This is a genomic window from Winogradskyella flava (assembly GCF_014243395.1).
GTDB lineage: Bacteria > Bacteroidota > Bacteroidia > Flavobacteriales > Flavobacteriaceae > Winogradskyella > Winogradskyella flava.
This window is the reverse complement of record NZ_JACLCP010000001.1, coordinates 1,613,475-1,665,188: the sequence shown is the minus strand read 5'-3', so window position 1 is coordinate 1,665,188 and position 51,714 is coordinate 1,613,475. Positions and strand designations below refer to the sequence as shown.

The following is a 51,714-nucleotide window of genomic DNA, read 5'->3' as shown; positions in this document are numbered from 1 at the left end:
TATTACCGTCCGTATAACTATAGGTCACGGTTTGTGCCCCACTCAAACCACTTGGATCGAAACTTGCCGTTCCATCACCATTATCCGTAACTCCTGTTCCACTCCATGTTCCATTTGCATCTGTTGGTGTTCCCGTTAAGGTTATCGCAGTGGCATCCTCGCATAATGCTGCATATGTGCCTGCCTCGACAGTTGGTAGATCGTTAACAGTGATAGTTTCAGTCAATTCTTCCGGACAACTATTATTTGCGCTTGTTACTTCAACTCTATACTGCACAGCTGGTGTTGCTGCCGCAATATTATTCACATTTAAAGTTGCGTTAGTTTCGCCACCAATAGCTGTAAACGTAGCTCCATTATCTGTACTTATATACCATTGATATAATAATTCGCTCGCCAATAAATTTTCGGTAGTATCATCACCTGTTCCTCCTGTTGTACCAAAATCAGTCACCCTAATACCAGAAGCATTGGCAGTAAATGCCACATCCTCACCTGCACAGACTACTGTGCCAGGATTTGTTGATATTGATGTAAGGGTAATTGTCTCACTCACCGTAACGGCTCCAGATGTTAACTGTGGAACATTACTTGAAATATCTACACCATTAGTATCTTCAATCGGTAAACCATTTCCATCGACAACTCCTTCATCTGCATCCGCTAAATTATTATCTGTTGTAAGATCATTTTGAACAAAATCTCCTGAAGCTTCAACAGCATCAGGACAGCCATCATTATCAGAATCCACATCTAATGAATCAATTATACCATCGAAATCGGTATCTATTGCAACACAATATTGCATTTCATAGAACTGTAGATTTACAGTTCCAAGCTCGTTCCCGTCTTGCTTACCAGCAAATATAACAACTTCCGTAACTGGCCCAAGAACTTCAATATTTATGCTATTTGATGGTGCGTTAGCCGTTGCAGAAGCTCCCGTAATTGCAGTCTGACCTCCTAAGGTTAAACCTACGCCAACATTGATATCTGAAATATTAACCGGTACATTTTCAGTACCATTTGCAGCTGTTAACTCCACTCTCTCAAAATCATCTAATCCACCTATCTTAAAATTAACATTATAAACAGGTTGAGAGAACGTAAACGAATATCTAACAACTTCACCTTCTGGAAATGTCGTACCATCTGCAATAGTATTGATGTATTCTCCATCAGGCATAATAGCCGGATTATTTTCACTTGTTATACCTGTCCCAGCCCAAGCAGAACCTCCAAAAGGTTCATACCCAAAGGTGACGCTTGCACCTCCATAGTTATATACATTAGGAATAGATTCACCGTTAAAATTCGACCCTGTATTATCTGCAAATGTTTGACCTAAAGCAAGTGGTCCAGAGGAACAATCTTGCTCATCAACATCAAGAATACCATCATTATCATCATCAACGTCACAAATATCTGAAACATTGTCACCATCCGAATCCGTGTTACCTGAAGCCATGGCGTCACAAGGTTCACATGCGGTAGTTATTAAAGGATCTGTTACTGCAGTATTTGTACCTAAATCATAATTTACTAGTCTAAATAAATCTACTAGACCTGAAGCATCGACATTAGGAGGATCTGGAAAACCAAACTGTCCACCATCTGCGCCTGCAGCATTAACATTACCATAGGCTTCGTTAGCATCTGGACAACCGTCACCATCACTATCTGTATTTTGATAATCGAAGGTCATATCATTTAGAGTGTCTATTGGATCCAAACCAGTTCCTGCGGAAGCTGGTATACCTGTTGATGGATCTACAGCACCATCTGCCATACCATCATTATCTACATCTTGTCCGCCAGCCTCATCAACATCATATATACCATCGTTATCCGAGTCTAAATCCACAATATCATTGACACCATCATTGTCTGTATCTAAAGCTACACAATATTGCATTTCATAGAACTGTAAATTTACAGTTGCGAGCTCGTCTCCATTTTCTTTACCAGCTATTATGACAATTTGTGTAACTGGACCAAAAACTTCTATATTTATACTATTTGAAGGCGCATTAGCAGTAGCGGAAGCTCCAGTAATAGCAGTCTGACCTCCAAGTATCAAGCCAGCTCCAACATTAATATCGGACATATTAACAGGTACATTTTCAGTACCATTTGCAGCTGTTAAATCAACTCTTTCAAAATCATCTAGTCCTCCTATTTTAAAATTAACATTATAAACAGGTTCCGAGAATGTAAAAGCGTATCTAACAAAATCGTTTCCTGGAAACGTCGTCCCATCTGCTATGGTGTTGATGTATTCTCCATCTGGTAAAATTGCGGGATTGTTTTGATTTGTTATACCTGCCCCAGCCCAAGCAGAGCCTCCAAAAGGCTCATATTCAAAGGTGGCACTTGCGCCTCCGTACTCATATATATTAGTAATAAATTCTGTGTTAAAATTAGACCCTGTATTGTCTGCAAATGTTTGACCCAACGCAAGTGGCCCAGAGGCACAGTCCAAATCGCGGATATCTAAAATACCATCGTTGTCATCATCTGAATCACAGTAATCGGTGATACCATCATTATCCGTATCTAAATTACCCGAAGTTAATGCATCACAAGGATCAGGACCACATATTGAAATATTAGGATCTGTGACTGCAGCATTTGTACCGTACAAATAGTTAACACCTGTCTCTGTTACTAAACCATTTGTAGCATTAACCGAAGCTGGATCTGGCTCACCAAATTGTCCATTATCAGATCCTGCTGCAGTAGCATATGAATAGGCCTCATTAGCATCAGGGCAGCCATCGCCATCACTATCCGTATCTTGAAAGTCTGGACCATCATTGTTAGCAGGATCACTATCTACTGGAGTAACCAGTTCTGCATCATCATCTGCACCATTATTATCTAGATCGGAGAAGCCAGTATCATTACTATCTACTACACCATCATTATTAGTATCTAAAGCACCATTGCCTGCTTCATCTACATCATAAATACCGTCATTATCTGCATCTAAATCTAGATTATCTGAAACTCCATCTCCATCTGAATCAGGACAACCACTAGCAGAAGCATATAAAAATGTTGGTGGGCTAGTATTCAGTTGACTAACTACTATAGTATTATTTCCCGAAGTATTCCATGTTATTGTATTGAATTGAGGAGTTGTAGGATCTACAATCATTTCCTCTAACTCAGTTGAAGGATCATTATCTCTCTTAGCTAACAATGTTACTGCTCCTGTCTCACTGATGATTAATCTCATCTGCAGAAATGAAGGGTTTGCATTATTGAAATTTAGAGTCCAGACGCCTCCGATGCCTCCTTGTCCATAGCCATTATTATCTGAAGCAAATATTGGAAAAGAATCACCTACTACAAAAGTAGATGCGTTCCTTGAAAATTCAATGTCTTGTGGCGCTAGTAATGTACCGTTGATCTCAATATTAAAGTTGTTATCTATAGATGAAATATCCAATATCATCCCAATGGATGACTCCATATTAAATGAAGTACTCGCTCCGCTTGAAATATTGAACGGTGGAATAATCGCAGCAGCACACTCGTTAGCATCAGTAATACCATCATTATCATTATCATCATCTGCCGAATCCCCAATACCATCATTATCCAAATCATCTTCTATAACTATAGTTACTGTTGCTGTTGAGCAAACCAATGGTCCATTAGAATCATTACAAACTTCATACACCACTGTAACTGTTGTGCCTGCTTCACTATCTAAAGGCGTATAAATTAAAGTCCCAGCATCCGCATCAAAAGTTATTGTGCCACCCGCAGTTCCTGCCCCTGTATCCGTAATTGTTGTTGTACCTAAATTATTTCCATCTAAATTATCTAAGTAGTCGTCATTAAATAATATGTCAATTGAATTCGGAGTATCAAGTAGAGCAAATCCTGAATCATCACTCGCCGTGGGTGTATTTGGATTTGGATCTGTACCATTTGGGTTTCCATCACCATCATCATCATTACTCGTACACGCTAAATCGATTAATGCATCTGTGACATTTGTATTGGTGCCTAAAGCATAATTTACACCTGCTTCAGTAACTAAACCATTAGTTGGATTGCTTGCGGCAGGATCTACGCCAAACTGACCACCATCACCACCATCGGCAGACTCATTTCCATAAGCCTCATTCGCATCAGTACAGCCATCACCATCACTATCTGTATCTTGAAAATCTGGGCCATCATTATTAGCAGGATCACTGTCTACTGGTGTAACTACTTCAGCAGTATCATCTGCACCATTCATATCAGTATCTGCGAAACCAGTATCGTTAGCATCTACAACACCATCATTATTAGTATCTAGAGCTCCATTACCAGCTTCGTCTACATCGTAGATACCATCATTATCAGAATCTAAGTCAAAAATATCATAAACACCATCACTATCTGTATCTAAAGGTACACAATAACTAAGCTCATAAAACTGCATGGTTACATTATTAGAATCACTAAGATTCTTACCAACAGTTATTTCTATTTGTGTAACCGGACCGACAATTTCTACTGCAATACTATTTGCAGGAGCGTTTGCACCTGAAGCAGAACTCACAGCACTTTGTCCCGTTATCGTAAGATCTGCTCCTAAATTAATATCTGATATTGAAACAGGCACATTTTGTACTCCATTTGATGCAACAAAATCAGCTCTATCCTCAAAATCCAGACCGCCAAATTTAAAGTTTACATTATAAACAGGTTGAGAAAATGTATAAGTATACACAGCAACATCCCCGTTTGGAAAATCTGTGTTATTCGGCTGTGTATTGATATAGGAACCAGCCACACCAACAGCAGTATCATCTTCGACACCACCATTCCAAGTAGCACTCCCTCGCAAATCAAAAGTGGCATCTACATTAACTCCTCCATAAGCATAAATATTATTTACGATAACAGGATCACTAGAATTATCATTAAAAGTTTGTCCTAATGTAACAAATCCAGGAGAACAATTCAACTCATTAATATCTAATATTCCATCATTATCATCATCTGCATCACAAGCATCTGGATATGCATCTCCATCGTTATTAATGTTATCATCACCGTTTGCACAAATATCGTTTGAATTTGATACTCCGTCCCCATCATCATCTGCCGGGTCAAAACCTGTAGCTGTAACTAAGCTTCCTAAAGCACCATGAATATCTGCTCCAGTGGTTGTGTCATCTGGAAATGAGGTAGGATCCAAAAGATCATCCGAATCGAATACGTCATCTCCAAAAAAAGCAATACCATAGAATGTTTGACCAGCGCCTATCCCTAAGTCATTAAATGTAATTATACTTAACCCCATTCTTTCGGAATTACCACCAACTCTTACTGGTTGGTTGTCACTATTGGTATCTTCCATAAAAGAATACGCTCTCGCCGGATTAAACGAATCTACTGTTGGCTCACCATAAGCTGCATTATTAATAGTCACAAGGTTTCCAAAAGATGTTGGATTTCCTGCTCCATCAATGGATAGAATTGCTGCAGCTTTGAAAGTGTTATTTCCATTTTTTTCAGACGCTAAAAATCCATTAAGATCTAAATCACCTGTATTATCTACTCGTAATGATGGAAAAACCACATCAATCCTTTCGATATTTGACGGTCCCTCACCAGCGCCATTTGTACCTTGATTCCTAAAAACATCTAATGCTCCTCTATTTATAATAGGCTCCTTTAATATAGTTTCTAGATCTATTGCTCCAGGAGTACCTGGAAGACCCGGGCCAAATATAAAATTAGAGGCGCCTGTGCGTTCGTAAAAAATACTGGCTTTATCACCGAGAACTGCAACACCTTGTGCGTTAGAAGCGATATCATCTCTTCTAAACAAGTAAAACTGACTTGCAAATGGAATTGTAAAAACACTTCCATTCCATGTCACAGATGATATGGTTACTTCATCTCCTTGTCCATACTGATGATTTTGCCCACCTGCAATATAACTATCTGAATCAGTTGCTGACTGTGTAGTTATTGTCCAACTATCTACGGCATTTTGAGCAGATAAAAAACAAGTAAATGAAAAAAATAAAAAGAAAAACGATAATTTACATTTCGAGAATCGGGTAGAGATTTTCATATTATTATAGTTGATGTATAATTCAATTTTATGTAAAATTAATTTACAATTTATCGGCAAAGTGGCAAATATATCCGATAAAGTGTAAAAAACAAATTTTATTGTACGATTATTCTATTGGAATAGAACATCCTCATTATATTCTTAAAATAAAATACTGAAACTTTAAGAGACAAGCTATTGCCAACTGAAAAGCAACATTTTTTATCTTAATTAATTATTACGATAATTAGTTAATAATTTAGACACGATATAACTCTTAATAGTCACATCCCGAAACTTAAACTAATTTTACTATTGCGAAGAGACTAGCTATCAATCAACTTCTTGCAAAGTGTAAGAAAATTGTCTTAAAATTTTCTTAATGCTAAATTACAAAAAAAGACTTTATCTTTTTTGATACATAAGAAATTATGGACATAACGTTTTTATCTACGACAAAATACTTTAAACATACTATATTTGCAGCCGCATTTATATTACTATATGAGCTTTATCAAAGAAATTGACAGACGACGAACTTTTGGCATCATCTCGCATCCAGATGCGGGAAAAACTACACTTACCGAAAAACTACTATTATTTGGTGGTGCTATACAAGAAGCTGGTGCTGTAAAAAGTAATAAGATAAAAAAAGGTGCCACAAGTGACTTTATGGAAATTGAGCGTCAACGTGGTATATCCGTGGCGACATCGGTTTTAGCTTTTGAATACAATGGTATTAAAATTAATATTCTAGATACTCCAGGTCACAAGGATTTCGCAGAAGATACTTTCAGAACCTTAACAGCCGTCGATAGCGTTATTGTAGTTATTGATGTGGCTAAAGGTGTTGAGGAACAAACAGAAAAGCTCGTGGAAGTTTGTCGCATGCGTAACATACCTATGATTGTTTTTATTAATAAACTAGATCGTGAAGGTAAAGATGCCTTCGATTTATTGGATGAAGTTGAACAAAAATTAGGTCTAAGGGTAACGCCTCTAAGCTTCCCAATAGGCATGGGTTATGACTTTAAAGGCATTTATAATATATGGGAAAAGAATATAAACCTATTTAAGAGCGATAGTAAACAGCATATCAATGACACTATAGAAATTTCTGATTTAAATTCTGAAGAATTAGATACTCTGGTGGGTGAAAAAGCAGCTGAAACCTTAAGAGATGAAATAGAATTGGTAAGCGGCATTTATCCGGAATTCAATAAAGGAGAATATCTTAATGGGGAGCTGCAGCCCGTGTTCTTTGGTTCGGCATTGAATAATTTTGGTGTTAGAGAACTTTTGGACTGTTTTATTGAAATAGCACCTAAACCTAGGCCAAAACAAAGCGAGGAACGCTTAGTAAAACCTGATGAAAAAAAATTCACTGGATTTGTTTTTAAGATACATGCCAATATGGATCCCAATCATAGAAATAGATTGGCATTTGTCAAAATCGTTTCTGGGGAATTTAAGCGAAATACACCATATCTTCATGTGAGACATGACAAAAAACTTAAGTTTTCTAGTCCGAATGCTTTTTTTGCTGAAAAAAAGGAAATTGTGGATATCTCCTACCCTGGTGATATTGTAGGATTACAAGATTCTGGTAACTTTAAAATAGGAGATACACTTACCGAAGGAGAAATCATAAATTACAAGGGTGTCCCAAGTTTTTCACCTGAGCATTTTAGATACATCAATAATGCCGACCCAATGAAAGCCAAACAACTTTATAAAGGCATAGACCAGTTAATGGATGAAGGCGTTGCTCAACTGTTTACCTTAGATTATAATGGCAGAAAAGTTATTGGTACTGTAGGTGCACTTCAGTACGAAGTGATTCAATATCGACTAGAGCATGAATATGGTGCAAAATGCACCTACGAAAATCTCAATGTACATAAAGCATGCTGGGTACAGACTGAAAATGAAAAAAGTGAGGAATTTAAAGAGTTTCTGAGAGTTAAGCAGCGTTTTCTCGCAAGAGATAAGCAAAATCAATTGGTGTTTTTAGCAGATTCCATGTTTTCATTACAAATGACTCAACAGAAATATCCAAGTATAATCTTTCATATGACTTCAGAATTTGAATAATTCTAGTGTATTTCATCGAAAACTTAATATTTAACACAACACTTTGTCGAAGATATTTGTTTTTTGTCGATAATTTAACTATTCTTGGAGCACGATAAATAATTTCAAAGTTAAGATTAACCCCAAACTAATCTACTTATTATGGAAACAAACGCTAACGTTTATAGTAATAAACATATTACTGTAACCTACGAACCGAGATGTTGTGCAAATGCAGGTCTTTGTGCAAGACAATTATCAGATGTATTTAGAAACGCTGTTATCCCATGGATCAATTTAGATGGTGCTGAAACCAATGAAATCATTGATCAAATTAAAAGATGTCCTTCAGGCGCATTAAAATACCATTTGAATCAAAAAGATGTTGCCTAACTTAAATTCAGGCAAAAAAAAGCCCTTTGCGATATTAACGCAAAGGGCTTTTTTTATGCTTGCCCTGTGGGTCCGAAGTTCAATGGAATCGGAGGTTGTTCATAATCTTTAATCTCTCCATGAGCTTTCTCAAAACGAGACACGTTATCACCTAAGGCCTTTAATAAACGCTTTGCATGTTGAGGTGTTAATATAATGCGTGATTTCACTTTACTCTTTGGAGTTCCTGGCATAATACTAACAAAATCTACTACGAATTCTGAAACAGAATGATTTATGATTGCTAAGTTAGAGTATGTCCCTTCAGCAACTTTCTCATCTAACTCTATATTTATTTGACCTTTTTTAGGATTATTCTTTTCGTCTGCCATCTTAATTGTGTTTTATTTATAACTTTTATTGAAAAAGCCTTCAAACTAAATTAGAATGAAGGCTTTTAATCTATTTTGACACCTACTTCCGTAGGATCATCAAATTCTAGTTGAAGTTCATTTCTTCTTTAGCCTTCATCATCTCGTCAAACTCTTCTTTAGAACCTACAATAATGCTATCATAATCTCTAACACCAGTACCAGCTGGTATTCTATGACCTACAATTACATTCTCTTTAAGTCCTTCTAAAGTATCAACTTTACCATTTACCGCTGCTTCGTTAAGAACTTTCGTTGTTTCTTGGAACGATGCTGCTGAAATAAATGATTTAGTCTGTAATGACGCTCTAGTAATACCTTGTAATATTGGAGTAGCTGTAGCAGGTCTTACATCTCTTGCAGTCACAAGGTTCTTATCCTCTCTTCTTAAAATTGAATTCTCATCTCTCAATGTTCTGACGGAAACGAGCTGGCCTAATTTTAAGTTCTCAGAATCACCTGCATCCTCAACCACTTTCATTCCAAACATTTTATCATTTTCTTCAATGAAATCTGATTTGTGAACCAATTGGTTTTCTAAGAAAATAGTATCGCCAGAATCTATGATTCTAACTTTACGCATCATTTGTCTTACAACAACCTCAAAGTGCTTATCATTAATTTTCACACCTTGCAAACGGTATACCTCTTGTACCTCATTTACCAAGTATTGCTGCACTGCAGATGGGCCTTTGATATTTAAGATATCGTTTGGTGTAATTGAACCATCAGATAATGGCATACCAGCTTTTACATAATCATTTTCTTGTACAAGAATCTGATTTGATAACTTCACTAAGTATTTCTTTATCTCACCTAATTTAGATTCGATAATGATTTCACGATTACCACGCTTAATTTTACCAAATGATACAACACCATCAATTTCACTTACTACAGCTGGATTAGATGGATTACGTGCTTCGAATAATTCCGTCACACGAGGAAGACCACCAGTAATATCCCCTGCTTTAGCAGATTTACGTGGAATCTTAACCAAAATTTTACCGATATCAATTTTCTCACCATCATCAATCATAATATGAGCTCCGACTGGTAAGTTATAAGAACGAATCGTTTCGCCTTTCTTATCCTCAATCAGTAATGTAGGAATCAATTTCTTATTTCTTGATTCAGAAATTACTTTCTCTTGGAAACCAGTTTGTTCATCAATTTCTACTTGATAGGTGATACCTTGTTCGATGTTTTCATATTTCACTTTTCCAGCGAATTCTGAAATAATCACACCATTATAAGGATCCCATTGACAAATCACATCGCCTTTCTTCACTTTATCTCCTGGCTTCACAAAAATATGAGAACCATAAGGAATATTGTTAGTACTTAAAACAATACCTGTTTTTGCATCTACCAATTTAAGCTCCGAAGTTCTTGAGATTACTACATCTACTTCCTTACCTTCATTATCTTTAGACTTAACAGTTTTTAAATCTTCTATCTCGGCAACACCATCGAACTTCACAGTTAATTTATTCTCTTCCGAAATGTTACCAGCAATACCACCAACGTGGAATGTACGTAGTGTTAACTGTGTACCTGGCTCACCAATAGACTGTGCAGCAACTACACCAACAGCTTCACCTCGTTGTACCATTTTACCAGTAGCAAGGTTACGTCCGTAACACTTCACACAGATACCTTTCTTAGCCTCACACGTTAAAGGCGAACGCACTTCGATAGATTCTATAGCAGAATCTCCTATTCGCTTGGCAACAGCATCATTAATATGACCACCCGCCTCAACAATTAGCTCCTCAGTATGCGGATCGAATACATCGTTTAATGATGTACGACCAACAATTCTAGCTTCAAGAGACTCAATAATTTCCTCGTTCTTTTTAAGAGGTGAAACTTCGATTCCTCTTAATGTTCCACAATCTTCTTCATAAACAATCACATCTTGAGAAACATCTACCAGACGACGTGTTAAGTAACCAGCATCGGCAGTTTTAAGAGCCGTATCTGCTAGACCTTTACGTGCACCGTGAGTAGAAATAAAGTATTCTAAAATTGAAAGTCCCTCTTTAAAGTTAGAAAGAATTGGATTTTCAATAATTTCACCACCACCAGCGTTAGATTTTTTAGGCTTAGCCATCAAACCACGCATACCAGTTAATTGACGAATCTGTTCCTTAGATCCACGAGCACCAGAATCTAGCATCATAAATACAGAGTTAAATCCTTGTTGATCTTCACGGATACGCTTCATTGACAATTCTGTCAATTCAGCATTAGTCGATGTCCAGATATCAATTACTTGATTATAACGTTCGTTATTCGTAATAAGACCCATATTATAATTGCCCATAATACCATCGACTTGCTTATTAGCAGCATCAATCATACTATGCTTCTCTTGTGGTATTATGATATCACCTAAACTAAATGATAATCCACCTTGGAATGCAAACTTATAACCTAATGTCTTAATCTCATCTAAGAACTCAGCCGTTTCAGGAACTGAAGTTACTTTAAGAATACCATGAATAATATCTCTTAAAGACTTCTTAGTTAAAACCTCATTAATATAACCTGCAGCTTCTGGTACTTTCTCATTGAAAAGCACACGTCCTACTGTTGTTTCTATGATTTGAGTCGTTAACTCACCGTCTTCATTAAAGTCTTTTGTTCTAACCTTTATACCTGCATTAAGATCAACTTTTTTCTCATTATAAGCAATAGTTACTTCTTCTGGAGAGTAAAACGTTAATCCTTCGCCTTTAACCGTATAATCCTTATCCGTTTTACGATGCTTGGTCATATAATATAAACCAAGAACCATATCCTGTGATGGTACGGTCACTGGAGAACCATTCGCCGGGTTCAAAATATTATGGGACGCTAGCATTAATAACTGAGCTTCCAAAATAGCCTCAGGGCCTAATGGTAAATGTACAGCCATCTGGTCACCATCGAAATCGGCATTAAATGCAGTACAAACCAATGGGTGTAACTGAATTGCTTTACCTTCGATAAGCTTAGGTTGGAATGCTTGAATACCAAGTCTGTGTAATGTAGGCGCACGGTTTAGCAACACTGGATGTCCTTTAAGGACATTTTCCAAGATATCCCAAACCACAGGCTCTTTTCTATCTATAATTTTCTTTGCAGATTTTACAGTCTTTACGATACCTCTTTCTATTAATTTTCTAATAATAAAAGGTTTGTATAGCTCTGCTGCCATATTTTTTGGCAATCCACATTCAAATAATTTTAATTCTGGACCAACAACGATCACAGAACGCGCAGAGTAATCCACACGCTTACCTAGTAAGTTTTGACGGAAACGTCCTTGCTTACCTTTAAGCGAATCTGATAATGATTTTAATGGTCTATTAGAATCAGTTTTTACTGCAGAAGACTTACGTGTATTATCGAATAATGAATCTACTGACTCTTGAAGCATACGCTTCTCGTTACGTAAAATCACTTCTGGTGCCTTTATCTCAACCAATCTTTTCAAACGGTTATTACGGATAATTACACGACGGTATAAATCATTTAAATCTGACGTTGCAAAACGACCACCATCTAAAGGCACTAAAGGTCTTAATTCTGGTGGAATTACTGGAACAGCTTTCATGATCATCCACTCTGGCTTGTTCTCTCTATTTAAATTAGATTCTCTAAACGCTTCAACAACTTGTAAACGCTTTAACGCTTCAGTTTTACGCTGTTTAGAGGTTTCGTTATTTGCTTTGTGTCTTAAATCATAAGATAATTGATCTAAGTCTATTCGTGCTAAAATGTCAATAAGACATTCAGCACCCATTTTAGCAATAAACTTATTTGGATCCGAGTCTTCTAAATATTGATTTTCTTGGGGAAGTGTTTCGAGAATATTCAAATATTCTTCTTCCGTTAAGAAATCCATTTTTTGAACAGGTTCACCTTCTGCATTCATTGCTATACCAGGCTGTATAACAACATAACGCTCATAATAGATGATCATGTCTAATTTCTTAGATGGTAATCCTAAAAGGTAACCTATCTTATTCGGTAACGAACGGAAATACCAGATATGAGCAACAGGAACTACCAAATTAATGTGTCCTACTCTATCTCTACGCACTTTCTTTTCTGTTACTTCTACACCACAACGGTCACAAACAATACCTTTGTAACGTATTCTTTTATATTTACCACAAGCACATTCAAAATCCTTTACAGGACCAAAAATACGCTCACAGAACAAACCATCACGTTCAGGTTTGTGAGTTCGATAATTAATAGTTTCTGGCTTTAATACTTCACCACGTGATGCTGCCAAAACAGATTCAGGTGATGCTAAACCGATAGAAATTTTATTAAATTTCTGCACTGTATTTTTATCTTGTCTTCTTGCCATGTTATTTTTAGTATGTAGTTTGAAGTAGCAGTTTTAATAAATAAAACTGCTACTTGCTCACCTAAATTTATTCTTCTAATCTAATATCTAATCCTAAACCTTTCAATTCGTGCATAAGTACGTTGAATGATTCTGGTAGTCCTGGTTCTGGCATTGGCTCACCCTTAACTATAGCTTCGTAAGTTTTGGCTCTACCAATAACATCATCTGATTTTACAGTTAAGATCTCACGTAAAGTACTTGATGCACCATATGCTTCGAGTGCCCAAACTTCCATTTCACCAAAACGTTGACCACCAAATTGTGCTTTACCACCTAATGGCTGTTGTGTAATTAATGAGTAAGGTCCAATAGAACGTGCGTGCATCTTATCATCAATCATATGACCAAGCTTAATCATGTAGATAACACCAACAGTTGCTGGTTGATCAAAACGATCTCCTGTTCCACCATCGTATAAATAAGTGTGACCAAATCTTGGTACGCCTGCTTCATCAGTATATCCATTAATCTGATCTAAAGTTGCACCATCAAAAATTGGTGTTGCATAGGTCTTACCTAAGTTTTGACCTGCCCAACCGAGAACAGTTTCATATATCTGACCAATATTCATACGTGAAGGTACACCTAGTGGATTCAATACGATATCTACAGGAGTTCCATCTTCTAAGAATGGCATATCTTCCTGACGAACTATACGCGCCACAATACCTTTGTTACCATGACGACCTGCCATCTTATCACCAACTTTAAGTTTACGCTTTTTAGCGATATAAACTTTAGCCAATTTAATGATTCCAGCAGGTAGCTCATCACCTACAGAGATTGTAAACTTCTCACGTCTCAATGACCCTTGAAGATCATTTTCTTTGATCTTGTAGTTATGAATTAAGTCTGCAACCAATTCATTAGTATGATCATCAGTTGTCCACTTACCAGAAGTTAAATGTGTATAATCATCTACAGCATTTAGCATTTTTAAAGTGTACTTCTTACCTTTTGGTATGATTTCCTCTCCTAAATCATTATAAATACCTTGGGCTGTTTTTCCATTTACAATAGCGAATAATTTTTCAACTAACACCGCTTGTAAATCATCAAAACGCTTATCATAAGCATCTTCTAGCTTCTCGATATCTTCTTTATCCTGAGCTCTCTTACGCTTATCTTTTACTGCTCTCGCGAATAATTTCTTATCAATAACAACACCATTAAGCGATGGAGATGCTTTAAGTGAAGCATCTTTTACATCACCTGCTTTATCACCAAAGATAGCACGAAGTAATTTCTCCTCTGGAGTTGGGTCTGATTCACCTTTTGGAGTAATCTTACCAATTAAGATGTCACCTGGTTTAATCTCAGCACCTATGCGAATCATTCCATTTTCATCTAAGTCTTTGGTAGCTTCTTCAGAAACATTAGGGATATCATTAGTTAACTCTTCGTTACCTAACTTAGTATCTCTTACTTCTAAAGAATACTCGTCAATATGAATAGATGTAAAGATATCATCACGAACAACTTTTTCTGAAATTACGATCGCATCCTCAAAGTTATACCCTTTCCAAGGCATAAAGGCTACTTTCATATTTCTACCAAGAGCAAGTTCACCGTTTTGTGTTGCATAACCTTCACAAAGTACTTGACCCTTTGCAACTTTGTCACCTTTCTCAACGATAGGCTTTAAGTTAATAGAAGTCCCTTGGTTAGTTTTTCTAAATTTCACTAAAGGATATTCTTTAGTGTCACTATCGAAACTTACCATGGCTTCTTCTTCGCTACGTTCGTACTTTATAATAATTTTATCAGCATCTACATATTCAACAACACCAGCACCTTCTGCATTAATTAATACCCTAGAGTCTGATGCTACCTGACGCTCTAAACCGGTACCAACGATTGGCGCCTCTGGTCTTAATAGAGGAACGGCTTGACGCATCATATTAGATCCCATCAAAGCACGGTTAGCATCATCATGCTCCAAGAAAGGAATCAATGATGCCGAAATCGATGCAATCTGGTTTGGTGCAACATCTGTATAATTTACATTTGTTGGCTCGATTACTGGGAAATCTCCTTCTTGACGAGCAATAACCTTATCATGTTGGATTTTTCCTTTGTCATCAACTTCAACAGTCGCTTGGGCAATTAATTTTTCCTCTTCTTCTTCAGCACTTAAATATGTTGGAGCATTTTTGATATCAACAACTCCATTTTCAACTTTTCTATATGGTGTTTCAATGAATCCCATAGAATTTACCTTTGCGAACACAGATAAAGAAGAAATCAATCCAATGTTTGGACCTTCTGGTGTTTCAATAGGACATAAACGTCCATAATGTGTATAGTGAACATCACGCACCTCAAAGCCTGCTCTTTCTCTCGATAGACCACCAGGTCCTAAGGCTGATAAACGACGCTTATGAGTAATCTCCGCTAATGGATTGGTTTGATCCATAAATTGAGATAACTGATTTGTACCAAAGAATGAATTAATTACCGAAGACAAGGTCTTAGCATTAATCAAATCAATGGGTGTAAATACTTCGTTGTCACGAACATTCATTCTCTCACGAATTGTTCTTGCCATACGCGCTAAACCAACACCGAACTGAGAAGATAACTGCTCACCTACTGTGCGTACACGACGGTTAGATAAGTGATCAATATCATCAATCTCTGCTTTTGAGTTAATAAGCTCAATTAAGTATTTTATGATGGTAATGATATCTTCTTTGGTAAGTACTTGCTTGTCCATTCCGATATCCAACCCTAATTTTTTATTCATTCTATAACGACCTACTTCACCTAAGGAGTAACGTTGGTCAGAGAAGAATAACTTGTCAATAATACCACGTGCTGTCTCCTCATCTGGCGGCTCAGCATTACGCAATTGACGATAGATATGTTCAACAGCTTCTTTTTCAGAGTTTGTTGGGTCTTTCTGTAATGTATTATGGATAATTGCGTAATCTCCCTGTTGTGCACTTTCTTTGTGTAAAAGAATAGTTTTTACTTCTGCTTCAAGGATTTCCTCAATATTATCTTTGTCTATGATTGTATCACGATCTAAAACGATCTCATTACGCTCAATAGATACGACTTCACCAGTATCTTCATCAACGAAATCTTCATGCCATGTGTTCAACACACGAGCAGCAAGTTTACGACCGATGACTTTTTTTAATCCAGATTTAGAAACCTTTACTTCTTCTGCGAGATCAAAAATCTCTAAAATATCTTTATCTCGTTCAAATCCGATAGCACGGAAAAGCGTTGTTACCGGTAATTTTTTCTTCCTATCAATATATGCGTACATAACGCTATTGATATCTGTAGCAAATTCTATCCAAGATCCCTTAAAAGGAATAACTCTTGCAGAATATAATTTAGTTCCGTTTGCGTGGAACGACTGGCTAAAAAACACACCAGGTGATCTGTGTAACTGCGATACAACTACACGTTCTGCACCATTGATACAGAATGTACCACTAGGTGTCATGTAAGGTATAGTACCTAAGTACACATCTTGAACGATTGTCTCAAAATCCTCATGCTCTGGATCTGTACAATACAATTTCAATCTTGCTTTTAAAGGAACACTATATGTTAATCCTCTCTCAATACATTCTTCAATCGAATATCTTGGGGGATCAATGAAGTAATCTAAGAATTCTAATACGAATTGATTACGAGTGTCTGTAATTGGAAAGTTTTCCATGAAGGTATTATACAATCCTTCTGCTCCTCTTTCTTCTGACTTTGTTTCTAATTGGAAAAAATCCTGAAAAGATTTTATTTGAATATCCAAAAAGTCTGGGTAATCTGTTCTATTTACAATAGAAGAGAAATTAATTCTTTCAGCCTTTTTTGCTAACATTGATGAACGAGATTTTAATAAATAAAAACTAAAATATGTATATAACGTTTATATACACAAAAGGGTTTAGGTCTTAGAGGGACTCTCCAGACCTAAACCATATGTTGTAGGTTAAGCTGAGCTTACTTAAGCTCAACCTCAGCTCCAGCTTCTTCTAAAGAAGATTTTAAGCCTTCAGCTTCATCTTTAGAAACACCTTCTTTAATTGTACTTGGTGCTTCGTCTACTAAACCTTTAGCATCTTTTAATCCTAAACCAGTTAATTCCTTAACTAATTTTACTACTGCTAATTTAGAACCACCAGCGGCCTTAAGGATTACGTCGAATTCAGTTTGCTCTTCTGCAGCGTCTCCACCAGCAGCACCACCACCAGCGGCAACAGCTACAGCTGCAGCAGCAGGCTCAATACCGTACTCGTCTTTTAATATAGTTGCTAATTCGTTAACTTCTTTTACTGTTAAGTTAACTAATTGTTCTGCGAAATCTTTTAAATCTGCCATTTTTCTATTGTTTTAATCTGTGTGTTTTTATTTTATTTTTTAATGTGTGTATTAGTTGATTACCCTTCTCTTTCGGATAATGTTTTTACAATACCAGCGATTGTTCCTCCACTAGATTTAAGTGCAGAAATAACATTCTTGGCAGGAGATTGTAACAATGTAATAATCTCTCCAAGAAGTTCTTCTTTAGACTTAATATCTACTAACGTGTCTAACAATTCGTCTCCAACATAAATAGCCTCTTCTATGAAAGCTCCTTTTAACAAAGGCTTTTCAGATTTTTTACGAAACTCTTTAATAACTTTTGCTGGAGCGTTACCAGTTTCAGAATACATTACTGATGTATTTCCTTTTAAAGTCGTTGGCAACTCACCGAAATCTTTATCGGATGCTTCCATAGCCTTCTCTAAAAGTGTATTCTTAACAACCGCCAACTTAATGTTAGACTTGAAACACGCTCTTCTTAAATTTGAAGTTGTTGCTGCATCCAATCCAGAAATATCTGTTAAATAGATATTTGTATTATCTGCTAACTGAGCAGTCAACTCTTCAATTACTTGGGATTTTTCTTCTCTTGTCATAATATTCTAAGTTTAACTACTATCCTATTTTTGTATCAATTGCAATACTTGGACTCATAGTACTTGACATGTAAATACTCTTTACATAAGTACCTTTTGCAGATGTTGGTTTTAACTTCATCAAAGTAGTTAATAACTCGTTTGCATTACCTACCAATTTCTCAGCACTAAATGATGCTTTCCCAATTGGAGCATGAACGATTCCTGTTTTATCTACTTTAAAATCTATCTTACCAGCTTTTACTTCACTTACAGCTTTACCTATATCCATAGTTACTGTTCCTGTCTTAGGGTTTGGCATAAGACCTCTCGGTCCTAATACTCTACCTAATGGTCCCAACTTACCCATAACGCTTGGCATAGTAACGATAACGTCTACATCTGTCCAACCATCTTTGATCTTTTGTAAGTATTCATCTAACCCAACATAATCAGCACCAGCTTCTTTAGCTTCTGCTTCTTTATCTGGAGTTACCAATGCAAGAACCTTCATATCTTTACCTGTACCGTGCGGTAAAGAAACTACACCACGAACCATTTGATTGGCCTTACGTGGATCTACACCTAATCTAACTGCTAAATCTACTGAAGCGTCAAACTTTGTATATGTGATTTCTTTAAGTAAAGCTGAAGCTTCTTCTACCGAGTAAAGCTTGTTCTTGTCAACCTTTGCTCTTGCTTCTTTTTGCTTCTTTGTTAATCTTGCCATTTCTAAAAATTTAGTTTGGAGCTTCACCTCCTTTAACAGTGATACCCATCGATCTTGCTGTACCTGCTACCATTTTCATAGCCGATCCGATTTCGAATGCGTTTAAATCTTGCATCTTGTCTTCAGCAATCGCTTTAACTTGATCCCAAGTTACTTTTGCTACTTTACGTCGGTTAGGTTCTCCTGATCCTTTCTTTACTTTGGCCGCTTCTAATAATTGTACTGCTGCTGGTGGAGTCTTAATTACAAATTCAAATGATTTGTCTTTGTAAACAGAGATTACCACAGGTAAAACTTTACCTGGCTTATCTTGAGTTCTAGCATTAAATTGCTTACAGAACTCCATGATATTAACTCCAGCGGCACCTAAAGCGGGTCCTACCGGTGGCGATGGATTCGCAGCACCTCCCCGAACTTGTAACTTAACTACTTTGTCTAGTTCTTTTGCCATTTTTTAAATTTTAGTGCGCTTATCTACGTTGGAAGCCTAGATAAAGACGCTATCTTTATTGTAACAATTATTATAATTTTTCTACTTGTATTATAATTTTTCTACTTGCATATAGCTTAATTCCAATGGTGTCTTTCTTCCGAAAATCTTAACCATTACCTCGAGCTTGCGCTTTTCTTCATTAATTTTCTCGATTGTACCATCAAAACCATTAAATGGACCATCGATAACCTTTACCGTCTCCCCTTTAGTAAAAGGAATAGCAATGTTTGCATCTGCTTCGATTGCCAGCTCATCAACCTTACCTAACATTCTGTTAACTTCAGATTGTCTTAATGGCACAGGATCACCGCCTTTTGTTTCACCTAAAAAACCTATTACATTAGTAATTGATTTTATAATATGAGGAATCTCACCACTTAAATTAGCCTGAATCATAATATAGCCCGGAAAATAAACTTTCTCTTTATTTATTTTCTTTCCATTGCGGATCTGAATTACTTTCTCTGTAGGCACCAAAACCTGATCCACATAATCCTCAAGACCTAATCTAGAAATTTCATTCTCTATATAAGTCTTTATCTTATTCTCTTGGCCGCTAACAGCTCTAACAACATACCATTTTTTTTCTGACATCTCCTTATCGTGTAAATTGTTAGTTAACTTATAAATTCAAAATAGGCCTTTACCGCTCTACTAAAAACCGTATCAACGCCCCAAATAGCTAAAGAAAAAATAATTGAAAATACCGCTACAAGAACAGTTAATCTTTGAGCCTCTGGCCAAGGTGTCCAAGACACATGGTTTTTTAACTCATCGAATGATTCTTTTACGTATGTTACAAATCCTGCCATTTGATTTTTATTTATTAGAGTTATATCTAACCCAAATTATTCTCTGCACGGGTTGAGAGACTCGAACTCCCGACACCTGGTTTTGGAGACCAGTGCTCTACCAACTGAGCTAAACCCGTAAATAATAATCAAGGCATCCCGATATTTCGGGACACCTTAACATATTATTTAACTATTCTGTTTAGTCTAAAATTTCAGTTACCTGACCAGCTCCAACTGTACGACCACCTTCACGGATAGCGAAACGTAAACCTACGTTCATTGCAATTGGCTGAATCAACTCAACAGTAATTGTTAAGTTATCACCAGGCATTACCATTTCAACTCCATCAGGAAGCGCGATGTTCCCTGTTACATCAGTTGTACGCACGTAGAACTGTGGACGGTAATTATTATGGAATGGCGTATGACGACCACCTTCTTCTTTCTTAAGGATATAAACCTCAGCTTTGAATTTAGCATGTGGTGTTACAGAACCTGGCTTAGTAATTACCATACCTCTAGAGATTTGAGTTTTCTCAATACCTCTTAATAAGATACCAGCGTTATCACCAGCTTCACCTCTATCTAATATTTGACGGAACATTTCAATACCTGTAATAGTAGATGTTAATTTTTCCGCACCCATACCAATAATCTCTACAGGATCACCAGTATTAGCAACACCAGTTTCGATACGACCTGTAGCAACAGTTCCACGACCAGTAATTGAGAATACATCTTCGATAGGCATTAAGAAAGGCTTATCCATATCACGAACAGGCTCTTCAATCCACTCATCTACACTGTTCATTAATTCCATAACAGTATCAACCCACTTTTGCTCACCGTTAAGTGCGCCTAAAGCAGAACCTGCAATTACAGGACCATTATCACCATCGTACTCATAGAATGATAATAGATCTCTTATTTCCATTTCAACTAATTCTAATAATTCTTCATCATCTACCATATCCACTTTGTTCATGAATACAACGATACGAGGAATTCCTACCTGGCGACCAAGTAAGATGTGCTCACGAGTTTGTGGCATAGGACCATCTGTTGCAGCAACAACTAAGATAGCACCATCCATTTGAGCAGCACCAGTAACCATGTTCTTTACGTAATCCGCGTGACCTGGACAGTCAACGTGAGCATAATGACGATTAGCTGTTGCATATTCTACGTGAGAAGTATTAATTGTGATACCTCTTTCTTTTTCTTCTGGTGCATTGTCGATTTGATCGAAATCTTTTGCTTCAGATAAACCTGCATCAGCTAATACTTTAGTAATAGCAGCAGTTAAAGTTGTTTTACCGTGATCTACGTGTCCAATAGTACCAATGTTTAAATGTGGTTTTGAACGATCGAAAGTTGCCTTTGCCATGTTTAATTTATTTTAATCTTATTTAATATTAGTGTTCAATTTTTATTCTAATTGTATCTTAGAAAAAAGAGCCAATGACGAGATTTGAACTCGTGACCTCTTCCTTACCAAGGAAACGCTCTACCCCTGAGCTACACCGGCGTAAAGTGTTTTGATTCTCATTGCGACAATGAGATTCCTGCCTTCGCAGGAATTTTGAGCGGGAGACCGGGTTCGAACCGGCGACATTCAGCTTGGAAGGCTGACGCTCTACCAACTGAGCTACTCCCGCTTTTATAATTAAGCTTCCTTAATTAAAGGTTTTCAGTATTTCAAACTTTGGATTATCTCGCTCTGCTGGATAATCCTGGACTGGTAACCCAATCCAAAGATTTTTCAAACTCCGTTGTACAAAAAACAACTTTTGACAACTCTTTTAAAAAATCTATGTGGGGAGAGCAGGATTCGAACCTGCGAAGTTAAAAAACAACAGAGTTACAGTCTGTCCTCGTTGGCCGCTTGAGTATCTCCCCAAAACCAATTTAAAAAATTGGTAGATTTTCAATATTTCAGAGCCGATAGAGGGACTCGAACCCACGACCTGCTGATTACAAATCAGCTGCTCTAGCCAGCTGAGCTATATCGGCTTTTTCTTACATTTTTGCAGTTGAATTTAGACCACAAAAAAGTCCGCTATTTCTAACGGACTGCAAATGTAGTGTTTTATTTTTTTATTCAAAACATTTTTGAAAAAATTTTAATTAAGCACGCGCTCTTAATTTTTCCTTTCTCTTCTTTATCTGTCTTTCTAATGAGGCAATAGCATTATCAGCGCCTTCCTCGAAGGTCTTACATTGTTTTTTAACTACAAAACTGTCTCCTGGAACACTCACTTTAGCTTCAAAAACTTTGTTCGCTTTATCACTTGTGTTCTCGACTTTCAAATAGACGTCCGATTGAATTATTTTATCGTAAAACAAGTCTAGTTTATTCATTCTTTTTTGAATGAAATCTATCAGTTTACGATCTGCTGTGAAATTAACGGATTGGGTGTTTACTTTCATGCGTAGTTTTTTAAGTTAAACATTATATTGATTTATTTCAATACCTCTCATAATGCTAAGTTTAGCACTTAACGTATATTTCTCGGATGCGACTTAGCATAGACCTTTTTTAATTCTGCTATACTATTATGAGTGTATACTTGAGTTGCTGCTAAGCTGGTATGTCCAAGAAGTTCTTTTACTGCATTTAAATCTGCGCCTTCATTTAAAAGGTGTGTTGCAAATGAATGTCTCAATACATGTGGACTACATTTTGCTTTTGAAGATGCTTCACTAAAATACTTATTTATTATTCTGTAAACAAGCATTTCGTAAATTTTAAGACCTTTTTTTGTTAAAAACAAAACATTTTCATCTTCGGTAACTGATAGCTGGTCTCTATAATCCAAGTATGCGTTTAAGGACTTTATCAATGAATCTATAAGCGGGATATAACGCTCTTTATTACGCTTACCTAAAACTTTAAGCTGTTTATTACTAAAATCGATATCAGTGATTTTAATTTTGACGAGCTCTATTCGTCTGATACCTGTAGCATAAAAGAGCTCGATGATTAATTTATCTCTTGAACTTTCAAAATCATTGACTTCTATTGAATTTTCAAGAACTCGCCTTAATTCTTCTTCTGAAAAAGGGAGCTGAACATCTTTGCCAGCCTTTAAAGCTTTATGATGCTTTAATGGATAAGCTTCTATACTTTTCGTTTTTTGGAGGAATTTATAGTATGAACTTAATGAAGATACCTTTCTATTAATTGTTCTGTTTGAAACCCCGCTATTTACTAGTTCTACAATCCACTGTCTAATCTGCGAATAGTCTACTTCTCCAATAGACTGAGCATCATGATTTTCATTCAAGAAATCCTTAAACGTTTCCAAATCCCTAATATAGGCCAGAACAGTATGCTTAGAATACTTCTTCTCTAACAATAAATAATCTGAAAATGCTTTTAGACTCATCGAAATATAATAATCAATTAAATATAACCTATTAGATTGGATAAAATTTGATTGCATAAAAAAATCCCACATAATTGTAGGATTTTCATCATTATACATTTATGATTTTAAGTAGCAGGCTTATAGTCTTTATCATCAATAACCATCTTAGCGATTATTTCTCTTAGAATCTCGGAAGTACCACCTCCAATTGGTCCAAGGCGGCTATCCCTTGCCATACGGGCTAATGGGTATTCTTCCATATAACCATAACCACCAAGGAATTGAAGACATTGGTATATGACATCATCTGCCATTTTTGTAGATTGCAATTTAGACATGGTTGCTTCTTTCACAACATAATCTCCCATATCCAAGCGTTTAGCAACGTAATAATTAAATTGCTTACAGATTTCCATTTGGGTTTCACAATCTGCATAGGTGTGTCTTAATGCTTGGAATTTATTAATAGTTTTTCCAAATGCTCTTCTTTCCGACATATATTGTTTTGCATATTCTAATGCAAACTCTGCCCTTGCATGCGCATTGATTCCCATTATTAATCTTTCTAACGCAAAATGTTGCATGATATAAGCGAATCCTTGGTTCTCCTCACCCATTAAATTTGATGCAGGTATCTCAACATTATCGAAGGCAATCTCACCAGTGTCAGAAGCTCTCCAGCCTAATTTATCTAATTTGGTCGCAGAAATACCTGTAGCATCCCTATCTATTACAAAAATACTGATACCTCTATTTCCAAGTTCTGGTGTTGTTTTTGCTGCAACCACTAAATAATCACTGTAAACACCATTTGTAATAAACGTTTTAGATCCATTAATCACATATTTATCTCCCTTCTTTACGGCTGTAGTCCTCATTCCAGCAACATCGCTACCTCCAAAAGGTTCGGTTATACATAAGCAACCAATAGCTTCTCCTAGTGCGCTTGGCGTTAAATATTTTTCTTTCTGCTCGTGATTACCCTCCTTATTAAGATGTGTCATCGCTAAGTAGGCATGGGCCCAAATTGCTGCGGCAAATCCTCCTGAATTTATGCGTTGCATTTCTTCTAGTAATATTACTGTGTAGAATAAATCTAGATCTAATCCTCCATAAGCTTCGGGTGTAGACAGACCAAAGTAGCCCATATCCCCAAATTTCTTCCAGATAAAACGTTCAATTTGACCTGTTTCCTCCCACTTCTCAATATGAGGAACGACTTCTTTTTGAAGAAAATCCCTAAGACTTTCCCGAAATAAATTATGTTCTTCAGTGAAATATAAATTAGACATAAATCGCAATTTTTTTTACAAATGCAAATATAACTTAATTATCTCGATCTTCTTTACTGGAAAATCTTCAACTTTTGTTAATTCATCTAATGATTTAAAACCCTCCCTTAAGGTTCGTTCTTCAATAATGTTATTGGCAACTTCGTAGTCTATGTATTGAACTTGGACCAATTCATCTCTTGTGGCTGTGTTCAAATTAAATCTTGCAATTGCTCTAGGTGTCTTTACGGTAAATTCATTTTTCAAACGTTCAATCACTTCTGGTGTTAAACCATATACCTCTGAAAGTTCTACATCATCCACAAATCCTCCTTTATACTTATTACGATAACTAATAATACGTTCTGAAAGCTTCTCACCTACACCATATACTTTTTGAAGCTGACTGGCAGATGCTACATTCAAATCTACTTTCTGTACAAAAGCTTTAGGTCTCGAGTTGTTTGAAAAAGAATTATTGTATCGATTTGATTTTGGTTTAGGATTTGTAACCCAGTCTGGAAACTTAAAGTACGGAGATATTGATGCCAGTAAAGAATCTGATACTTTAGTGACATCTTGAAACTGCTTGACTGAATTAACCCATTGATTGGATTCCCTGAACGTATGAAGTCTGTCGATTTCCTCATTAGACATGCCTAAAGTATAGCCTTTATAATCTGTAATATAATTTGGATTGAACGGATAGATTTTTAGTTCGTTCTTTTCAAACTCAACCAGACGAAGTGAGTCTAGTTCTTCTCTAAAACTATCCAGTTCTTGATTGTCTATAGGAATCTCGCCATCAGAAAAATCTACGAAATTGTAAATACATTGCAAGACAATTATTATCGCTAACAATAAAAAAATCCCATTCCGTTGTTGGTTAGAAAACTGGAAATGGGATTTCATATACTAGTAATATCAATACTTATTAGGCTTTTCTAGCCTTTATCGCATCCATATATCTTTTCAATTCCTCTTTTACTTTTGGCGCTAAGATTGCTAAACCTATCATATTAGGTACCATCATTGCAAAAATCATGGCATCTGAAAATCCTATGACTGAATTTAGGCTGGCAGCTGCACCAATAATGACAAAAATACAGAAAATCACCTTATATGTGTATTCGGCTTTTTGTGTTCTTCCAAATAGATAAGACCAGCCTTGAAAACCATAATAGGACCAAGAAATCATAGAACTGAAAGCAAAGAGTACAACTGCAATCGTCAATACATAAGGGAACCAAGAAATAGACGAAGCAAAAGCACTTGATGTCAATAATATCGCTTGAGCGTCATTAGCAGGTGGATTTAATGGATCTACAAAACCTGTAATGATCAACACTAATGCTGTCATTGTACAAACTACAACAGTATCTATAAAAGGCTCCAATAAAGCTACCATACCTTCAGAAGCTGCATATTTAGTCTTAACAGCTGAATGAGCAATAGAAGCCGAACCAATACCTGCCTCGTTAGAAAATGCGGCACGTCTAAATCCTTGCACTAAAACACCAACTGCTCCACCAGCAATACCTTCTGGACTAAATGCTCCATTCCATATTTGCGCAAAAGCAGCTCCAATTAAATCATAATTTGCGAAGATTACGAATAAGGATGCAGCAACATAAATCACAACCATAAAAGGCACAATTTTATCAGTTACTTTGGCAATCTTCTTAATACCTCCAATAATTACTATACCAACAAAAACAGCCATTACTAAGCCAAATAACCAACCTCTATTGTGTAAAAAAGATTCACTTCCACCAGTAATATGTTCAACTAATTGAAATGCTTGGTTGACTTGAAACATATTTCCTCCACCAAACGATCCTCCGATTACAAAAATGGCAAATAAGACAGCCAGTACTTTTCCTAATCCTGTGAGCCCTTTTGACTTCAGTCCTTTCGTCAAGTAATACATTGGTCCTCCATAGACCGTTCCATCAGCTTCAATATCTCTATATTTAACACCCAAAGTACACTCTACGAACTTTGAAGCCATTCCTAAAAACCCCGCTATTATCATCCAAAACGTTGCTCCAGCACCACCAATAGAAACTGCAATAGCCACACCAGCAATGTTTCCTAAACCTACGGTGGCAGATAAAGCAGCGGTTAATGCTTGAAAGTGGGAGACTTCACCCTCATGCCCTTCGACTTTGATTGTTTCAATGGCATCACCTCCAGGCGTGGAATCACCAGCACCAACTAATGACTCACTATGATCTAACTCGTCATATTTACCTCTAACAATATTTACTGAAGTGAAAAAACCTCTAAAGTTGATAAACTTAAAATAGACTGTAAAATAAATCGCACCAATAATTAATGGAAATAACACCCAAAACACTCTTACTCCTCCTCCAAAATCAATTTGATAAAATATAGCCCTTACAAACCAGCCAGTAGCATCACCAAAAGCCTGATCGATTTTTTGGTCTATACCAACTTCTTGTGCTTCTTGCGCAAAATTTAATAATGGTAGCAGTAATGTAAAAAATGATAGAAGATATTTCTTCATGAGTATAGTTATTAGTTAGTTTTCGTTTTTATAGCCGACAAGATGCTAAAAAAAAATGAGTTTTTAAAGCCTTATACGTTAAAATGGAATTAGTACTTAAGCGATATTGTATTTAGAATTTAAGCGCTCTATTTGTTCTGGTCGACCTAAAACTATGATTTTTGAGCCAGACACTAATTTAGTATCAGCTTCTGGGTTAACAAGATATTCACCTTTAGCATCTTTAAAACCAATAACTGTACAACCCGTTTTTTTACGAAGATCCAAATCTCTTATAGTCTTAACTTCATTAACATCGTAAAGTTGCTCTACTTTAACTTCTTCAACATTAATATTTCGCTCTCCTACGATGCCTAAATTATCAATAAACTCTACTAAATCTGGAATCACAACTAACGAAGCCATATGGTCTCCACCAATTCTATCTGGTAAAATAACGTTATTGGCTCCGGCGAGTTTTAATTTGTTATATGACGTCTCTTGAGAGGCTCTGCTTATTATAGTCATTTTATCATTGATTTGTCTAGCAGACAATACAACAAACAAATTATCAGCATCACTTGGTAAGGCAGAGATAAGCGTACTTGCGTTTTCAATGCCAGCCGAGTAAAGTGTTTCATCTTCGTTGGCGTTCCCAAAAACATATGGAATCTCTTCTTCTTGAAGCTTTTCTATTATGTCCTTATTTCGCTCAACAATGACATAAGGTTTTCCATAATCTTGTAATTTCTTGGCCGCTTGTTTACCATTTCGTCCAAAGCCACAAATAATAATATGGCCAGACATGGCTTCAATTTCCTTTTGCATCTTACGTTGTTTTAAGTCTTCTAAATTATTTTTACTCAGGATATATTCTGTAATTATAGAAAGTGCATATCCTAATATGACAACACTGGCCAGTATCAGAAATATGGTGAATATTTTTGCAGGCACACCCAACGGTTGCACTTCTCCAAAACCGACAGTAGTAATAGTAATCACAGTCATGTAGACAGAATCTATCCAGCTCAAACCAGAAATTCCTCTATAGCCAATAACTCCGATACATAGCAATATTAACAGCAAAATAACTGCAGTATAAATTTTTGATCTAAAGAGTCTTATGAGAGGATTATTCATTTTACAAATCGAAAACTGAAGAACGTTTAGTATAAATTATATCTTTAATCCGCATCCAAAATGCTAAAAATAAATATAGCGCAAAACCAAAGCCAACTGTTACAAAAGTTAAGTACATAAATGATGTCCTAACAATCTTAGCCCTAATACCCAATCGATCTGCTATGCGTTGACACACATAATAACCGCGTTTCTGAAAATATAGCAAGAGTGTATAGAACAGATTCATCTTTTAATAATTATTGTTTTGAATAGTCAAATGGAATTCGCCAATAAGAATTTCGGTTGGTATCAACTTACTTTACTATGGTTCATTTCATAAGCGCAAGTTACTTATTTTTAGTGATTAGTTGATTACCCATTGCACATTGTAAGCATTTATTTTTATCACAGTATTCTTCTTTTAATTGCAGCAGAGCTTGCGACGTTAGACTAGTCTTCTGCATTGCTTTTAAGTCTAGAAATTTCTTAACAATGCTGTTGTTTTCAATCTTTATCTGTTTAATAAGTTCTAATAACTCATCATCAATTGTTCTACCTTGTGCTTTGGCATAGCAAAATTTTAATGGTATTACAGTATTTATTAATAATAAATCTACAAACGATTTGGTTAATAGTTTTTTTGAAACTTTTGATGTTTTTGAAAATGTATAATGTGTCATCCAGAACTCTGAAACCCCTTTTCTAAAAAGCTTATGAAATTCATCTAACTTATTGATTTCAATTACCTTAGAAAACAATTGATGTTCCAAGGTATATAAATTTGCAAATTGAGATAAACGTATGGTTGGAAAGTTGGGTGGTCTCAGTCTAAAAAACTGCAATTGCAAAACACCTTGGTTGTCAAGTCCAAACTTCTGTTTTAAAAATTGATATCGATGTTTTAAATCTAAATAATAGACGTCTTGAATATCATCGTCAAGACAATCAGCTTGACCAAATAGCAAAGCTTCTAATCCTAGAGCATCATTTTGAAGTTTTCGAACTACAGTATAGTCTACCGAATTTGCCAAACTAAAAAACGCATCCCTATTGATCTTTAGTCCGAAATTCTTTAGAAGCATCTTGAACAAAACCGCCTCCCAATCATTATTGGATTGTTTTAATAGTTTTGATATATCCTCAGACTTACGTTCAAGCCGTTCAACAAACAAACGTTCTAACCAATTATTAAAGACAAAGTCACCTACTGAAGAAAAATCGCTTTCGCAATTGATCCAAGACTTGGACTGCATCAATCTTTTATAATTCTCCTGTAAACCTATATCGACATAGTGTTTTAACTCAAGTGTCGGTATTTCAGAATTATCCTTTCTAAAGACCTCTGTGTCATGTTCCCAAACTACATGTAAAATAACATTATCATAGGCTTTATCTATTTCATGGTTGTGAATGTACCAATCCGACGATTTAACATGAATCTCTACATTACCAGCCCAAAGCTGACCGTCGATACTTAACTGTGCATTAAAAAAATCAGGACCAGCATTGTAGTTGTGTTGTCCAAGATTGTTAATCACAATAGTCTCGTCCTTTGTTGTGTTGAGAACTAAAGTAGAAAATGCCCTATGTTTCCATACGTAATTAAGAAAGTCTTCTTGCATGGTTCTAAAATAAAAAAATCTTCATAAAATTTATGAAGATTCAATTTATCTAGTTTAAAATAGCTTCTATCCACTTATTCAATATAACCCATTCCACGCATCCAATCGTCATTAAACATCTTACCCACATAACGGCTTCCATGATCATGATATAGTACGACGACCACATCATCTGGTCCAAAATGTTCTTTTAATTGCAAAACACCTTTGATAGCTGCACCAGCTGAATTACCTAAGAACATTCCTTCTTCCTTCGCCAATTTTTGCGTGTAAACCGCTGCATCCTTGTCTGTTACTTTTGTAAAGCCATCAATAACATCGAAATTAACATTTGCAGGAAGTATATCTTCACCAATGCCCTCAGTGACATAGGGATAGATTTCGTTTTCATCAAAAACACCCGTTTCATGGTATTTTTTAAATACTGACCCGTAGGTATCCACTCCCCAAACTTTTATATTAGGGTTTTTCATTTTTAGATAGCTTCCTACTCCAGAAATAGTACCACCTGTGCCTACACCAACTACAAAATGTGTGACTTTCCCATCTGTCTGCTCCCAAATTTCTGGACCAGTTGTTTTAAAATGGGCTTTACAATTGCTTGGATTATCATATTGATTAACATACCAAGAGTTGGGCGTTTCTTCTCCTAAGCGTTTAGATACCGAATAGTAACTGCGAGGATCGTCTGGCTCTACATCTGTAGGACAAACCACCACCTCTGCGCCAACAGCTCTAAGTATATCCATTTTTTCTTTGGACTGTTTGTCGCTAATTACAAAAATACATTTGTAGCCTTTAATAATAGCAGCCAATGCCAAACCCATGCCTGTATTTCCCGAAGTACCTTCTATTATAGTTCCACCTGGTTTTAAACGACCATCAGCCTCAGCATCTTCAATCATCTGTAATGCCATGCGGTCCTTAACCGAATTTCCAGGATTAAAAGTTTCATATTTGGCAAGTACAAGACAAGGTAAATCTGCTACCAATTTGTTCATCTTTACCAATGGAGTATTGCCTATTGTGCCTAATATATTTTCTGAGTAATCCATAAATCTAATTTGCGCTGCAAATTTAAATGAAAAGTGTTAAGTAGAAAGTTAAAAATCCTGTTTATTCATCAATCAAACCGAATGGCTTTAACAGGCGAAATCTTGGATATAATTATTGATGGAATCAAGAGCATTAATAAACAAGCGATAAATGTTCCTATGTTTAGAAATAAAATATAATCCCAGCTTATGTAAACAGGTGCTTCGCTCACATAGTAAGTATCGGGATTTAAAGGGAATAATTTAAAATACTTTTGTGCGAATAATAGTCCTAATCCTATGAGGTTTCCCCAAAGTAATCCTAATCCAATTAAATAAGACGCATTATAAAGAAATACTTTCCTAATGGTCCAATCAGAGCTTCCCAAAGCTTTTAAAACGCCAATCATGTTAGTGCGTTCTAAAATTAGCACCAATAATGTTGTAATCATATTGATACCTGCAACAATAATCATAATAGCGATTATGATATTGGTATTGGAATCAAAAATCTTAATCCATTCAAAAACGGTATAGAATTTTCGTGTGATTGGTGTCGCATTAAAAAAAGATCCTGTCTCCTGATATACTTGTGAGGACACCTCATCTAAATCTGAAAAATCATCAATAAAAACTTCGAAACTACCGATTTGATCAGCATCCCATTTATTTAGACGTTGAATATGTCTTAAATCTGCAATACAGAATTTTTCATCCAATTCCTGAAAACCTGAATTATAAATCCCTACGATCTCATAGTTGATTATTCGAGGTATTTTATTCAGATTATCGGGGAACAAAGTTTGAAACTTATCACCTACATTAAAGCCTAACCTGTTGGCTAAATAATTAGAAATTAGAATTTCTTCATTACGTTTTCCAGAAAAGTCAGGCACACGACCATCTACTAAGAATTCTTCAAAATAATCCCAATTATAATCGGCTCCAACTCCCTTTACAACGATACCTTCGAACTCGGTTTCAGTTCTAATAACCGCAAACTTAGTAGCTACGCCTTGTATATGCTTTACGCCCTCGACATTATTAAATTCAGGATAAAAATCTTGTTTGATTGAAATTGGTACTTGAGATTCATCTGAAGCATTAGTATCGAAATTTGTAATTTCAATATGTCCATTGAAGGCTACAACCTTATCCCTAATTTTTTGTTGCAAGCCTAATCCTGTCGCTATAGCAATAAGCATAACAATGATACCAATAGCTATTGCGGCAATACCAATTTTAATAATTGGTGCCGAAACACTACTTTTATACGTTTTATTGCCAATAATACGTTTAGCTACAAACAACTCAAAATTCAAACCTATATATGTGTTTTAAGGTTTTCAAAAATACAGTTTTATTATTAGTCTTGATAACAATATCCTGTGCCGAAAAAGTTGGAGGCGAGACCTTGGAATCTCGGAATAATAGAGTTGAAGAAAATATTTCGAATGAGGCCCTAAAACAAGTTCAAGATGATAAGAGCATCATTGTTGGAGCCAATCGAATTGAGAAGTATCTTCCAATGCTAAGAGGAAAGCGTGTTGGTATTGTGGCCAATCAGACTAGTGTCATATTTAAAACAACAGTAAATTTAAAATTAGAGGTGCCAAAAGATCTTTCAGGGCAACATAAACCATTCGAAACGTCGGTACAATTAAAAGAACACTTGGTTGATTCTCTCCTAAGTTTAGAAATTAACATTAAAAAAGTATTCGCACCAGAACATGGCTTCAGAGGCACTGCAGATGCTGGCGAAGATGTGAAAGATGGTATAGACAAGCGAACAAAATTGCCAATATTTTCACTTCACGGCAAGCATAAAAAACCGACAAAACAGCATTTAGAAAATTTAGATATAGTGGTTTTTGATATTCAAGATGTTGGTGTGCGTTTTTACACTTACATTTCTACATTACATTATGTCATGGAAGCTTGCGCAGAGAATAATGTCCCATTACTTATTTTGGATCGTCCAAATCCAAATGGGTCCTATGTCGATGGCCCTGTTTTAGAAGTCGAAAACAGTAGTTTTTTGGGGATGCACCCTATCCCACTTGTACACGGTATGACTATAGGTGAATATGCAACAATGATCAATGGTGAACGTTGGTTAAAAAATGGCATTGCTTGCAACATTACCGTTATTGAAAATGAAAATTATGATCATAATAAACCCTATAGTTTACCTATTAGACCTTCTCCGAATTTACCTAATGATCAGTCCATTATCTTATATCCAAGTTTGGGTTTGTTTGAAGGGACAACAGTTAATGCTGGCAGAGGCACTGAATTTCAGTTTCAACGCTATGGTGCACCATTTTTAGATGCCAAGCACTACACATTTAACTATACTCCAGAGTCAAATTTTGGAGCCAAGTATCCAAAGCATAAAGGAGAAATTTGCTATGGTGTTGATTTATCAACCATCGAAGCTCAAAGATCGTTTACTTTAAAATACATTATTGACGCCTATAATAATTCAACTGACACTTCAAAATTTTTCGACACTAACAATTTTACCTCGCACGCTGGTACAGCAAAGCTGCAAAAGCAAATAGAAAATGGTGTGGCAGAAGAAAACATTAAATCATCTTGGCAAAAAGATCTAGCTGCTTACAAAAAAACCAGAGCAAAGTATTTAATTTATGATTAATTATTACTTGAGACCGGAAGCACTCTAGGTTCTATGGCAACTACTTCATCAGACTCTATCTGTAAAGGCTTTTCCTTTGGGATATCCTTCAAGATTCTTACCACAAAAACAATACGTTTAGGTGATTGCACAGCCACTAAAACGTGTTTCCCTTGTGGTAGTTTATTTAATGGTAATCTATAATGTGTCGTATCTATATAAACATCAAAATCTCGCCCATAGTCTTTATTTATAGCATATAGATAGTTTATTTTTGTATCACTTTGAAGTATTAAAGTATCTCTGGTTTCATTCAGCTTATGGATTAGTCCTTTAGCTTGAATATTCTTGTTCTTTTCTAATTTGGCATAATGCTCTTGAGCTTGCAATGTAAAGCTTAATAAGAAGATTAGTATAACGAGGAGGAAAATACGGATTAGATTTTTCAAGACATTATAGTATGAAGTTAAACATGTGTTTGTTTATCTCAACAATAATTAATCAATCCAAGGCAAACATAAGCGGTTTCAGATAATAGACTATAAAAATCCTATCATCTACACAAAAATTAGAAGAACGACAATTTATGTTAATAAATATGTTGAAAACTTTATTTTGAAAGTATTTCGATAAGCAAGTTTGGGTAATCTGTGATGATTCCATCTACTCTCCAGTCTATCATTTGTTTCAGGCCTTCTTTTTGATTAATGGTCCAAGGAATAATCTGAAAATCTTTGGCTTGATAAGCGCTAACTTTCGCTTGGCTAAGTAACTTGTAATACGGGCTTATAATTTCTGGCTTGTATGATAATGCCTCTAACTTGTTACTGATGCTTTCATCTTCATCGATTAATAAAGCAACTTTCATTTTAGCTGATTGTCGCTTAATTTCTTCAAGGATGGCTAGATCGAAAGACTGCAGATTTACTTGGTCAAACATTCCGCTTTCAATAATTTCATTCACAACTATTTCTACATATTGATTTGGCCAAGGCGTGTAAATTCCGTAATACTCTGGTTTTGACTTAATCTCGATATTGAACTTAACCCTAGGATTTTTCTTTTTAGCTAAATCAAAAACTTCTTTAAGCAGTGGTTTATATGTTTTTAATTTTTCCTGATCAGGATATGAAATGTGAAATTTAGAACCACAATCAAACCGTTTAATCTCTTCATGGGTCATCTCATAAAGATTGTGTTTCATATCCATCGTTTCTGGAATTTCATTACCGTCTGGATTAAAACAAATGGTTCTACTCATAAAAGGTTCGTGAGAAACCACGACTTCGCTATCTTTTGTGATAGCAATATCTAATTCTAAGGTATGCACACCAAGATCAATGGCTTTTTCGAAAGCTGGTAAGGAGTTCTCAGGCAGTAAACCTCTGCAGCCTCGGTGTCCTTGGACCTCTATTTGTTTTTCAGAATTGCGACGCATTCAAATAACAATGAAAAAGTAGAAATAGTCTATTCGTCAATATCAGAAGAAAGGGTAGGTTTTTCATACTTCTGAAAGGGCTGCTTTAATAATTCACCAATATTCGTATTCTTTTTTTCATCTGGAAATACATCCACGCCATATACTAACTTTTCACGGCCCATGTACATATAGGTTCCAAAGATACGATCCCAAATACTGAAGATATTACCATAGTTAGAGTCTGTATAAGGCAACCTGTAGTGATGATGGATTTTATGCATATCTGGTGATACAAGAACATAGCTCAATACTCTATCTAAACGTTTTGACATCTTGAGATTAGCATGGGTAAACTGTGTGAAAATTAATGACATGGCCTGATATAACATAACGATGGCAATTGGCGTACCAACTACAAACACACCCAATAGTGTAAACGAAAATCGGATTAAACTCTCAATTGGATGATGTCTGTTTGCTGTTGTCGTATCTACCTTATGGTCTGTATGATGCACCAAATGCACCATCCAAAGCGGTTTTACTTTATGCTCCACAAAATGTGCTAAATAAGCACCAAAAAAATCAAGAAATAGAACACCTAACAACACATAAAGCCACAAAGGCATTGTTGGCAACCAGTTTATAATCCCAAAATCATTTGCCTTGACCCAATCTGCAGTACCTAACAACAAAAATGCCAATGCAAAATTTATGACAATTGTGGTCATAGTAAAAAACAAATTAGGTAACGCATGCTGCCATTTATTATACTTAAACTTAAATAGAGGCAAGCCACTTTCCAACAACCAAAAAAATGTTAGACCACCAACTAATATAAGGCTGCGATGCGATGATGGTATAGTTTCAAAATAATTAACAAGAGTTTCCAAGGCTTAAGAATTGAGGTTGATAATCACTTGTGCTTTTTTCAAATTTACTGAAGATATTTTAGATTTCCATGATTCCGCATCCTCCAGCCTTTTTGAACTCATGTAGGCTGTATAGTATAAATAGGCAATAAATGAAGTATTAGCATTGTCAATCTTATAAGCATCCATTTTTTCCAAGAGCCTCAGCACTTTTTTTGGACGTTTTAGCAGTAAGTATTGATTTATCTCCAATAAATTACATCTCTGGGCTAAAACTGACTGATCTTCTTTGGATTCAGCCTTAGCAAATGACCTAGCTTCATCAATATAAATTTTTGCCAACTTTAAAAGATCTGGTCTTAATTTTTCCTTTCCATATAGTGAAAAATCCATGTATTTAGAGGCCAAATAATAAGCAGAATAGAAATCTTTTTGGGTTTGATACCCCCTTAATTCTGGAGCTAAAAATTCAGTATCCAAAGCATATTTTTTGATAATGGTGGATATATTCTCCAAATCTTCCAAATAAATATCGGATGTATTTAAAATATTACCATTAACATCCATGATTTTTATGGAATTATCATTGAATTTTTCGATATAGTTTCGGCTTCGTTTACCTTTAATTTCAGAATAATAAACACCATATTTATTTTCACTGACAATTACAGGTACAAAGTATTCCCATATCAAAGGACTTAAATTCTCATCTAAAAATAGATTATCTACATAAATCTTTCTTCCCTTTTCGTTATTTACGAAAACAGGATAAGGATATTCCGTGGTTCCCTCCCAAACCATAAGTACCATTTTATTCTGAACCAAGGCTAACTTTTGGGCTATTTTTAAATCTGTCATCCATTCTTGAGCCGTGGATAAATTAATAGCAAATACAAGGAAAATTAGTTTTACGAGGTGGCCTTTCATTTTATTTTTTATTCTCAATTGTATCAATAATTATTCCGAAACTAACAATTAAAGCTGAATTTGCCTTTTCATTTCCTCAACAATATTAAATGCAGCGGGACAAATAGCTGTATTTTTTAAAGTCAAATTAGAAATTTGTTGAAATTTCTTTCTGTCCGTATGCGGAAATTCCCTACATGCTTTTGGTCTAATATCATAAATCGAACAGTAATTATCGGTACCTAAAAATACGCATGGCACTGATTGCAGCACATAGTCATTATCTTCATCTAACCTTAAATATTGCTCGATAAATTCCTGTTCTTTCATTTTAAAAGACTTAGCAATACGCTGAATATCCTTGTTAGTGAACAAAGGCCCAGTGGTCTTACAACAATTAGCACAATCTAAACAATCCGTACGCTCAAATTCTTCCTCGTGTAATTCCTGCATTATATAATCTAGCTGCTTTGGAGGTTTTCTTTTGAGCTTAGTGAAAAAGGTTTTGTTTTCCTTATGCTTATCTTTGGCGCGCTTAGGCAAATTATTGATTTGTTCGTGCATAACACAAATTTAACTAAAGTTCTCGATACAATTTTGATAAATCGGAATCACTCGAACTGACAAATATTATGAGTAAGGACATTTTCGGAAAAGCGTTGTTGGATTATCAAAACGGGAATTACACAGAGGATATTATAACATCTACTAATATCTCTGATGAAGACACCCTGCCACTTCCTTATTTGTTTAGGGATTATGCTAAAATGCCAAAGCTAGAGCAAAAAGCTCTGCAACTTTGCAAGGGTAAAATTCTTGATGTTGGTTGTGGAGCTGGAAGCCATAGTTTGTGGCTCCAAGAAAAAGGATTTCAGGTAAAAGCTATAGATAGTTCTAAGGGTTCTGTTTCCGTATCGAAAAAAAGAGGTGTTATAAATGCCGAATTGAAATCACTTTTAGAGGAAACCGAGATCTTTGATACCATTTTGGTGTTAATGAATGGTACTGGTATTTTTCAAGAACTAACTCAAGTTCCGAAATACTTGACACATCTAAAATCATTACTAAAACTGAATGGTCAAATACTTATTGACTCATCCGATATCAAATACATGTATGAAGTTGAAGATGGTGGTTATTGGCTAGACATCAACGCTAATTATTATGGAGAACTCGATTATTATCTAAGCTACAAAGGTGAAGAAGAAGTACCCATAAAATGGCTCTATCTCGATTTTGAAACCTTAAAAACTGCTTGTCAAACCGTTGGACTGCATTGTGAAAAGATTACAGATGGAGGGCATTTTGATTATTTGGCGAGGGTAAATCTTTAATCATTCTTTGACTCGTACATATTCAATTTTAGAATCTCCATTTGTAATTACGAAGCTATTCTTATTCAATTGTAATATCCTTTCTTTATAACTACTTATCAATTCAACGAAATAGATTTCGAATCCTTTGTCAGTTTTCAAAATCTCAATAGCTGGCTGACATGAAACAAAATTTATCTGTCTTTCCTCAGCTGTCCTTTCTAATTCATCAAATCCTCCAACCTTACCTTTAAACCATATATTATAATAAATGTTACTTATAGAATCTTTTATTTCCCAATTACCATGAAGTGATTTTTGTACATCCTCTAATGTTTTGCAACAATCAACTCTTGAGAAAAGCTAGCTATTGACGCAATAAAAAACACAAAACAAAATAAATTCTTCATTTTAAAAATTATAAAATCCTAAACAGGCTTCGAGAACCTCAGCCTCCGTTTAGGATGACAAAAAGGAGATTCTTGCTTTCTCAGGAATTTTACTGTACTTCATCACCTCCAACAACAGTTTTTAACACCTTAATATTTGGAATCTCATTAACATCAACTGTCATAATATCTTTATCTAAAACAATAAAATCCGCAAATTTCCCGACTTCGATACTGCCCTTTTCGTTTTCTTCAAAATTGGAATGGGCTGCCCAAATGGTCATTCCTTTTAAGGTTTCTTGCCTAGTTAGTGCATTTTCCATTTGAAAGCCTCCTTCAGGATATTGTTTCAAATCCTGTCTTGCCACTGCGGCATAAAAAGTTAGAAATGGACTCACACGCTCCACAGGAAAATCAGTTCCCAAGGCGACTTTACCATAGGCTTCTAATAATTGTTTGTAGGCATAAGCACCTTTCACACGTTCTTCACCTACCCTATCCTTTGCCCAATACATATCACTAGTTGCATGCGTTGGCTGTATAGATGGGAATACATTTTTATATAAATCAAAATCTTCTTGAGATACGACTTGAGCATGTTCTACGCGCCATCTTCTATCGCTTTTGCCCTCTAAAACTTTGTTATATGTTTTTAAAACTGCATAATTGGCCGAATCACCAATAGCATGCGTATTCATCTGGTAGTCCGAATTTGCAATGCGTTCAGCAGCCTTTCCTAAGGTTTCCAAATCCGTTACTAATAATCCTAAATGCCCTGGTTTATCACTATAGGGTTCTTTTAACATTGCACCTCTGGAACCCAAAGCGCCATCTGCATAAAATTTAAATGAACGCACATTTAAATGCTCTGTTTTTATAATGCCTTTATCTAAAAAGTAATCCATATTCTTTGGCGAATAGGATACCATAGCATACACACGCATCTTTAAGTCTCCAGCCTTTTGAAGGCTGTCAATAATTTCTATAGCGTCTTGTCCAAGGCCTGCATCATCAACTGTTGTTAATCCTAAATCAAAACAAATATCTTGGGCTGCCATCAGCGCCTCTACCATGTCCTTTCTATTTGGCTTAGGCCAATAATTCATCACTAGATTTTCGGCATTATCCACTAAAACACCTGTAAGTTCACCATTTTCAAGAACGACTTCTCCTCCATCTACTTTGCTTTTAGCTGTTACTTTTCCTAAATCCAAAGCTGCTTGGTTGCAAAGTATCGCATGTCCATCAACACGGGTTAAAGCGATTGGCGTATCTGGAAATAGCTTGTCTAATAACGTCTTATTTGGAAACTCTTTATCTTCCCAATCGTTTTGATCCCAACCTCTGCCAACAATGAAGTCTCGCTTGTACTTATTTTGAAAATCTATAACACGCTTCACAACCTCTTCAAAACTTTCTGTCCCGACCAAATCTACAGCTTGCTGATTAAAACCTAGCCCCAGGAAATGACAATGGGCATCGATTAATCCTGGAACAATTGTATGTCCATTGGCATTTATAGTATCTGCTGCGCTATACTTCTTTTCAATAGCACTCGTAGTACCAACTTCTATGATTTTACCATCTTTAACAGCAAAGGCTTCTGATTTACTAAAATCTTTATCTACCGTATAAATATTGGCATTGACAACTATGGTATCTGCTTCTTGCTTTTCGTTTTGGCAAGAAAGCATTGTGATAAGAGCTAAAATTGGTAATAATTTTTTCATGTTTTGAGTAAGATTAAAATGACTACTAGTTACGATTCTGTAAATGGTAAAACCACTCGAAGTGACAATAAATGTAAAAATAAGAAAAGCGTTTCGAATTAAAACGCTTTAAATTATAACTAAAAAGAAAGAGATTGCTTTGTCACAAGTTCCTCACAACGACGATAAGTCATGAGATCCTGTGCAGATTTCGAGAACCTCAGCCTCCGTTCAGGATGACGCTTCGCGTCAAAAATCAAATTGATAGGTTGCACCTGCCAAGGCTTGTATCCCTTGAACAGGGAAATTTAAATAGCGCTCATAATCTTGGTTCAGCATATTATTAACCTTAGCAAAAACCGATAATTGGTCATTGACCTTATAGCCTACATGTGCGTTAGCATCAAAATAACTTTCCAAAGTGGTTGTTATCGGAGGATTGGGATTAACAAATGGACCTATTCGTTCTTGTTGGTCTTTTCGCTCACCGACATAAAAGGCACTTGCACCAGCAAACCATTTCTCAGTAATCTGAACATCCATAAAAATAGATCCCGTAACATCTGGTAAGTTCCATGCTTCGGATTGTTCATCTGTATTATAACTGAAATACTCACCTTTAAATCCAAGTGTGAAATTCCTATTGACATCAATATTTAATTCACCTCCAACTGAAAAGGTATTAACGTCGTCGTACACTACGCCAAATGAATTTCCAAATTGATAATTAATATCATCTCTATCACCAAAGGGCTCACTGTTAATATTATTCGCCTTAAAAAGCGCTTTATTGCCTTCAGAATAATAATTACCCTTAATATTATAGCTTACGTTGTTAGATAGCTTTCCTTTTAGTCCTATAAAACCATTGAAACGTTGATCAGTCGGGACCACAAACAGTGTTGGTGACACAAATGGATTCTCATTGGCAAAATCGTAATAAGAGTTTTGCTGCAGTTGTCCTGTAATACCACCATAGGCAATTAAAATTTCATCAACTAAACGATAAGTCGCTTCAATATTTGGATAAATAAAGAATTGGTTATCACTAAACTCCGTATCATTTAGATACACTAATCTCAAACCTAAATTAACGGTTAGATCATCTTGTTTTAATTGAAATGATGGTGATAAGCCAAATGTGACATTTCCATATTTAATTTCATCTGGAGAGCTAAAACCATTATCAAAACTACCACCAATGTAGTCTATATAAAACTCTGTACTGATTTCCTCACCTTGTACAGGCACATCAAAACTTGTTGTTGCAACAAATCGATTTTCACCTGAGTCATAATCATCTCCAAAACGCCTAAAACGTACGCTTCCATCTTTAATGATAGCATCATCAAACTTTAGCTTACCTCCAAGATGGAAACCGCTAAACGTGTGCCTGGTATCGTTTTGATCAACTGGAGCTTCAGAAAAGAAATCTTCAGGCAAACCATACCAATTATAGGTCATTATGTCAAAACCTCCATTCACTTTCCATGAGAAATCTCTTAATTTTTGAGAGTAGTACGCGTTTAAACCTGTTTTTGCAAAGCTGTCATCTAACAATAATCCATCAATGCCTCCTCCTGAAGAGTGATGGCTGAAATAACCACCTACATTTTCGGTATTACTTAATTCGTGGTTAAGATAAACCTCACCCAATATTGTCGTATATGTTCCAACACCTAAAGAGGCATAATTATCATATAGGTATACAGGCTTCGCCTTATCCACCTTTGCTGCTTTACCTTTTGCTGGTGTGAATGTTGATGCCACTGGAATTGAAAATATATTATACTTGACTTCTTTTTTCTTTACCATATTGGAATCGCTCAATTTTGGTGTATCCTTAATTTTAAAGGCATCCGAAATTGTTGGTGTATATGGCTTTACAACATTTACAACTTGATCATCAATAGTGTCTTTGGTGCGCTCTTGAGCGAATGTAAAAGACAGACTACTTGATATGGTGATTATAAAGATTAAAAACTTGATTTTCATTTTATATATTTTGATTGCACTTAAACGACACTTCGAGAGCCTCAGTGTCCAGTTCTAGTTGTCGTCTGTTTCGATTGATGAATTTGTTTTTGCTTCTTCTGCTTTTATTTTATTAAGTTCAAATTTTGCCTCTTGGACTACATCGTCAAAATCTGGGAAATTAGAAATTACACTTTCCAAAATATACGTCGCTTGAAAGGCGTCTCCCAAAGCATAGAAGTTCTTTGCCATTACAACTAGCCCTTTTGCGCTGTAATATTTATAGCTACTGTAGTCTTTAGCTAATTTTTGAATGGTTACATTGGAAGCTTTATACTTACCTTCCTTATTTTTAAAATAGCCATTGTAGTACAACGCTTCAGCAGCGACACCTCCTGTTGCAATCTTCTCTACATCTGCATAAGCATCTTTTGCTCTAGCCTCGTTTCCGGTTTTTATAGCGGAACGCGCAATGATAATCTTAGCATCGCTTTTTACTTTGTTATCTAAATTTGAATTCGCTAACACTTTTTCAGCATAACTTTCCGCCGAAGCGAAATCTTCTGTTTGATAGTACGCATTCATTAAATTCGATTGCGCATACAGAACATTTTGAGGATAATCGGCTTCCGTTTCTAAAGTTTTTAAAACTGGAATCGCTTTAGACCAATTAGAATCTGTCAAATAGATTTCACATAGCCGTACCATGGCCTGCTCTGTATATTCACTTTTTGAGGCTTCAACTACATATTGGTAATGTGGTTGTGCATTTTCGAACAAATCTTTTTTGTAATATAACTGCGCTAGATAGAAGTGCGATTTTAAAGCATGAATACCATTCGGGAATTGATTTAGATATTTATTGAACTGCCTTATGGCGTTATCGGTATCATTGTCTAAATATGGCTTTTCAGCTGCTAAATACATAGTGTTATCCAACTCAACATCTGTGACCTCAACATAATCCAATGATTTTACCCAACGTGCATACTCGTCTACTCGTCCTAAATCTATATAAATTAAACGTGCTGTAGACACGGCTTGAACCGCTTCACCAGAACCAGGAAAATCCTTGGCTACTTTTTTAAATTTGGCTAAGGCAAGCTCATTATCACTTGCATTATAGTAGACTAAGCCTTGACGCAACAATGCTTTTGATGTAAATGCGCTTCGTCTATATTCGGAATTCAAACGATCGTACATTTGCATAGCTTTATCAGAATCACCAGACTTAACATAAGAATTTGCTAACTCATACATGGCATCATCTCTTAAAGCTGATTTTGGATAGCCCTCTATAAACGTAGATAGCTCAGAAATCTTTTTGGTGCTTTTTCCCAAATAGCCTTGACTCATTGCTTTCTGAAAAGCAGCATAATCCGTTTCAATCTCATTGATTTGAATTGCCTTATCGTAAGCATTTATAGCACTTTGATATTTACTCGATACAAAATAACCATCAGCCAACCTTAAATAGGCATCGTTTCTTCGTGATCTGTCGCTAGAGTTTTTATCTATAAATTTCTGAAAATATTTAGAAGCATTGCTGTAATCCTTCAATTTAAAGTAGGTATAAGCCAAATTATAACCCAAATTGTCGCTTTCCGGTAAACTTGAAGATTCTCCCATACCATCAAATTGCTTAAAGCCAATCAGCGCATCATTATAATTCGTTAAGTTGTATTCTGTTTCTGCTTTCCAAAATGTAGCTTTTGCAACAAAAACTGGGTCTCTTGGCTCCTGTAACGAACTATTGAATAAATCCAAAGCTTCGTTATATCGTGTTTCATTGTAGAGTTCAATGCCTCTTAAAAATGCTACTTTTTGATAAGCCACCTTATTTTCAAAACTATTCATTCCTTTTAGGAGTTCTAGTGCTTCTTTATAGTTTTTGGACGTGATGTAGGAATCGATTAACAATGTTTCAATTTCCTCTTTATAACTCGTTTCTGGATATTTATCTAAATAACCAGCTAATACTTGTGGAACAGACTGATATGGATTACCAATCTCATAACTGATCTTAGCATAGTTTAACCATGCATCTTCTTGGATTTTTAAATCATAATCCATTTCCGAGGCATTCCTAAAAGCATTTAAAGCTTCCTGCTTCTTATCTAAATTGATATAGCTTTCACCCAAATGGTAATATGCATTTTGGGCTACTGCATTGTTGCCATCAATGATTTTATTGAACTCTGAAATCGCAGATTCAAAATCATTTTGCTTGTAGTATGTATAGCCTAGCTGATAGTAATCGGTATTATTCCATTTGCCACGTTTACCTTCATAGACCTTTAAATATGGCAATGCTTCGGCGTATTGCTCTAGGTTAAAATAACTTTCACCAATGATTTTGGATAGTTCTGATTCCTCTTCGCCTCTTACATTTGGTAATTGTTCCTTTGCAAGCTCAATAGCCTTTTCAAATTTTCCTAATTTGAAGTTTAAATCCGCCTGATAATAAGAGAGCTTCTCCTTGTACTTTTCATTATCGCTTACTTGATCGAAATACTCATTTGCCGTATCATAATCATCACCTTCATAAGCCATATAACCAATATAATATTTGGCTTGAGAACCATATTCCTTAGAATTTACTACACGATTTAAATACTTAGTCGCCTGAGTTTTACTCTTAGTGGCATAAAGGCTATATCCATAATTAAAGTTGAATCGATCCCGCTCAGAACGCGAGATACTTAGTTCATCTACTTTCTGATACCATTTACGTGCATAAGCATATTTGGAATTTTCAAAATAATAATCCGCAACGTCCAAGAATGCTGTATTACGCTTGGTACTCGTTGGATATTCTTCAACAAATTCCGTAATTAAATCGTCTGCATTATTTTGATTTAAACGCACAGCGCAATTTGCAATATAATAAGAGCAATCTGACTTTATAACAGCATCGTCCGTGTTGTACTTAATATCATCAAACAGAGATTGGGCAGCTTTATACTGTTTGTTATTATATAAGGTCAATGCTTTCTGGTAGTCTTTTAAATCGCTTGTATACACTGCCGAATTTTGTGTAAAACCCAAACAAGTAAAAGCGAAAAAAACGATAATGATTTGTCTTTTGAGAAGTAGCATTTTAGTCGTTTTTTGATTATTATTTATTGATGATTCTTTCTATTCAAATATAATTCAATACAAAATCTATAACGGTAGAAATTATGTATAATTATAAACGGATTTATTAAATGTTAAAAGTCCATGTATTAATTATTAAACTTTGATGTTAAACTATTTATTGTTGATTTGATATTTGATTTTATTAATAATACATTTACGCTAATCAAAATTTAAGCCAAAATATGTCCGAAACGGTTTTACAACTCAAAGATGCAATGATATACCAAGGTAACAATTTGGTACTTTCTAAGGTGAATTTTGAAATGCAAAAAGGTGATTTTGTATATCTTATTGGTAAAACAGGAAGTGGAAAAAGTAGCTTTATGAAAACGCTTTATGGTGACTTAGAACTCAATGAAGGGGAAGGCACCGTAGTGGATTTTAATCTTAGGACGATGAAAGAAAACGATATTCCTTTTTTACGCAGAAAGTTGGGTATTGTTTTTCAGGATTTCAAGTTACTACCAGACCGAACCATTAATGGTAATCTTGAATTTGTTCTTAAAGCCACCGGCTGGCAAGATAAGGATAACATAAATGAGCGCATTGAAACCGTATTGGATAAAGTAGGCATGAAAACTACAGGCTTTAAATATCCTCATGAGCTTTCTGGTGGAGAACAACAGCGTATCGCTATCGCAAGGGCTTTGCTAAACGATCCAGAACTCATCTTAGCCGATGAGCCGACAGGAAATCTAGATCCTCAGACCAGTATTGAAGTTATGGAGGTGCTGCAAGACATAAATAAAAACGGCAATACCATATTAATGGCAACCCACGATTATGCGTTACTTTTGAAATACCCAAGCAAGACTTTAAAATGTGATGAAAATAAGGTCTTCGAGGTAGTACAACGCAAGAGCTAATTGTATAAATACCATGCTATCGATACTCATTCCTGTTTATAATTATAAAATTAAAAATCTTTTAATTTCATTGGACAATGCTTTTGAAATTATTGATTTCGATTATGAAATACTGTGCTGGGAAGACGGTTCAGTACTATACTCGCAGGAAAATAAGGCTATTTGTAAATCTATTGAAAATGCGAATCATCTCATTTCAGTAGAGAATAAAGGACGCATTACTTCGCGCAAGTCATTAGCTCAAAAAGCAAAATACGATTGGTTGCTTTTTTTAGATGCAGACGTTATTCCCGAAAGCAAAGACTTCATCGAAAGATATTTTGAAATCATAAAAAAAAATAACTATGAAGCCATCTATGGGGGAATTTGTTATGATTCTGAAACACCTGAAAGTGAATATATTTTACGCTGGAAATATGGTAGGAAATATGAGCAAATCGAAGCTAAAAAACGAAATAAACATCCATACAAGCATATAGTTTCTTCGAATTTTTTGATTAAAAAAAATATCTTCCTAAAGATATGTTCTCAAATCAATAATGATGGCTATGGCTACGACCTCTTTTTTGGAGCTTTAATGAAGTCCCATAAATCAAACATCTATCATATAGATAACTCTGCAATTCATAAAGGACTAGATAAAAATGCTGAATTTTTAAAAAAGACGGAAATTGCTACTCAGAGACTCTATGAACTTTATAATCACGAACATATTAGAAATACCGAAAATAGCCTTTTGAAGCTTTTTGAGAAAATAAAAGAACTTCATCTTAGAAAAATCATAGCAACTACGTTTTTTATTTTTAAGAAACCTTTGACAAAACAACTGCTAAGCACCAAACCCAATATTAAGTTACTACAATTTTATAAATTAGGTTACCTTAGCTCATTAACCTTTTAACAAAAATGACTCCATTTTTTTCAGTTGTAGTAACTGTATATAACAAAGCTGAATTTATAAAAGAGACCTTAAATAGTGTATTACAGCAATCGTTTCAGGATTTTGAAGTTATTATTATCAATGATGGCTCTACTGATAATAGCAAGACAGTCATTGAATCTATTGAGGATAAGCGTATTCGACTAATTTCCGCGTCTAACCAAGGTGCTTCTTTAGCTAGAAATAGAGGCATAAAAGAAGCTAAATGTAACTACATTGCTCTATTAGATGGCGATGACGAATGGGATAAAGATTATCTAAAATACATTCATCATGCCATATCAGCATATCCTGAATATTCAATTTTTACAACAGCAGTAGCGCACAAATATTCTAAAAAAATTGTCCCAGCGAGTTATAGTTTTAGGCAAAATAAAATGACCTCAATACATAATTTTTTTGAATCTAGTTTGGATCACACCATTTTAACCAGCTCAAGTATTGTTTTTAAAAAACAAATCATAGAGATCACTGGATACTTTGACCCTGACATAAAATCTGGTCAGGATACGGATTTATGGATTAGAATTGGCTTAAATTATGATATCGTTTTTATAGACAAAATTTTAGCTTATTACAGATTTGTTGCAAAAAGTCTGAGTAATACAACTTTTAACGTTGGAGCAAAACCTAAATTTGATAAATACCTAAATGAAGAGCAAGAAAATAAGTCATTAAAAATCTATGTTGATAGAAATCGTTTTCCTCTAGCAATACTTAGCAAATTAAATAACGACCAACAAAGCTTTGACTATTATAAAAACAGTCTCGATGAAAACCATTTAGTTTTAAAACAAAAACTACTCTTAAAATCTCCTAAATGGCTGATAAAACTTCTGTTAAACATTAAGTCCTTGAAAGGAGAGAAACTATATTACCCCAAAAGCTGATTTACAAAGGTTTTGTAATCTCTAATATATTCATCTTCGTTATACTCCGTTGAGGCCAAAACCAAACATACTGAACCGGATGAGAAATTATCAATTTCTCTCCAAGTATGGGTCGGAATATACAAACCTTGAGTAGGCTTATTTAACATTATGCGTTCCCTAGACTTACCATTGTCTATGGTGACCTCAAAACTACCACTAAGTGCTATTATAACTGATTCTTGTTCTCTATGTGCATGACCACCTCTATAACTATCACTTGGTACATCATATAAATAATATATGCGCTTTATATCAAAAGGAAGTACTTCTTTTTCAATAACAGCAAGTGAACCGCGTTCATCGTGCACTTTAGGTATGTTCAATAACTTTATGTTGCTGATGTTATGCATACTAATTTAATATTGCTTTCCATTGTAGTCCAATAGTCTTCATTGATAAATGGGCAACACTGGATTTTGCGTTAGCTTTACAGCGTAAATATAATTCTTTATCCTCCACTAATCTATCCATAGCTTGTGCTAAAGCTTTAATATTATGATTTTCTACTAGCAGCCCATTATGTTCGTCTACGATAATCTCATTTGGTCCGGATTGACAATCTACGGAGATTACTGGCGTACCGAGTGCCAAAGACTCTATAAGTGTCCTCGGAAAACCTTCATATCTACTTGTTAAAACAGTAAAAACAGCCTCTTTTACCCAACCATAAGGATTAGACTTATACTCTAAAAAACTTACACTATTATTAAGTCTTAATATTTCACTTTTATTCAATAGCAAGTCTTTATCTTTTCCCGCCCCAAGTATGATCAACTTAATTTCTTTTTGAAAAATTTTTGATTCAGCATATGCTTGCAACAAAAGAGAGATATTTTTTATAGAATCATCTAATCGACCAAAAAACAGAATAAATTTATTCTTTACATCCACTTCGGACATAACAGATACATTATTTATAACGATAGGATTGTTAATTACAGTGAGATTTTTAAACCCATATTTCTTTTTTAATTTTACTGAAATACCGTTCGATACTGCAATAATTCTATGAGCAGAACTATAAAGCCTATCTCCAAAAAAGCGATTTGGATTAATATAACCATCAGTATTGTAGCTGCGAACACAATAAATCGTTTTTTTAGGGTTATATATAAAATTAGATATTAAGAATTCCTTAAATAATCCTATTCTAGTTCTACTATCAATAACGTAATCGAAATGGTGTTTTTTGAGATAATTCTTAAAAACCTTTAATCGCTTTAGTCTTCCTAAAATAGAATCATCCTCATCCTTTAATACACCAAGATTTAGTAATGTGCCCTTGAAAGGATAATCTATTTTATTGAGTACAGAAACTATATGAATATCATAACCCAGATCAAACAACATTTCTGACAAAATAGCCGAAGATCGCTCTGCACCACCAGCACCGAGAGAAGATACTACAATACAAATTTTTTTAGTCTTGGGTTTAACCATTAAAATTTATCTTTGAAAACAAATGTAACGATATAGATATAAATGAAGATTTTATTAGTTGGTGAATATAGCAGACTTCATAATTCATTAAAAGAGGGTTTAATAAAACTAGGTCATAATGTTACTATAGTTGCCTCATATGATGGCTTTAAGAAGTATGAGGTTGATTTTTTGATCAGGAAAAAATATCAAAAAGCACTACTTAAGAAAATAAAGAATTTTGTTTACAGGATTACTAATATTGATTTAGAATCCTTAAATGTTAAAAAACAAATTGAAAGGCTTCAACCACAAATTAGTAATTATGATGTTGTTCAATTTATTAATGAAGCATCTTTTGGATGTACAGCTAATATTGAGAAAGATATATTTGATCTTATAAGCAGTTGGAATAAAAAGACTTTTTTGCTTTCTTGCGGTACCGACTATCTAAGCGTTGGTTTTGCCAATGATGAAAAACTTAGGTACTCAATCTTGACTCCTTATAAAAACGCGAAAGACAAAAGCTTTTCACATAGCTATGGCTTAAAGTTTCTACTACCAGATTTCAAAAAGCTTCATGAACATATTTATAACAAGATACAAGGTGTTATCGCTTCAGACCTAGACTATCACATACCTCTTCAAGATCACCCAAAGTACTTAGGATTGGTTCCTAATCCTGTGAATACCAATCTTCTTAAGTTTAAGAAAAATCAAATAAAAGACAAGATCATTATTTTCCACGGTATAAACTCCAATAATTATTATAAGAAAGGAAACGATGTATTTGAAGAAGCTCTTGCCATTCTAAGCGAAAAATATGCAGAAAAAATTAAGATTGTAACAGTAAGAAGTTTACCCTATAAAGATTACATTAAAGCGTATGATGATTCACATATCCTCTTAGATCAAATTTACGCTTATGATCAAGGCTATAACGCCTTAGAAGCCATGGCCAAAGGAAAAGTGGTTTTTACAGGTGCAGAAAAGGAATGGGTAGATTATTACAACATTCAGGAAGATACTATTGTCATTAATGCATTACCAGATGCTAAAGCAATAGCAAAAAAATTAGAGTGGCTAATTCTAAACCCAAATAAGATAACTCAAATTTCAAATAAAGCACGCCAATTTATAGAAGAACACCACAATTATATAACGTCTGCTAAAAAGTATCTGCATATCTGGCAGCACAACTAGCATCAGTAATCTAAGTGGTCTTGGAACGTTTATCGCTATAATAAGAATTAACAACAAAAATCACGAGCACAAAATATATGATATATCTCACTAGATGTGCAATAACAACACCTTCTGTATCATAATACTGAATAAATATCTTAGTAAGCGCAAAAAATAGCACTAAAGATATAATCTCTGTAATTACAAAACTCTTAACCAAACGCTTAGCCAAAAATTGATGCGCCAATACTAAGGCGCAAAGACGAATAAAGTCACCCAGTAATTGCCATTTAAATAAAGGCTCCATACCGATGAAATTTGGATAAACAATTTCTATAATCAAATTTCTAAATAGATATACCAAAATCATCCCTAGCCCAAATATGGGTAATATGGTTTTATAGATATTTAATATCTCCCTTTTAAATTCAGTTTTATTATGAATATTTGCGAATTTAGGGATCACATAAAGCGAAAATAATCCTGTAGCAAATACCATGTAGTTTTTAGAAATAAATGTAATAGCAGTCCAATAACCAGCCTCATTGACATTGATATCATTTGCTACCATTGTTCTTATATTAATTTCCACATAGTTCAATAAGAAAGCAGATACAAAAGACATGAGCGTAAATGCCAAGAGCTGATTTTTATAACTAAAACCAAATTTTAAGTTCCTAAATATTACATACTTTTTTAATCTTTTACCAAAAACAAAACCTAGTACTATGAGTTGAATTATAGGTGCCAGGGCAATTGCTACAATTACTCCATCCAGGTCAGAATAGTATAAGCCTATAAGAAGAACA

At 35.2% G+C, this 51,714-nt stretch carries 40 protein-coding genes and 5 tRNA genes (1 of these 45 cut by a window edge); 8 read left to right on the top strand and 37 right to left on the bottom strand.

Annotated features, from left to right (window positions below; genetic code table 11):
- Positions 1-6,091 (bottom strand): beta strand repeat-containing protein (locus H7F21_RS07175; protein ID WP_185788508.1); only part of this gene is annotated, 6,091 nt, incomplete at its 3' end.
- 486 nt (positions 6,092-6,577) lie between these two features.
- Here H7F21_RS07175 and H7F21_RS07170 point away from each other — a divergent pair.
- The gene (locus tag H7F21_RS07170; protein ID WP_185788507.1) at positions 6,578-8,167 is read left to right on the top strand and encodes a peptide chain release factor 3; all 1,590 of its coding nucleotides are present in this window, start codon (positions 6,578-6,580) and stop codon (positions 8,165-8,167) included.
- Positions 8,168-8,308: 141 nt separating this feature from the next.
- Entirely contained in the window at positions 8,309-8,539 is a 231-nt protein-coding gene (locus tag H7F21_RS07165; RefSeq protein ID WP_185788506.1) for a (4Fe-4S)-binding protein, read from the top strand.
- Between the two features lie 53 nt (positions 8,540-8,592).
- Here H7F21_RS07165 and H7F21_RS07160 read toward each other — a convergent pair whose 3' ends face one another.
- From H7F21_RS07160 to H7F21_RS07040, 25 genes are all read right to left on the bottom strand, one after another.
- Entirely contained in the window at positions 8,593-8,910 is a 318-nt protein-coding gene (locus H7F21_RS07160) for a DUF3467 domain-containing protein (protein WP_185788505.1), read from the bottom strand.
- A 106-nt stretch (positions 8,911-9,016) separates the two neighbouring features.
- Positions 9,017-13,318, bottom strand: a complete 4,302-nt coding sequence (gene rpoC / locus H7F21_RS07155) for a DNA-directed RNA polymerase subunit beta' (RefSeq protein ID WP_185788504.1) — start codon at positions 13,316-13,318, stop codon at positions 9,017-9,019.
- Positions 13,319-13,385: 67 nt separating this feature from the next.
- Positions 13,386-17,198, bottom strand: a complete 3,813-nt coding sequence (rpoB, locus tag H7F21_RS07150) for a DNA-directed RNA polymerase subunit beta (RefSeq protein WP_185788503.1) — start codon at positions 17,196-17,198, stop codon at positions 13,386-13,388.
- Positions 17,199-17,320: 122 nt separating this feature from the next.
- The gene (gene rplL, locus H7F21_RS07145; RefSeq protein WP_185788502.1) at positions 17,321-17,698 is read right to left on the bottom strand and encodes a 50S ribosomal protein L7/L12; all 378 of its coding nucleotides are present in this window, start codon (positions 17,696-17,698) and stop codon (positions 17,321-17,323) included.
- 59 nt (positions 17,699-17,757) lie between these two features.
- A complete protein-coding gene (gene rplJ, locus H7F21_RS07140; RefSeq protein ID WP_185788501.1) occupies positions 17,758-18,279 on the bottom strand; it encodes a 50S ribosomal protein L10 in 522 nt (173 codons plus the stop codon).
- Positions 18,280-18,298: 19 nt separating this feature from the next.
- A complete protein-coding gene (rplA, locus tag H7F21_RS07135; RefSeq protein ID WP_185788500.1) occupies positions 18,299-18,988 on the bottom strand; it encodes a 50S ribosomal protein L1 in 690 nt (229 codons plus the stop codon).
- 10 nt (positions 18,989-18,998) lie between these two features.
- Entirely contained in the window at positions 18,999-19,439 is a 441-nt protein-coding gene (gene rplK, locus H7F21_RS07130) for a 50S ribosomal protein L11 (RefSeq protein ID WP_076617134.1), read from the bottom strand.
- 90 nt (positions 19,440-19,529) lie between these two features.
- Positions 19,530-20,075 carry a transcription termination/antitermination protein NusG gene (nusG, locus tag H7F21_RS07125; protein WP_185788499.1) on the bottom strand — a complete coding sequence of 182 codons (546 nt, stop codon included), beginning with the start codon at positions 20,073-20,075 and terminating at the stop codon, positions 19,530-19,532.
- 23 nt (positions 20,076-20,098) lie between these two features.
- The gene (gene secE / locus H7F21_RS07120; RefSeq protein WP_185788498.1) at positions 20,099-20,293 is read right to left on the bottom strand and encodes a preprotein translocase subunit SecE; all 195 of its coding nucleotides are present in this window, start codon (positions 20,291-20,293) and stop codon (positions 20,099-20,101) included.
- 46 nt (positions 20,294-20,339) lie between these two features.
- Positions 20,340-20,412: transfer RNA gene (locus H7F21_RS07115), tRNA-Trp, on the bottom strand.
- A 62-nt stretch (positions 20,413-20,474) separates the two neighbouring features.
- Complete coding sequence (gene tuf / locus H7F21_RS07110) at positions 20,475-21,662, bottom strand: elongation factor Tu (RefSeq protein ID WP_185788497.1); 1,188 nt, start codon at positions 21,660-21,662, stop codon at positions 20,475-20,477.
- Between the two features lie 69 nt (positions 21,663-21,731).
- Positions 21,732-21,803 (bottom strand) — tRNA-Thr (locus H7F21_RS07105).
- A 57-nt stretch (positions 21,804-21,860) separates the two neighbouring features.
- A tRNA-Gly gene (locus H7F21_RS07100) sits at positions 21,861-21,933 on the bottom strand.
- A 158-nt stretch (positions 21,934-22,091) separates the two neighbouring features.
- A tRNA-Tyr gene (locus H7F21_RS07095) sits at positions 22,092-22,174 on the bottom strand.
- Between the two features lie 40 nt (positions 22,175-22,214).
- Positions 22,215-22,288, bottom strand: a tRNA-Thr gene (locus tag H7F21_RS07090).
- 114 nt (positions 22,289-22,402) lie between these two features.
- Entirely contained in the window at positions 22,403-22,705 is a 303-nt protein-coding gene (hpf, locus tag H7F21_RS07085; protein ID WP_185788496.1) for a ribosome hibernation-promoting factor, HPF/YfiA family, read from the bottom strand.
- A 68-nt stretch (positions 22,706-22,773) separates the two neighbouring features.
- Complete coding sequence (locus H7F21_RS07080) at positions 22,774-23,664, bottom strand: tyrosine-type recombinase/integrase (protein ID WP_185788495.1); 891 nt, start codon at positions 23,662-23,664, stop codon at positions 22,774-22,776.
- Between the two features lie 107 nt (positions 23,665-23,771).
- On the bottom strand, positions 23,772-24,938 hold the full coding sequence (locus tag H7F21_RS07075; RefSeq protein WP_185788494.1) for an acyl-CoA dehydrogenase family protein: 1,167 nt from the start codon (positions 24,936-24,938) through the stop codon (positions 23,772-23,774).
- A 15-nt stretch (positions 24,939-24,953) separates the two neighbouring features.
- The gene (locus H7F21_RS07070) at positions 24,954-25,829 is read right to left on the bottom strand and encodes a ComEA family DNA-binding protein (protein WP_185788493.1); all 876 of its coding nucleotides are present in this window, start codon (positions 25,827-25,829) and stop codon (positions 24,954-24,956) included.
- 22 nt (positions 25,830-25,851) lie between these two features.
- Positions 25,852-27,447, bottom strand: coding sequence for an alanine/glycine:cation symporter family protein (locus H7F21_RS07065; protein ID WP_185788492.1), 1,596 nt, complete (start codon positions 27,445-27,447; stop codon positions 25,852-25,854).
- Between the two features lie 96 nt (positions 27,448-27,543).
- A complete protein-coding gene (locus H7F21_RS07060; protein ID WP_185788491.1) occupies positions 27,544-28,566 on the bottom strand; it encodes a potassium channel family protein in 1,023 nt (340 codons plus the stop codon).
- 1 nt (position 28,567) lies between these two features.
- Entirely contained in the window at positions 28,568-28,795 is a 228-nt protein-coding gene (locus H7F21_RS07055) for a PspC domain-containing protein (protein ID WP_185788490.1), read from the bottom strand.
- Between the two features lie 100 nt (positions 28,796-28,895).
- Positions 28,896-30,170, bottom strand: a complete 1,275-nt coding sequence (locus tag H7F21_RS07050; protein WP_185788489.1) for a DUF2851 family protein — start codon at positions 30,168-30,170, stop codon at positions 28,896-28,898.
- 74 nt (positions 30,171-30,244) lie between these two features.
- Positions 30,245-31,225, bottom strand: a complete 981-nt coding sequence (locus H7F21_RS07045; protein WP_185788488.1) for a PLP-dependent cysteine synthase family protein — start codon at positions 31,223-31,225, stop codon at positions 30,245-30,247.
- A 68-nt stretch (positions 31,226-31,293) separates the two neighbouring features.
- Positions 31,294-32,526, bottom strand: a complete 1,233-nt coding sequence (locus H7F21_RS07040; RefSeq protein WP_185788487.1) for an ABC transporter permease — start codon at positions 32,524-32,526, stop codon at positions 31,294-31,296.
- Between the two features lie 8 nt (positions 32,527-32,534).
- Between H7F21_RS07040 and H7F21_RS07035 the strand changes: the two genes are divergently transcribed.
- A complete protein-coding gene (locus tag H7F21_RS07035) occupies positions 32,535-33,863 on the top strand; it encodes an exo-beta-N-acetylmuramidase NamZ family protein (protein ID WP_185788486.1) in 1,329 nt (442 codons plus the stop codon).
- Here the strand turns inward: H7F21_RS07035 and H7F21_RS07030 are convergent.
- From H7F21_RS07030 to H7F21_RS07010, 5 genes are all read right to left on the bottom strand, one after another.
- Positions 33,860-34,291 (bottom strand): hypothetical protein, encoded by a 432-nt coding sequence (locus tag H7F21_RS07030; RefSeq protein ID WP_185788485.1) that lies wholly within the window; start codon positions 34,289-34,291, stop codon positions 33,860-33,862. The genes H7F21_RS07035 and H7F21_RS07030 overlap by 4 nt on opposite strands.
- 161 nt (positions 34,292-34,452) lie before the next feature.
- A complete protein-coding gene (locus H7F21_RS07025; protein WP_185788484.1) occupies positions 34,453-35,280 on the bottom strand; it encodes a glycerophosphodiester phosphodiesterase family protein in 828 nt (275 codons plus the stop codon).
- A gap of 29 nt (positions 35,281-35,309) precedes the next feature.
- Positions 35,310-36,152: a sterol desaturase family protein gene (locus H7F21_RS07020; RefSeq protein WP_185788483.1), complete on the bottom strand. Its 843-nt coding sequence runs from the start codon at positions 36,150-36,152 to the stop codon at positions 35,310-35,312.
- A gap of 3 nt (positions 36,153-36,155) precedes the next feature.
- On the bottom strand, positions 36,156-37,058 hold the full coding sequence (locus H7F21_RS07015) for a hypothetical protein (RefSeq protein ID WP_185788482.1): 903 nt from the start codon (positions 37,056-37,058) through the stop codon (positions 36,156-36,158).
- Between the two features lie 48 nt (positions 37,059-37,106).
- A complete protein-coding gene (locus H7F21_RS07010; RefSeq protein ID WP_185788481.1) occupies positions 37,107-37,601 on the bottom strand; it encodes a YkgJ family cysteine cluster protein in 495 nt (164 codons plus the stop codon).
- 68 nt (positions 37,602-37,669) lie between these two features.
- On the opposite strand from H7F21_RS07010, the gene H7F21_RS07005 reads away from it, so the two are divergent.
- A complete protein-coding gene (locus H7F21_RS07005; RefSeq protein WP_185788480.1) occupies positions 37,670-38,371 on the top strand; it encodes a class I SAM-dependent methyltransferase in 702 nt (233 codons plus the stop codon).
- 478 nt (positions 38,372-38,849) lie between these two features.
- On the opposite strand, the gene H7F21_RS07000 is transcribed toward H7F21_RS07005, so the two are convergent.
- The 3 genes from H7F21_RS07000 to H7F21_RS06990 all read right to left on the bottom strand — a co-directional run bounded on the left by H7F21_RS07000 (position 38,850) and on the right by H7F21_RS06990 (position 45,521).
- Complete coding sequence (locus tag H7F21_RS07000) at positions 38,850-40,469, bottom strand: amidohydrolase (protein ID WP_185788479.1); 1,620 nt, start codon at positions 40,467-40,469, stop codon at positions 38,850-38,852.
- A 228-nt stretch (positions 40,470-40,697) separates the two neighbouring features.
- The gene (locus H7F21_RS06995; protein ID WP_185788478.1) at positions 40,698-42,443 is read right to left on the bottom strand and encodes a TonB-dependent receptor; all 1,746 of its coding nucleotides are present in this window, start codon (positions 42,441-42,443) and stop codon (positions 40,698-40,700) included.
- A gap of 54 nt (positions 42,444-42,497) precedes the next feature.
- Positions 42,498-45,521 (bottom strand): tetratricopeptide repeat protein, encoded by a 3,024-nt coding sequence (locus H7F21_RS06990; protein WP_185788477.1) that lies wholly within the window; start codon positions 45,519-45,521, stop codon positions 42,498-42,500.
- A gap of 224 nt (positions 45,522-45,745) precedes the next feature.
- Here H7F21_RS06990 and H7F21_RS06985 point away from each other — a divergent pair, with 224 nt between their 5' ends.
- From H7F21_RS06985 to H7F21_RS06975, 3 genes are read left to right on the top strand one after another with little or no spacing between them, the layout of a single operon-like run.
- Positions 45,746-46,429, top strand: a complete 684-nt coding sequence (locus H7F21_RS06985) for a cell division ATP-binding protein FtsE (RefSeq protein WP_185788476.1) — start codon at positions 45,746-45,748, stop codon at positions 46,427-46,429.
- 13 nt (positions 46,430-46,442) lie between these two features.
- Positions 46,443-47,330, top strand: coding sequence for a glycosyltransferase family 2 protein (locus H7F21_RS06980; protein ID WP_185788475.1), 888 nt, complete (start codon positions 46,443-46,445; stop codon positions 47,328-47,330).
- Positions 47,331-47,335: 5 nt separating this feature from the next.
- On the top strand, positions 47,336-48,259 hold the full coding sequence (locus tag H7F21_RS06975) for a glycosyltransferase family 2 protein (protein ID WP_185788474.1): 924 nt from the start codon (positions 47,336-47,338) through the stop codon (positions 48,257-48,259).
- Here the strand turns inward: H7F21_RS06975 and H7F21_RS06970 are convergent.
- The gene (locus H7F21_RS06970; protein WP_185788473.1) at positions 48,244-48,651 is read right to left on the bottom strand and encodes a sugar 3,4-ketoisomerase; all 408 of its coding nucleotides are present in this window, start codon (positions 48,649-48,651) and stop codon (positions 48,244-48,246) included. The genes H7F21_RS06975 and H7F21_RS06970 overlap by 16 nt on opposite strands.
- Before the next feature lies 1 nt (position 48,652).
- Positions 48,653-49,741: a glycosyltransferase gene (locus H7F21_RS06965; protein ID WP_185788472.1), complete on the bottom strand. Its 1,089-nt coding sequence runs from the start codon at positions 49,739-49,741 to the stop codon at positions 48,653-48,655.
- Positions 49,742-49,783: 42 nt separating this feature from the next.
- Between H7F21_RS06965 and H7F21_RS06960 the strand changes: the two genes are divergently transcribed.
- The gene (locus H7F21_RS06960; protein WP_185788471.1) at positions 49,784-50,923 is read left to right on the top strand and encodes a glycosyltransferase family protein; all 1,140 of its coding nucleotides are present in this window, start codon (positions 49,784-49,786) and stop codon (positions 50,921-50,923) included.
- A 10-nt stretch (positions 50,924-50,933) separates the two neighbouring features.
- On the opposite strand, the gene H7F21_RS06955 is transcribed toward H7F21_RS06960, so the two are convergent.
- On the bottom strand, positions 50,934-51,714 hold the 3' portion of the coding sequence (locus tag H7F21_RS06955) for an O-antigen translocase (protein ID WP_185788470.1). Its footprint extends 509 nt past the window's final position; the window shows 781 of its 1,290 coding nt (coding positions 510-1,290); the start codon falls outside the window, past its right edge — the gene reads right to left on this strand; the stop codon is at positions 50,934-50,936.

Bases quoted from the DNA above. Each gene is read 5' to 3' on its own strand.
- H7F21_RS07170 (WP_185788507.1), top strand. From the start codon at position 6,578: ATGAGCTTTATCAAAGAAATTGACAGACGACGAACTTTTGGCATCATC.
- H7F21_RS07165 (WP_185788506.1), top strand. From the start codon at position 8,309: ATGGAAACAAACGCTAACGTTTATAGTAATAAACATATTACTGTAACC.
- H7F21_RS07160 (WP_185788505.1), bottom strand. From the start codon at position 8,910: ATGGCAGACGAAAAGAATAATCCTAAAAAAGGTCAAATAAATATAGAG.
- rpoC (WP_185788504.1), bottom strand. From the start codon at position 13,318: ATGGCAAGAAGACAAGATAAAAATACAGTGCAGAAATTTAATAAAATT.
- rpoB (WP_185788503.1), bottom strand. From the start codon at position 17,198: ATGTTAGCAAAAAAGGCTGAAAGAATTAATTTCTCTTCTATTGTAAAT.
- rplL (WP_185788502.1), bottom strand. From the start codon at position 17,698: ATGGCAGATTTAAAAGATTTCGCAGAACAATTAGTTAACTTAACAGTA.
- rplJ (WP_185788501.1), bottom strand. From the start codon at position 18,279: ATGACAAGAGAAGAAAAATCCCAAGTAATTGAAGAGTTGACTGCTCAG.
- rplA (WP_185788500.1), bottom strand. From the start codon at position 18,988: ATGGCAAGATTAACAAAGAAGCAAAAAGAAGCAAGAGCAAAGGTTGAC.
- rplK (WP_076617134.1), bottom strand. From the start codon at position 19,439: ATGGCAAAAGAACTAGACAAAGTAGTTAAGTTACAAGTTCGGGGAGGT.
- nusG (WP_185788499.1), bottom strand. From the start codon at position 20,075: ATGTCAGAAAAAAAATGGTATGTTGTTAGAGCTGTTAGCGGCCAAGAG.
- secE (WP_185788498.1), bottom strand. From the start codon at position 20,293: ATGGCAGGATTTGTAACATACGTAAAAGAATCATTCGATGAGTTAAAA.
- tuf (WP_185788497.1), bottom strand. From the start codon at position 21,662: ATGGCAAAGGCAACTTTCGATCGTTCAAAACCACATTTAAACATTGGT.
- hpf (WP_185788496.1), bottom strand. From the start codon at position 22,705: ATGAAAGTAAACACCCAATCCGTTAATTTCACAGCAGATCGTAAACTG.
- H7F21_RS07080 (WP_185788495.1), bottom strand. From the start codon at position 23,664: ATGAGTCTAAAAGCATTTTCAGATTATTTATTGTTAGAGAAGAAGTAT.
- H7F21_RS07075 (WP_185788494.1), bottom strand. From the start codon at position 24,938: ATGTCTAATTTATATTTCACTGAAGAACATAATTTATTTCGGGAAAGT.
- H7F21_RS07070 (WP_185788493.1), bottom strand. From the start codon at position 25,829: ATGAAATCCCATTTCCAGTTTTCTAACCAACAACGGAATGGGATTTTT.
- H7F21_RS07065 (WP_185788492.1), bottom strand. From the start codon at position 27,447: ATGAAGAAATATCTTCTATCATTTTTTACATTACTGCTACCATTATTA.
- H7F21_RS07060 (WP_185788491.1), bottom strand. From the start codon at position 28,566: ATGAATAATCCTCTCATAAGACTCTTTAGATCAAAAATTTATACTGCA.
- H7F21_RS07055 (WP_185788490.1), bottom strand. From the start codon at position 28,795: ATGAATCTGTTCTATACACTCTTGCTATATTTTCAGAAACGCGGTTAT.
- H7F21_RS07050 (WP_185788489.1), bottom strand. From the start codon at position 30,170: ATGCAAGAAGACTTTCTTAATTACGTATGGAAACATAGGGCATTTTCT.
- H7F21_RS07045 (WP_185788488.1), bottom strand. From the start codon at position 31,225: ATGGATTACTCAGAAAATATATTAGGCACAATAGGCAATACTCCATTG.
- H7F21_RS07035 (WP_185788486.1), top strand. From the start codon at position 32,535: ATGTGTTTTAAGGTTTTCAAAAATACAGTTTTATTATTAGTCTTGATA.
- H7F21_RS07025 (WP_185788484.1), bottom strand. From the start codon at position 35,280: ATGCGTCGCAATTCTGAAAAACAAATAGAGGTCCAAGGACACCGAGGC.
- H7F21_RS07015 (WP_185788482.1), bottom strand. From the start codon at position 37,058: ATGAAAGGCCACCTCGTAAAACTAATTTTCCTTGTATTTGCTATTAAT.
- H7F21_RS07010 (WP_185788481.1), bottom strand. From the start codon at position 37,601: ATGCACGAACAAATCAATAATTTGCCTAAGCGCGCCAAAGATAAGCAT.
- H7F21_RS07005 (WP_185788480.1), top strand. From the start codon at position 37,670: ATGAGTAAGGACATTTTCGGAAAAGCGTTGTTGGATTATCAAAACGGG.
- H7F21_RS07000 (WP_185788479.1), bottom strand. From the start codon at position 40,469: ATGAAAAAATTATTACCAATTTTAGCTCTTATCACAATGCTTTCTTGC.
- H7F21_RS06995 (WP_185788478.1), bottom strand. From the start codon at position 42,443: ATGAAAATCAAGTTTTTAATCTTTATAATCACCATATCAAGTAGTCTG.
- H7F21_RS06990 (WP_185788477.1), bottom strand. From the start codon at position 45,521: ATGCTACTTCTCAAAAGACAAATCATTATCGTTTTTTTCGCTTTTACT.
- H7F21_RS06985 (WP_185788476.1), top strand. From the start codon at position 45,746: ATGTCCGAAACGGTTTTACAACTCAAAGATGCAATGATATACCAAGGT.
- H7F21_RS06980 (WP_185788475.1), top strand. From the start codon at position 46,443: ATGCTATCGATACTCATTCCTGTTTATAATTATAAAATTAAAAATCTT.
- H7F21_RS06975 (WP_185788474.1), top strand. From the start codon at position 47,336: ATGACTCCATTTTTTTCAGTTGTAGTAACTGTATATAACAAAGCTGAA.
- H7F21_RS06970 (WP_185788473.1), bottom strand. From the start codon at position 48,651: ATGCATAACATCAGCAACATAAAGTTATTGAACATACCTAAAGTGCAC.
- H7F21_RS06965 (WP_185788472.1), bottom strand. From the start codon at position 49,741: ATGGTTAAACCCAAGACTAAAAAAATTTGTATTGTAGTATCTTCTCTC.
- H7F21_RS06960 (WP_185788471.1), top strand. From the start codon at position 49,784: ATGAAGATTTTATTAGTTGGTGAATATAGCAGACTTCATAATTCATTA.